Genomic DNA, 42,891 nt, shown 5'->3' with positions numbered 1-42,891 from the left:
GTCCAGCGCCCGGCCCCCGCCCCGGCGCTGGACCTCGCCGCCCTGGTCGCGGACCCGGACACCAGGATCATCGTGTGCTGCGGCTCGGGCGGGGTGGGCAAGACGACGACGTCCGCGGCGCTGGCGCTGGCCGCGGCCGAGGCCGGCCGGCAGGTCGTGGTTCTCACCATCGACCCCGCGCGCCGGCTGGCCCAGTCACTGGGCCTGGTCGAGCTGGACAACGAGCCGCGGGTGGTCGAGACGCCCGGTGCCCCGGGCGAGCTCTCGGCGATGATGCTGGACATGAAGCGGACGTTCGACGACGTCGTGTCCGCGCACTCGACGCCCGAGCGCGCCGAGGTGATCTTCGCCAACCCCTTCTACCAGGCGCTGTCCTCGTCCTTCGCCGGGACGCAGGAGTACATGGCGATGGAGAAGCTCGGGCAGCTGCGGGCCAGCGACCGCTGGGACCTGATCATCGTCGACACCCCGCCGTCCCGGTCGGCGCTGGACTTCCTGGACGCACCGAACCGGATGAGCCGGTTCCTCGACGGCACGATGATCCGGCTGCTCACCGCGCCGGCCCGGGCCGGCGGGCGGGCCGGGGTGCGGATCGTCGGGGCCGGCTTCGCGATCTTCACCCGGATCATCAGCAAGATCCTCGGTGGCCAGCTGCTGGGCGACATCTCGGCGTTCGTCTCGGCCCTGGACACCATGTTCGGCGGCTTCCGGGAGCGCGCGACGGCGACCTACGAGCTGCTCCGCCAGCCCGGGACGTCGTTCGTCGTGGTCGCCGCCCCGGAGCCGGACGCCCTCCGCGAGGCCTCCTACTTCGTCGACCGGCTGTCCACCGAGGGGATGCCGCTGGCCGGCCTGGTCATCAACCGCACCCACCCGCCGGCGACGACGACGCTGACGGCGACCCGCGCCGAGGCCGCCGCCGAGGCGGTCGCCGAGGCCGGTGGCAAGGGCGCGAAGCTGGCCGTCGGGGCACTGCGGGTGCACGCCGAGCGGATGACGCTGGCCACCCGGGAGCAGCGGCTGGCCGACCGGTTCACCAGCGCCCACCCCGAGGTGAAGGTGCGCACCGTGCCTTCCGCCGCCGGTGACGTGCACGACCTCGAGGGCCTGCGGACGATGGGCGAGGCGCTGCTGGCCGCCGAGGACGACACCGGCACGGGCACCCCGCGCAGCCGCGTCCTGCCGCTCCGGCCGCAGGCCGGCTGAGCCGCCGCCGACGGTCGGCCGGCCCCTCGCACCGGGTCGGCGGGCCGACGGCCCGGGCGAGTCCCCGCGCGACCCGCCCGGGTCGCCGCGCGTCGGGGGTCGAGGCGGGGCACCGGGGCCCGCCGAACAGGTACCTTGGCCTGCGATGTCCGAGTCTGCGCTCCTCCGTCGCAATGCCCTGGTGAAGTTGGCCGGGGCGATCGTCGTGGCCGGTCTGCTGGTCGCCGCCATGCTGCTGCCCTTCGTCGGCGGGACCGGGCTGGTGGCCCGGAACTCCTCGACCCTGCTCGACGCGCTGCCGGTCGAGCTGACCGACAAGACGCCCAGCGGGAACACCAAGGTGCTGGCCGCCGACGGGTCGGAGATCACCGAGTTCTTCACGAACAACCGCACGCCGGTGACGCCCGACCAGATCTCCGACGTCATGAAGCAGGCGATCGTCGACATCGAGGACTCGCGCTTCTACGAGCACAACGGCCTGGACGTGCAGGGCACGCTGCGCGCGCTGGCGAAGAACGTCGCGGCCGGCGGTGTCGAGGAGGGCGGCTCGACGCTGACCCAGCAGCTGGTCAAGCAGACGCTGCTGCAGACGGCCTCCACCCCCGAGGAGCAGCAGGCGGCCACCGCGCAGACCGTGGGCCGCAAGCTCAAGGAGGCCCGGCTCGCGCTGGCCCTGGAGCAGACCTACTCCAAGGACGAGATCCTCACCCGCTACCTGAACATCGCCTACTTCGGTGAGGGCTCCTACGGCATCCAGGCCGCCGCGCAGAAGTACTTCAGCGTCAACGCCATCGACCTGACGCTGCCGCAGGCCTCGGTGCTCGCCGGCCTGGTGCAGAGCCCGACCAACGACGACCCGATCGTCAACCCCGACGCCGGCCAGAAGCGGCGCAACCAGGTGCTGCAGCGCATGCACGACCTCGGGCACATCACCGACCAGGAGCTCGCCGACGTCTCCGCCGCCCCGATCCCGCTCGCCGAGGGCGGCACCCCGCCCAACGGCTGCATCGACGCCACGGTCGGCGGGTTCTTCTGCGACTACATGTACAACTACCTGACCGGCACGCTGGGGATCAGCGCGGACGCGATCAAGACCGGCGGCTGGACGATCCAGACGACGCTGCGCCCGGACATCCAGACCTCCGGTGACCAGGCCGTGCTGAACACCCTCCCGATGGGTGGCGGCAACGACCTGGCCGGCGTCTTCACCGCCGTCGAGCCCGGCACCGGCCACGTGCTGGCGATGAGCGTCAACCGCCGGTACGGCTGCGACGCCTACGAGTGCGAGTCGGTCAACCTGAACACCGCGACCAGCGCCGGCGCCGGGTCGACCTACAAGGTCTTCACCGCCGCCGCCGCGCTGTCCCAGGGCTACGGCTCGCACTACACGCTCACCACCCCGCAGCCCTACAGCTCCAAGGTCTTCAAGAAGAACGGCGGCACCACCGGCGCCCCCTACGTGGTGAGCAACGTCGGCAACAACTATCCGGACACGATGGACATGACCGCGGCCCTGGTCGAGTCCTCGAACACCTACTTCGTGGGGCTCGAGGACGCGCTGGGCAGCGTCGAGCCGGTCGTGCGCACCGCGCAGGCCATGGGGCTGCACTCCATCGACGCCACGGCCGACCAGATCATCGCGGAGAAGCGCGGCTCGTTCACCCTCGGCGTCGACGCGACCAGCCCGCTGTACCTGGCCAGCGCGTACTCCACGCTGGCCGGCAACGGCACCCAGTGCGAGCCGACGCCGGTCATCTCGATCGTGGACTCCACCGGCGAGCCGGTCACCAAGGACGACGGCACGCCCTACGTCAGCGGCAACACCTGCAAGGAGAACGCCATCCCGGCCGGCGTGGCGACCACGCTGAACCAGATGATGATCGGCGACACCGTCACCGGCACCGCGACCCGGGCGGCCATCCCCGGCCACCAGATCGCCGGCAAGACCGGCACCATCCAGGACAACAAGTCCGCGACGTTCGTGGGCTCGACGCCGAAGTACACGGTCAGCGTGATGGTCTTCAACCCGAAGTCGCAGCAGGACGTCGGCGGCTACGGCGGCAACAAGCCCGCGACGATCTACCACGACGCGATGCTGCCGATCCTGTCCAAGGAGCCGTCGGTGCCCTTCCCGCCGGCCGACCCGCTGGTGGTCTCCGGCAACCGGCCGACCGTCCCCAGCTGCTCCTCGGTCAGCTCCTGCCAGGACACGCTCACCCAGGCGGGCTTCCGGCCGGTCGTCTCCCAGGTGACCAGCTCCCGTTCCACGGGCAGCTTCCTGGGCACCAGCCCCCGCGCCGGCGCCCAGGCCAGCGTCGGCCAGGTCGTCACCATCCAGGTGAGCAACGGGTCCGGGTACCGGACCCCCTCGCCGACCACCCGACCCCAGCAGCGGACCACCCCGGCGCCCGACAGCTCGACGCCCACCCCTGAGGCCCCGGCCGAGGACTCCCAGCCGGCAGAACAGCAGCCCGGCGCCCCCGAGTTCACGCTGCCGGACTGGAACGGCGACGGCGACCCCGGCGCCTGACACGACACGACGACGGGGCGGTACCGAGCACCAGCTCGGTACCGCCCCGTCGTCGTCTCAGCCCAGCTGTCGACGCACCTCCGCCGCGACCCGGCCGCCCTCGGCCCGGCCGGCCACCGTGCCCTGCACCGCGCCCATGACCTTGCCCATGTCCTTCATCCCGGCGGCCCCGGTGCTGGTGACGACGTCGGCGACGATGGCGGCCAGGTCGGCGTCGGCCAGCTGGGCCGGCAGGTAGGTGGCGATCACGCCCTCCTCGGCGCGCTCCCGCTCGGCCTGCTCGGCGCGGCCGGCGCCGGCGAAGGCCTCGGCTGCCTCGCGGCGCTTCTTCGCCTCGCGGCGGAGCACCGCCATCACGTCGTCGTCGCTGAGCTCGCGGGCCTCCTTGCCGGCCACCTCCTCGGCGGAGACGGCGGAGAGCACCATCCGCAGGGTGGCGGTGCTCAGCTCGTCGCGGCCCTTCATCGCGGTGGTCAGGTCGGTACGGAGTCGGTCCTTCAGTCCAGGCACGCAGCAGAGCCTGCCACCTCCGCCTGCACGGGACGACGGAGTTCCCGCGCCCGTAGGCTCGCAGGATGCGTGCGAGAACCGCCGTCCCTGCCGCTGTCGTGGCCTCCGGTACCGCCACGGTGGCCTACGCGAGCCTCATCGAGCGCACCAGGTGGACGCTGCGCCGCTTCGACGTCCCCGTCCTGCCCCCGGGCTCCGCCCCGCTGACCGTGCTGCAGCTGTCGGACCTGCACATGACCGCCGGGCAGCGCAGCAAGCAGGAGTGGGTCGCCGGGCTGGCCGACCTGCAGCCGGACCTGGTGATCACGACCGGGGACAACCTCGCCGGGATGGACGCCGTCCCACCCACGCTCCGCGCCCTGGACCCGCTGCTGGAGCTCCCCGGCGCCTTCGTCCTGGCCAGCAACGACTACTACGCACCACGGCCGAAGAACCCGCTGAAGTACTTCAGGACCGACCACGAGCGGGTGCTCGGCGACGCCCTGCCCTGGCAGGACCTGCGCGACGGCATGACCGCCCGTGGCTGGCTCGAGCTGACCAACGCCACGGGCACGCTCACGGTGGCCGGGACCCGGATCGCCTTCGCCGGTCTCGACGACCCGCACCTGCAGCTGGACCGCTACGACGACGTCGCAGGCCCGGCCGACCCGGACGCCGACCTGCGGATCGGCCTGGTGCACTCCCCCGAGCCGCGGGTGCTCGACCGGTTCGCCACCGACGGCTACGACCTGCTGCTCTGCGGGCACACCCACGGCGGCCAGCTGCGGGTGCCCTTCTACGGTGCCCTGGTCACCAACTGCGGCATCGACCGGCAGCGCGTCCGCTGGCTGCACCGCTGGGCGCAGCCCTCCCCCGGGCACCCGAACGGCACCTGGCTGCACGTCTCCGCCGGACTGGGCACCAGCCCCTACGCGCCGTACCGGCTGGCCTGCCCACCGGAGGCGACGCTGCTGACCCTCACCGCCCGGTAGGAGGACCCCCTGTTGGAGGACCCCCTCGCCCCCCAGCACTCGCGAGCTCGTACCGGGCCCCTGCGAAGGGGCCGAGGGCGTCGGTTACAGTTGTCGACGCACCTCGGGGTGTGGCGCAGCTTGGTAGCGCGCGTCGTTCGGGACGACGAGGCCGCAGGTTCAAATCCTGTCACCCCGACCCACCACTCAGGGACCGCCATCGGCGGTCCCTGAGTCGCGTTCCGGGGCTGTGCTCCCCCTCACCGCCGTTTCCGACTGCTGCGCCGCGGGCACCCCTCCCCCGATGACCGAATGGCTGCTCCTGCTGGCGGCCGTGCTGTTGACCGCGTTCACCGGGTTCTTCGTCGCGGCCGAGTTCTCCTTCACCTCCGTGGACCGCGGTCAGGCCGAACGTGCCGCTGCGGCGGGCGACAAGGGCGCCGAGGGGGTCGTCCGCGCGCTCCGCGGGCTGTCCACCGAGCTGTCCGCCGCCCAGCTGGGGATCACGCTCACCACGCTCGTGGTCGGCTTCCTCGCCGAGCCGGCGCTGGGCGGGCTGCTCGAGCCGGTGCTCGGCGCGATCGGGCTGCCCGAGGGCGCCACCGCACCGATCGCGGTCGGCCTGGGCATCGCGCTGGCCACCTTCCTGCAGATGATCCTGGGCGAGCTGGGCCCGAAGAACCTGGCCATCGCCCGCCCGCTGCGCACCGCCTCCGTGGTGGCGCCGGGCATGCGCGCGTTCACCGTGGTGACCGGCCCGGTGGTGCGCGCGCTGCAGGCGCTGGCCAACGGGATCGTCCGCCGGCTGGGCTTCGAGCCCAAGGAGGAGCTGGACGACACCCGGGACGCGGAGGGCCTGGCCGCGGTCGCCCGGCGCTCGGCCGAGGAGGGCGACCTGTCCCCCGTCGCCGCCCGGCTGCTCGCCCGCTCGCTGGGGCTGCGGGAGAAGTTGGCCACCGACGTGATGACCCCGCGGACCCGGCTGTGGACGCTCAGCTCGGAGGCGACGGCCGCCGACGTCATCGACGCCGCCATCCGGTCGGGCAACTCCCGCTTCCCGGTCTACGGGTCCGACCTCGACGAGGTCACCGGCGTGGTGCACGTCAAGAACGCGGTGTCGGTCCCCGAGGAGGAGCGGCTGCAGCGCACCGCCGGCGAGCTGGCCGAGCCGGTGCTCGCCGTCCCGTCGTCCCTGCACCTGGACCCCCTGCTCGACCTGCTGCGCGAGCAGGGCCTGCAGCTGGCCCTCGTCGTCGACGAGTGGGGTGCCACGCACGGCATCGTGACGCTGGAGGACATCGTCGAGGAGCTGGTCGGCGAGATCACCGACGAGACCGACCGGCCGCTGCGCCAGCTGCGCCGCGACGGCGAGGAGTGGGTCCTCTCCGGCCTGCTGCGCCCGGACGAGGTCCGCGATCGCACCGCCATCCCGGTCCCCGAGGGCCGCTACGAGACCGTCGCCGGGTTCGTGCTGGAACGGCTCGCGCACCTGCCCGAGGAGGGCGAGTCGGTGGAGGTGGAGGGCTGGCGGCTGACCGTCGCCGGGGTCGAGGGACGGCGGGTGTCCCGGTTGCGGGCCACCCCGCAGCCGGCCGAGCCCGACCGTGAGCAGGACGCACCGGCGGACGTCGCACAGCCGGCCGGCGCCACCGCCGTCCGCCTCGAGCGCGAGGTGGCGCCGGCATGAGCGACGTGCTGAGCCTGCTCGTGCTGGTCGCGCTGCTGCTGGGCAACGCGTTCTTCGTCGCCGCCGAGTTCGCCCTGGTCTCCGCCCGCGCCGACCAGATCGAGCCGCGCGCCGAGGCCGGGTCGGTCCGGGCGCAGAAGACGCTGGCCGCGATGCGCAACGTCTCGCAGATGATGGCCGGCGCCCAGCTGGGCATCACGCTGTGCTCGCTGGGTCTCGGCGCTGTCGGCGAACCCGCTGTCGCGCAGCTGATCGAGGCACCGCTGGAGGCCGTCGGCGCGCCCGAGGGACTGCTGCACCCGATCTCGTTGGTGATCGCCCTGTCCATCGTCACCGTGCTGCACATGGTGCTCGGCGAGATGGTGCCCAAGAACATCACCATCGCCGGCCCGACCAACGCCGCGATCGTGCTCGGCCCCCCGCTCGCGATGCTGGTGCGGGTGCTCAAGCCGTTCATCTGGTTCTTCAACGTCGTCGCCAACGGCTTCGTCCGGCTGTTCGGGGTGACCCCGACCGACGAGATCACCGCCAGCTTCGACCAGGACGAGATCCAGTCGATGATCACCCAGTCCCGGCAGGAGGGACTGCTGGGCAGCGAGGTCAGCGAGCTGGCCACCGGCGCGCTCACCTTCGAGCAGCACGACGTCAGCTCGGTGCTGCTCTCCCCCGACTCGTTGATCACCGTGCCGCGCAGGTCCACGCCCCGGGAGCTGGAGGGCGTCGTCGCCGAGCACGGGTACAGCCGCTACCCGATGCGCCGGGACGACGGCTCCCTCGCCGGCTACGTCCACGTCAAGGACGTGCTGGGCACCGGACCGACCTCCCGCGACAAGCCGGTACCCGACCAGGCGGTCAAGGACTTCGTCGAGCTGACCCCAGCCGAGCCGCTGCCCGAGGTGCTGAAGGAGATGCGCCGGTCGGGCTCGCACCTGGGCCTGGTCCGGGACGGTGACCGGGTCCTCGGGCTGGTGGCGCTCGAGGACGTGCTGGAGCAGCTCATCGGCGACGTGCGCAGTGCTGACGTCAGCGGTCCGGTGACCTCCGCGCAGGCAGGGGCAGGCGCAGGAGGACGATGACCCGGTGACAGCCGAGCCGATCGACGTCCCCCCTGTCCCCTCGCCGTCCGCCCTCCCCGACGACGTCACCGCCCGCTGGCAGGCCCGCTTCCGGGCGCCGCGGGTCAGCCTGCCGGACTGGGCCGAGGACGCACCGCAGCGCAACCTGTACTCCTCCGACGTCAGCGGCGTGGTCGAGCAGTACGCCTGGGACCGGGACACCGGCACCCACCGGCAGGTCACCGACCGGCCGAACGGCACGCTGGCCGCCACGCTGAGCCGGGACGGCGGGACGATCTGGTGGTTCGCCGACACCGACGGCGACGAGTTCGGCGTCTGGATGACCCAGCCGTTCGCCGGCGGCCCGGACACCGTGGCCCTGCCGGAGGTCGGGCCTGCCTATCCGGCCGGGCTGGAGATCGGCTCCCGGGTCGTGCTGGCCGGCCGGTCCACCGACGACGGCAGCGAGCTCTGGGTCTGCCCGGTCGGTGGCACGCCGTCGGTGTTCTACACCAGCCCGGACACCGCCTCGGTCGACGCGCTCTCCCGGGACGACGCGCTGCTCGTGTACTCCCACTCCGAGCACGGCGACCCGCGCTACCCCGCGCTGCGGGTGCTGCGCACCGACGACCTCGGCCTCGTCGCGGACAAGTGGGACGGCGAGGGCCGCGGCCTGCACGCGCTTAGCTTCTCTCCCGTCGCCGGTGACCAGCGGCTGCTGGTCGGCCACGAGCGCCGCGGCCGGGAGGAGCTGCTCATCTGGGACGTCACCGCCGACACCGAGTCCGAGCTGGTGCTGGACCTGCCCGGCGACGTGAGCGCCGGCTGGTACCCCGACGGCTCCGCGCTGCTGGTCGGCCACGACCACGCCGCCCGCAGCGAGCTGTACCGCTACGACCTGGCCACCGGGACGCTGGCCCAGCTGGACACCCCGCGCGGCGTCGTCCGCGGCGCGACCGCCCGCCCCGACGGCACCGTGGAGCTGGCCTGGTCGAACGCGGCGACCCCGCCGGTGATCCGCCGGGCCGACGGCCCGGTGGTGCTGGCCGCGCCGGGCGAGGAGCCGCCGGCCGCCTACCCGGTGGAGGACCGCTGGGTCCCCGGCCCGGGCGGGGACGTGCACGCCCTGCTGGTCCGCCCGGCCGGCGAGGGGCCCCATGCGACGGCGTTCCTGGTGCACGGCGGGCCGGAGTCGCAGGACGACGACTCCTACCGGGCCCGCCGGGCGGCCTACGTCGACGCCGGCTACGCGGTCGTGCACGTCAACTACCGCGGCTCCACCGGCTACGGCAGCGAGTGGCGGGACGCGCTGACCGGCCGCCCAGGGCTCACCGAGCTCGAGGACGTCGCCGCGGTCTACGACGCGCTGGTCGCCGAGGGCGTCGTCGACCCGGCCCGGGCGATCCTGTCCGGCGGCTCGTGGGGCGGTTTCCTCACGCTGCTCGGCCTGGGCACCCAGCCCGAGCGCTGGGCGGCCGGGATCGCCGAGGTGCCGGTCGCGGACTACATCGCCGCGTACGAGGACGAGATGGAGGGCCTGCGGGCCTACGACCGGGCGCTGTTCGGCGGGTCACCGGACGAGGTGCACGACGTCTACGTGCGCTCCTCACCGCTGACCTACGTCGACGCGGTGGCGGCACCGGTGCTCGTCGTCGCCGGCGCCAACGACCCGCGCTGCCCGATCCGGCAGATCGACAACTACCTGACCGCGCTGGACGAGCGGGGCAAGCCGCACGAGGTCTACCGCTTCGACGCCGGCCACGGCTCCCTGGTCATCGAGGAGACCATCCGCCAGGTCGAGGTCGCCCTGAGCTTCGCCCTCCGCCACGTGAGGCCCTGACGGCCTCGGTCCCCAGGGGCCATGTTGGCCAACATGGCCCCCGGGGACCTCAGCGCTGGGCGGCGATGAGCTCGGCGATCTGGACGGTGTTGAGGGCGGCGCCCTTGCGGAGGTTGTCGTTGGAGACGAACAGGGCGAGGCCGCGGTCGCCGTCCTGCCGGATCCGGCCGACGTAGGACGGGTCCCTGCCGGCCGCCTGCAACGGCGTCGGGACGTCGACCAGCTGCACCCCCGGCGCGTTCGAGAGCAGCTCCGTGGCCCGCGCGACCGAGAGCGGCTCGGCGAACTCGACGTTCAGCGACAGCGAGTGGCCGGTGAACACCGAGACGCGCACGCACGTGCCGGACACCCGCAGGTCGGGGATGCCGAGGATCTTGCGGCTCTCGTTCCGGAGCTTCTGCTCCTCGTCGGTCTCGAAGCTGCCGTCGTCCACCACCGACCCGGCCATCGGCAGCACGTTGAACGCGATCGGCGCGACGTAGACGGCCGGCGCCGGGAACGCCACGGCTGACCCGTCGTAGGCCAGCTCGTCGGCCTTCTCCACGACGGCGAGCGCCTGGCCGTGCAGCTCGCGGACGCCGGCGACACCCGAGCCGGAGACCGCCTGGTAGGTGCTGGCCACGATCCGCACCAGGCCCGCCTCGTCGTGCAGCGGCTTGAGCACCGGCATCGCGGCCATCGTGGTGCAGTTCGGGTTGGCGATGATCCGGCCCTTGGCGGCCAGCTCGATGTCCCCGGGGTTGACCTCGCTGCAGACCAGCGGGATCGCCGGGTCCCGGCGGAACGCCGAGCTGTTGTCGATCACCGTGACACCGGCCGCGGCGAACCGCGGTGCCTGTGCCCGTGAGGTCGTGGCACCGGCGGAGAACAGTGCGACGTCCAGCCCGGTCGGGTCCGCGGTGGCGGCGTCCTCGACGACGATCTCGCCGTCCCCCCAGGGCAGCGTGCTGCCCGCCGATCGAGCGGAGGCGAAGAAACGGATCGAGGCCAGCGGGAAGTCCCGCTCGGCCAGGATCGAACGCATCGCCACCCCGACCTGACCGGTCGCGCCGACGATCCCCAGGTGCAGCGGGCGGCTCATCGTCCGGTCCCTCCGTAGACCACGGCCTCGACCTCGGAGCCCAGGTCGAAGGCGTCGTGCACCGCGCGGACGGCGACGTCCACGTCGGTGTCCCGGCACGTCACGGAGATGCGGATCTCCGAGGTGCTGATGAGCTCCAGGTTGACCCCGGCGTCGGCCAGCGCGCCGAAGAACTTCGCCGACACCCCGGGGTGCGAGCGCATCCCGGCACCGACCAGCGAGACCTTGCCGATGTGCTGGTCGAAGCGCAGGTCGGTGTAGCCGACGGTGTGCTTGACGGCCTCCAGCGCGGCCAGCGCGGTGGGCCCGTCGCTGACCGGCAGCGTGAAGGAGATGTCGGCGAGCTTGCTGCCCTCGGCCGACACGTTCTGCACGATCATGTCGATGTTGATCTCGGCGTCGGCCAGGACGCGGAAGATCTGCGCGGCCTCGCCCGGCCGGTCCGGGACGCCGTAGACGGTGATCTTGCCCTCGCTGCGGTCGTGCGCGACGCCGGTGATGATGGCCTGTTCCACGCTGAGGTCCTCCATCGAGCCGGTCACGATCGTGCCGGGGAGCTGTGAGTAGGAGCTGCGGACGTGCACCGGGATGCCGTAGCGGCGGGCGTACTCGACGCAGCGCAGCATGAGCACCTTGGCCCCGGAGGCGGCGAGCTCGAGCATCTCCTCGTAGGTGATGGTCTCGAGCCGCTTGGCGTTGGGGACGATCCTCGGGTCGGCGGTGAAGACGCCGTCCACGTCGGTGTAGATCTCGCAGACGTCGGCGTGCAGCGCGGCGGCGACGGCGACGGCGGTGGTGTCCGAGCCGCCGCGGCCCAGCGTCGTCACGTCCTTGGTGTCCTGGCTGACGCCCTGGAACCCGGCGACGATGACGATCGACCCCTCGTCCAGCGCATCGCGCAGCCGGCCCGGGGTCACGTCGATGATCCGCGCCTTGCCGTGGCTGGAGGTCGTGATGACCCCGGCCTGGGACCCGGTGAACGACCGCGCCTCGTAGCCGTGCGTGGAGATCGCGATGGCCAGCAGAGCCATCGAGATCCGCTCGCCGGCGGTGAGCAGCATGTCCAGCTCACGACCGGGCGGGTCGGCGGTGATCTGCCTCGCCTGGTCCAGCAGCTCGTCGGTCGTGTCGCCCATCGCGGAGACGACGACGACCACGTCGTCGCCGTTCTTCTTCGCCTCGACGATGCGCTCGGCCACGCGCTTGACGCGCTCGGCGTTCGCGACGGAGGAGCCGCCGTACTTCTGTACCACCAGGGCCACGGGTCCAGGCTACCGACGGTGCCACGCAGCCGGGGGTTGCGGGGCTGGTTCGACGCGGGATGTGATCACCTGATGGACGACGCCGCGCACTGGCTGCTCACCGCCGACGAGCGCGGGAACCCGGCCGCCGGCCTGCCGGCCTGGACGTCGGGCAACCACGCCGAGGCGCTCGTCGACGGCGCCACCTACTTCGACCGGCTCGTCAGCGCGGTGGAGCAGATGGGCACCGGCGACCACCTGATGTTCACCGACTGGCGGGGCGACCCCGACGAGCGGATGCGCGAGGACGGGCCCACGATCGGCGAGCTGTTCGGCGCGGCGGCCCGCCGCGGGGTGTGCGTCTTCGGGTTGGTGTGGCGGTCGCACTGGGACGGCCTGAGCTTCTCCAAGGAGGAGAACGCCGCCCTCGACGAGGCGGTGGAGGACGGCGGCGGGGTCGTGGTGCTGGACCAGCGGGTGCGCCGGCTGGGCAGCCACCACCAGAAGATCGTCGTCCTGCGACATCCCGGCGATCCCGACCGCGACGTGGCGTTCGCCGGCGGGATCGACCTGTGCCACGCCCGCCGCGACACCTCCGAACACCTCGGCGACCCGCAGCCGCAGTCGATGGCGGCGGCCTACGGACCACGACCGCCCTGGCACGACGTGCAACTGCAGCTGCGCGGCCCGGTCGTCGGCGTGCTCGACATGGTCTTCCGCCAGCGCTGGGAGGACCCCCACGGCCCGGACACCGACCACCCGCTGGCCTGGGTGCACGACAAGCTGTCCCGCTCGCGGATGAACGCCGTCCCGCTGCCCGAGCAGCCGCCACCCCCGGCGGAGTGCGGGCCCCACCTGGTGCAGACGCTGCGCACCTATCCGGCGATCAAGCCGGCGTACCCCTTCGCCCCGCACGGCGAGCGGTCGGTGGCCCGCGGCTACACCAAGGCGATCACCCGGGCCCGCCGGTTGGTCTACCTGGAGGACCAGTACCTGTGGTCGACCGAGGTCGCCCAGCTGTTCGCCGAGGCGTTGCGCGCCAACCCCCGGCTGCACCTGGTCGTCGTGGTGCCCCGGGTGCCCGACCAGGACGGCGCGCTCGCCGAGCGACCGCAGTACGTGGGCCGGCACCAGGCGCTCGAGACCTGCCGTGCGGCCGGCCCCGACCGGGTGCACGTCTTCGACCTGGAGAACGTCGAGGGGACGCCGGTCTACGTGCACGCCAAGGTGTGCGTGGTCGACGACGTCTGGGTCAGCGTCGGCAGCGACAACTTCAACCGCAGGTCCTGGACCCACGACAGCGAGCTGTCCAGCGGCGTGCTGGACACCACCCTCGATGAGCGGGAACCACGCGACCCGGCGGGGACGGGGTACGGCGCGCGGGTCCTCGCCCGCGACCTGCGCCTGCGACTGGCCCGCGAGCACCTCGGTCGGGCCGTGGACGGCGGTGCGGACGAGGACCTGCTCGACCCGGAGGACTTCGTGGCCGCCCTGGAGCGGTCGGCTGCCGCCCTGGAGGACTGGCACGACGGCGGCCGCGGCGGCCCGCGCCCCACCGGCCGGCTGCGTCCGCACCGACCCGAGGGGCTGTCCCGGCTGACCCGGCTCTGGGCGACACCGCTCTACCGGCTGGTCAACGACCCCGACGGCCGCCCGCTCCGCCTGCGCCGCGCCAAGCAGTTCTGAACTCCGCCGCCCGCGGTTCGGCCCACGCCCGGGTACCGGGCCGGGAGGTGCCCTGCGGAGAGTTGAGCTCTGCTCCACATCTGGAGCAGAGCTCAACTGTGCTGACCCCTACCTCCTGGGTCGGCCGGTCGGCGCGCCGCCGTCCCCAGCGCACCTGGTGGTCCACCGCTCCAGCCGCGGAGGGTCACGCCCCCCGGCGGGCCGAGATGCTGGGGTCGTGGCCGACCAGACGCTCCCCGGCTTGCTCCGCCGCATCCGGCGGTTCGTGGACATGTCCCAGCGTGAGCTGGCCAGGGCGTCGGGCGTAGCCCCAGCCGCCATCGGCCGCGCGGAGGCCGGCGGGGACCTCCGCGTCAGCCAACTGTCACTGATCGGCGCCGTGGCTGGGCTGCGGGTGGCGCTTCTCGACGACGAGGGCAGAGAACTGGTCGCGATGACCGGGGCGGCGGTCCGGGATGCCGGCGGACGACTGTTCCCCGCTCACCTGGACACCCGGCACGGGGACGAGGACTGGTGGGGAGGTCCGCACCGCCCACGGCTGCGCAACCCGCGCTACACGTTCGATCGCGACCGCTCGCTGCGCGACTGGCGGCGGCAGGCGAGCCCCTCGGCCGACCACCACGTGCCGGAGGCCGGCGACTCCCTCGCCGAGCGCGCCGCCACGCGGCGGGCGGGGGCGCTCCGCCGCGACGCCGCCCGCCGGCAGGTGCGGCACGAGGCGCGGCTGGCGGCGGGCTCCCCGCTTCGCCCGGACTGGGAGGTCGACTGCACCTGTCCTGCCGGCTGCGAGTACGACGAGCAGGAGAACCGGGACCGGCTGCACGCACCGGACTGCGCCTGCGGCTGCGATGTCGACTGACGCGCTGCTACGGTTCCTGTGTGCGCGGCAGCCTCCTGCTTATCAGCCGCGGCGAGGGCCTCTCCTAGGTCGGCCCCCTCGCCGCGGTGATCGCGCGTCCCCGGGCGCCAGCTGACCGCATCCCGGAGCTGTCCGCAGCCCGCAAGAGGAGCCCCCCATGCCCGAGTTCCACCCGCACGCCCGCAACCCGCAGCGCCCCTCGGCCATGCCGATCGGCAAGTACGCGCCCTTCACGCCCGTACCGCTGCCCGACCGCACCTGGCCGGAGACGACCACCACGGTCGCGCCCCGCTGGTGCGCGGTCGACCTGCGTGACGGCAACCAGGCCCTGATCGACCCGATGACCCCCGAGCGCAAGCGGCGGATGTTCGAGCTGCTCGTCCGGATGGGCTACAAGGAGATCGAGGTCGGCTTCCCCGCCGCCAGCCAGACCGACTACGACTTCATCCGCCAGCTGGTCACCGACGACCTGGTCCCCGACGACGTCACGGTCCAGGTGCTGACCCAGGCCCGCGACGAGCTGATCGAGCGCACCTTCGAGTCCCTGCGTGGCGCCAAGCAGGCCATCGTGCACCTGTACAACTCGACGTCCACGCTGCAGCGCCGGGTCGTCTTCGGCCAGGACCGCGCGGGGATCACCGACATCGCCGTCCACGGTGCGCAGCTGGTGCGCAAGCTGGCCGAGCAGATGGGCGACACCGACATCCGGTTCGAGTACTCGCCGGAGTCCTTCACCGGCACCGAGCTGGACTACGCCGTCGAGGTCTGCAACGCCGTCACCGACGTGTGGGAGCCGACGGTCGACCGGCCGACGATCCTGAACCTCCCGGCGACGGTGGAGATGGCCGAGCCGACCGTCTACGCCGACCAGATCGAGTGGGTGCACCGCAACCTGGCCCGCCGCGACGCGGTCGTGCTGAGCCTGCACCCGCACAACGACCGGGGCACCGCGGTCGCCGCCGCCGAGCTGGGCCACCGCGCCGGTGCCGACCGCATCGAGGGCTGCCTGTTCGGCAACGGCGAGCGCACCGGCAACGTCGACCTGGTCACCCTGGGGCTGAACCTGTTCAGCCAGGGCATCGACCCGCAGATCGACTTCTCCGACATCGACGAGATCCGCCGCACGGTCGAGTACTGCAACCAGCTCGGCGTGCACGAGCGGCACCCCTACGGCGGCGACCTGGTCTACACCGCCTTCTCCGGCTCCCACCAGGACGCGATCAACAAGGGCTTCGCCGCGATGGCGGCCGACGCCGCGGCCGCCGGGAAGACCGTCGACGAGATCCCGTGGGCGGTCCCCTACCTGCCGATCGACCCCAAGGACGTCGGCCGCAGCTACGAGGCCGTGATCCGGGTGAACAGCCAGTCCGGCAAGGGCGGCGTCGCCTACATCATGAAGACCGAGAACCAGCTGGACCTGCCCCGCCGACTGCAGATCGAGTTCAGCGCCGTCGTCCAGCGGCACACCGAGGACGAGGGCGGCGAGGTCACCGCCCAGCAGATGTGGACCGCCTTCAGCAACGAGTACCTGCCCGACGCCTCGGCACCGTGGGGTCGCTTCGCGCTGGCCGGACACGAGCACACCGCCTCGGGCAACGGGCCGGACGCGATCCAGGTCGAGCTGGTCGACCAGGGGGTCCCGACGACGGTGCACGGGCGCGGCAACGGCCCCATCGCGGCGTTCGTCGACGCGTTGCGCAGCGTGGACGTCGACGTCCGCGTGCTCGACTACGCCGAGCACGCCCTGTCCGCCGGCGGCGACGCCCGGGCCGCGTCCTACGTGGAGTGCGCCGTGGGCGAGCGGGTGCTCTGGGGCGTCGGGATCGACGAGAACATCGTGACGGCGTCGCTGCGCGCCATCGTCTCGGCGGTCAACCGCGCCGAGCGCTGACCACCACCGGGGGCGGAAGTGGCCACTCCTGCCCCCGGTGGGGTCCGTCGTCAGCTCTCGGCGACCTCGGCGGCCTCCAGCCAGTCCAGCTCGACCTGCTCCTTCTCCGCCTGCACCGCCCGCAGCTGGGCGTCGAGCTCGGCCGCCTTCGCGTAGTCGGCCGCGGCTGCTGCCAGCTTGCCGTGCAGCGCCTTCTCGTCGGCGTCCAGCTTGAGCATCCGGCGCTCCAGCCGGGAGGCGTCCTTGCGGGCCGCGCGCACGTCCGCCGCACTGCGGGCCGGTGACGCGGCCTGACTGCCCGGCGAGGTCACCGCACCCGCGGACGGCAGCGCCGCCTCCCCCGCCGCCCGCCGGGCCAGGTACTCCTCGACCCCGCCGGGCAGCGCGGCGACGGACCCGTCGCCCATCAGCGCGACCACCGAGTCGCAGACCCGGTCGACGAAGTAGCGGTCGTGGCTGACCACCAGCACCGTGCCGGGGAAGCTGTCGAGCAGGTCCTCGAGCGCGGTCAGCGTGTCGATGTCCAGGTCGTTCGTCGGCTCGTCGAGCAGCAGCACGTTCGGCTCGGCCATCAGCAGCCGGAGCAGCTGCAGCCGGCGGCGCTCACCGCCGGAGAGGTCCCCGACCGGAGTCCACTGCCGGTTGGCGGCGAAGCCGAACCGCTCGGCCAGCGTGGACGCCGAGATCTCCTGGTTGCCGATCCTGGCGATCCGGGCGACGTCCTGCACGGCCTCCAGCACCCGGGACCGCGGTGGCAGCTCCGTGACGTGCTGGGACAGGTAGGCCGGCGCGACCGTCTGCCCCACGACGACGTCGCCGGCGTCCGGCTGCACCTCACCGACCAGCAGCCTGAGCAGCGAGGTCTTGCCCGCGCCGTTCACGCCCACGATGCCGATCCGGTCGCCCGGACCGACGTGCCAGGTGAGGTGGTCGAACAGCGTGCGCGCCTCGGCGCCTCGGGGGTCGGCCGGACCGCCCGGGTCGTCGTCGACGTCCCCGCGGCCGCGGACCGTGTACGTCACGTCCTCGACGTCGTAGACGGTCTTGCCCAGCCGCCGGGCGGCGAAGCCGGCCAGTGCCATCGTGTCCCGGGCGGGCGGCTCGTCGGCGATGAGCGCCTGGGCCGCCTCGATGCGGAACTTGGGCTTGCTGGTGCGGGCCGGCGGACCGCGGCGCAGCCACGCCAGCTCCTTGCGGACCAGGTTCAGCCGCCGCTCCTCGGTCACCGACGCGATCCGGGAGCGCTCCGCGCGGGCCAGCGTGTAGGCGGAGTAGCCGCCCTCGTAGGCGTGCACCTGCCCGTCGGCGACCTCCCACGTGGTGGTGGAGACCTCGTCGAGGAACCACCGGTCGTGCGTCACGACCACCAGCCCGCCGGCGCGCGCCTTCACGTACCCGGCGAGCCAGGCGACGCCCTCCACGTCCAGGTGGTTGGTGGGCTCGTCGAGCACCAGCAGGTCCAGCGGCCGGATCAGCTGGGCGGCCAGCGCGACCCGGCGGCGCTCGCCGCCGGACATCGGGGCGACCGGTGAGTCCAGCCCCATCCGGTCCAGCTCCAGACCGGTGAGCACCGAGCGGACGGCGGCGTCACCGGCCCACTCGTGCTCCTCGGCGAACCGGGAGGTGGGCAGCACCACGTCGCGCACCGTCGTCCCGGGCGGGAGCGTGCCGGTCTGGTCCAGGACGCCCATCGCCAGGTCGCCGCGGCGGGTGACCCGGCCGAAGTCGGGCTCCTGGCTCCCGGTCAGCACCCCCAGCAGGGTCGACTTGCCGCCGCCGTTGCGGCCGACGACACCGATCCGCTCGCCGGCGGCGACGCCGAGGGAGACGTCGTCGAGGATGACGGTCGTCCCGTGGGCCTTGTGCACCCGTTCGAGGTTGACCAGGTTCAGCGGTGCGCTCATCGGGGCGGTCCAGCGCTCATCCCGGCCATTCTCCCCCATGCCGCCGAGCGTCCCGGCAGCGCCCCGGGCGCCCCTGCCGTCGCAGCCGACCCAGTCGTCACAGGAGTGGCGGACGGCCGCACTGGCCGAGGAGACCGCCGCCCCGACCTCCAGCACCGACCCCACGACGACGGCGCCGGCGACGACGCCCCCCACGCCCACCACCGTCCTGACGCCTGAGCCGACCGCCACGGCCACGGACGCCCCGGCCACCGCCACCGAGTCCCCCGCGACGAGCGCGCCCACGACGACCGCCCCGGCCGTCCCGGCGGCGCCGACGACCTCGGCGGACGCACAGCCGGCCGTCACGCTGCCCGGCGCCGACTACGGCACCGGCAAGCTCTACCCGGAGCTGCAGGCCCCGCAGGGCTCGGGCATCGACTCCGAGGAGATCGACCCCACCGGCGCCCAGGTGACGCTGACCTACAGCACGCTCAGCGGTGCCCCCTCGACGGCGGAGGCCACCTGCACCTTCGAGGCCTACGGATGCGTCTTCCCGAGCAGCTCGACGATCCCGAAGTCGATCATCAACTCGGACCTGGCCTACATCCCGGCGAACTCGGTCTACACCCTCACCCTCGTCCAGGGGCCCGACTCCGGCCACGTGCTGCTGCTGCCGGGCGCCACCGTGAGCACCCAGGGCCACAGCAGCGTCGGCACCGGCTCGATCGACCCCGTCTTCGGCAGCGAGAACCCGTTCAGCTCGGTGACGGTGCCGCTGGTCGCCCCGCACGGCTACCGGCAGATCGGGATCTCCGGCGGCCCGGCCGGCGAGGAGTTCCGCCTCTGCACCGTCGCCGACTGGAACTGCGTCTACGAGGACGACGGTGACCCCGACGGCGACGTGCTCACCCTGGCGAGCGTGGACGAGGACTCCTTCACCACGGTGACCACCGACGGCTCCGGGAACGCGACCTTCTCCGGCATCTACCAGCCCGGCACCTACACGCTGTTCCGGTCCAGCGCCCCGACCGTCCCGCTGACGCTCGAGGTCGGGATCGCCACCTCCCTGCCGGAGCGCGACACGCCCGTCCGCCTCGCGCTGGGTACGCCGGTCACCACCCCGGCTCCGCCGACCACGAGCGCGCCGGTCACCAACACGCCGGCGGCCGGCACCCCGGCGGCGAAGTCGGTCGCCGTCGCCTCGATCGCTCCCGGCAAGACCCAGACCATCAGCATCGGCGGGTTCCAGCCGAACGAGAGGGTGCACGGCGTGCTGCACTCCACACCGGTCGACCTCGGCACCGTCCAGGCCGACGGCAACGGCGTCGCGACCTTCACCTTCGCCGTCCCCGCGGGCTTCGAGGCCGGCACCCACACGGTCGAGATGACCGGGCTCACCAGCGGCATCACCGCTGAGGCGACCTTCACGGTGACCGCCGCGTCCAGCACCTCCGGCGGCGGCCTGGCCTACACCGGGACCGACGTCCTGCCGCTGCTCGCCGTCGGTGGTGGCCTGCTGGCCGCCGGCGCGGCAGCCGTCACCGTCGCCGCCCGGCGCCGCTCCGCCTGAGCGAGGTCGTCGATGCCCAACGGCCTGGAGTCGCTCTGGTACGCCGTCCACCAGGTCCCCGGTGAGCCGGGGTACGTGACGGTGGGCGTGGCCAGCGCGGAGTTCGCCGACGGGACGGTGGTCGCGCTCCCGCCACCGGTCCGCCGGCCGACCGGCTGGGTCGCGGAGGTCCACCAGGCCGGCCCCGGCCTGGTGCCCTCCCGGGTGCTCCTCGCCGACGAGGCGGTCCCCGGGGCACCGGTGCTCTGGTACGTCGTCCTCCCCGCACCCGGCACGACGTCGGAGGTCGACCTGGTCGCCTTCTCCACGACCGACCGGGCCGAGGGCGACGTGCTGGACCCGGCCGGCTTCCAGGCGCTGGCCATCGACTGGAGCAACCAGGTGGGTGCTCTGCGGTGGGACGCCGCGACCGGCCTGGTCCGCCAGGTCTACGTCGCCCCGGCGTTCCGCCGGCGCGGCGTGGCCACCAAGGTGGGCTGGGCGGTGGCCTGCGTCGCCGCCGGCTGCGGGTGGCCGGAGCTGCGGGCCGACGGCCAGCGGACCGATCTCGGGGAGGCGTGGGTACTCGGCCGCCGGGACGGCTGGCGGACCCACGTCCCCGACCGCACCGGCTGGTCCCCGCCGATGACGCCGCCCGAGGACACCGCCGGCGTCCCCCGGCGGAACCTGGACCCGGATCCGACCTGACCGACCGCCCGACCCCCGCGCCGCCGCCTGGCGGTCCGGGGGTCGTGTCGTCCCGCGGGAGGGTGCCCCCGGCTAAGCGAGCCGGGTCACCTCCACGGTGACCGTCGACCCCTCGCTCCTCGGCCCGGAGAAGATGCCCTTGAGCGGCGGCACGTCGGTGTAGTCCCGGCCGCGGGCCAGCGTCACGTGCCGGGTGCCGATCTCCACCACGTTGGTCGGGTCGTAGCCCGACCAGCCGCCGTCCCACCACTCCACCCAGGCATGGCTCTCCCCCGTCACCGCCTGGCCGATCTGCGCCGAGGGCCTGGGGTGCAGGTAGCCGGAGACGTAGCGCGCGGGCAGCCCGAGGGCGCGCAGCAGGCCGACGGAGACGTGCGAGATGTCCTGGCAGACGCCCTTGCCCGAGGTCCAGGCCTGCATCGCGTTGGTCTTCACGTTGGTCGAGCCGGTCAGGTACGCCATGTGCTCGTGGACGAACCGGCAGACCAGGTGGCCGGCCTCGCGCGGGCCGGCGTCACCGACCACCTCGCGGACCCGGGCCACCACCGGCTCGTCCATCGCGGTCAGCCGGGAGGGACGCAGGAACTCACCGAACCGGTCCAGGACGTCGGGCTCGGCGAGCGCGGCCCAGTCCACCGGGTCGAGCAGCCGCGCTTCGGGCCCGGCCTCGACCACCGACGTCGCCTTCACCACCAGCTCGGTGTGCGGGCCGTGGGTGTCGAACGCGGTGACCGTGGAGCCCCAGTAGTCGCGGTAGGCGTGCACGGTCGCGGCCGGCTCGATCTCCACCCGTGAGCGCAGCGTCGTCTGCCGGCTGCTGTTCTCCGGGGTCATCCGCGCCTCGTTGTAGGAGGAGCGCACCGGGCCGCCGTAGCGGAACTGGGTGCGGTGCACGACCTGCAGGCGCCAGCGGTCGCTGGACACCCGCGGCGGACCGGTCTGCGTCTGGGACTGCCCGGACTGGACCTGGCGCTGGGACTGCACGCCCGTCACCCGACGCTCTCCGGCACCCAGACCTGGGGTGCCTGCTCGGTGAAGAACCGGCTGGTGACCGCCTCGCTGGCCAGCGAGCAGGTGCGCTGCAGCTCGTCGAGGCGGGTGGGCAGCTTGGCCAGGATCTCGTCGGTCTGCATGAACTCCAGCATCGTCCGTGCCCGGCCGACGATCCGGTGCGCCTCGCCGGCGACCCCGACCCGGTGCCCCTCGCGCACGTTGGCCCGTTCGAGCTCGGCCAGGCAGCCCTCGGCCTGCTCCAGCGCGGCGAACACCGAGCGGGGGAACAGTCGGTCCAGCAGCAGGAACTCGGCGGCCCGGCTGGAGTTCACCGCCCCGCGGTAGGTGCGCAGGTAGGGCTCGTAGGCGCCGGTCGAGCGCAGCACCAGCGTCCAGGAGGGCGCGGCGTCCCCAGCCAGCACGCGGGTGGACAGCATCCGGGCGGTCATGTCGACCCGCTCCAGCGAGCGGCCGAGGATGAGGAACAGCCAGCTCTCGTCGCGGCTCATCGTGGCGTCGGCCAGCCCGAACACCATCGCCGAGCGCTCCCGGACGAACCGGAACAGCGAGTGCGGGCCGTACCGGCGGGCCATCGTCCGCTGCTGCGGGAGGGCGTTGTGGGTGACGTTGAGCGACTCCCAGATCTCCGCCGACAGCACCTCGCGGGCACCGCGGGCGTTCTCCCGGGCCGCGGACAGCGCCCCGGTGATCGAGCTGGGGCTGGACCGGTCGAAGGCCAGCGTGGCCAGCACCCGCTCGGTGTCGGCGTCCTCCTCCGCGCAGGGCGCGCCCATCAGCGCCAGCAGGTTCGCGCAGGCCCGCCGCTCGTCGATCCACGGGTCCTCGACCAGCCGCTGGGTGTGCACGTCGAGGATGCGGGCGGTGTCGTCGGCCCGCTCCACGTACCGGCCGATCCAGAACAACGACTCCGCGATCCGGCTCAGCACGACCAACCACCGCCGACCTGCGCATCGCCACCAGCCGCCGGCCCCGTCCGGAGGCTCGGCCCGAGCTTGCGAGGGCTGAGAGGGACGGGGTCCTTCGACTGTTGCTGCTGCTGGGACTGGGCGAGCGCGTTGTCGTTGGGCGGGCCGGGGTCCTGCGCGGGTGGCTCGTCCGGCAGGTCGGCGGTGGTGAACTCGATCAGGGTCACGTCGTGCTCGGGAGCCGGCTCGGCGGCCGGTCGCGGCGGGGTGAGCACCCAGGTGTCCTTGGACCCGCCACCCTGGCTGGAGTTGACCACCAGCTCCCCCTCCGGCAGCGCCACCCGGGTCAGCCCGCCGGGCAGCACCCAGACGTCGTTGCCGTCGTTGACCGCGAACGGCCGCAGGTCGACGTGCCGGGGGGCGATCCGGCCGTTGATCAGCGTCGGGGACGTCGACAACCCGATCGGCGCCTGCGCGATCCAGTCCCGCGGGGAGGCGCGCACCCTGACCGCGAGCTCGGCCAGCGTGCGCTCGTCGGCCCGGGGACCGATGACGATGCCCTTGCCGCCCGAGCCGTCGACCGGCTTGAGCACCAGCTGGTCGAGCGAGGACAGCACCCACTCGACGGTGTCCCGGTCGTCGAGCCGGTGGGTCTCGGCGTTGGCCAGCACCGGCTCCTCGGCCAGGTAGTAGCGGATCAGGTCGGGCACCCAGGTGAAGAGCAGCTTGTCGTCGGCGACCCCGTTGCCCACCGCGTTGGCGATGGTCACCCAGCCGGCGCGGGCGGCGTTGAGCACCCCGGCGCAGCCGATGACCGAGTCGGAGCGGAAGTGCACCGGGTCCAGGAACTCGTCGTCGATCCGGCGGTAGATGACGTCGACCCGCTGCTGGCCGTCCGTCGTCCGCATGCTCACCTGACCGCCGGAGCAGACGAGGTCGCGCCCCTCGACCAGCTCGACGCCCATCTGCCGGGCGAGCAGCGCGTGCTCGAAGTAGGCGGAGTTGTAGACGCCGGGGGTGAGCAGGACGACGGTCGGGTCGCCCACGCCGGTGGGGGCGGAGGCCTTGAGCGCGGCGAGCAGCCTGCTCGGGTAGTCGCTCACCGGCTGCACCCGGTGGTCGCCGAACAGCTCCGGGAGGACCTGGCTCATCGCGGCCCGGTTGGTGATGACGTAGCTGACGCCGGACGGCGAGCGGAGGTTGTCCTCCAGCACCCGGAAGTCACCGGCCTCGTCGCGGACCAGGTCGATCCCGGAGACGTGCACCCGGACGCCGTTGGGCGGCACCAGGCCGTGCGCGGCGCGGTGGAAGTGCGCGCTGGTGGTCACCACGCTGCGCGGGACGACGCGGTCGGTGAACACCTGCCCGGCGCCGTAGACGTCGGCGAGGAACGCCTCGAGGGCGTGCACGCGCTGGGCCACGCCGCGTTCGATGAGCGACCACTCCTCGGGGCCGATCACCCGGGGCACGATGTCCAGCGGGAACGGCTGCTCCTCACCGGCGTGCGCGAAGGTCACCCCCGCGTCGCGGTAGGTCTGCGAGAGGACGTCGGCCCGGGCCGCCAGCTCCTCCCCTGACATCGGCTGCAGCGAGCTGTACAGACCGGTGTACGGCGGGCGGGGCTGGGCGGGGGCCTCGAACATCTCGTCCCACTGCCGCCCGAGGGGGTAGCCGTCGAAGAGGTCCGCCATGGCGACGAACCTAGACAGGACGTGTGTCCCGCGCGTTTCGACGCCTCCGTCAGGCGGTGGCGCGGTGGACCAGGTGGGTGCGGACGACGCGGGACTCGGCCGGCCCACCGACGCCGTCGATCTGCCGGAGCAGCAGCTCGGTGAGCAGCGGGGTCATGTCGGCCAGCGGCTGGGCCACAGTGGTCAGCGGCGGGTCGCAGGTCTCGGCGACGGCGGCGTCGTCGAAGCCGACCACCGCGACGTCCTCGGGCACCCGCCGTCCGGCGGCGCGCAGCGCCCGGAGGGCGCCGACGGCCATCGGGTCCGACGCGACGAACACCGCGTCGAGGTCCGGGACCCGGGTCAGCAGCTCGTCCATCGCCCGCTGCCCACCGGCCTCGGTGAAGTCGCCCTCGGCCATCAGCTCAGGCCGCGGTTCGTGCCCGGCCTCGATGAGCGCGGCGCAGTAGCCGGCGTACCGGTCGACCCCGGCGATCATGTCCAGCGGGCCGGTGACGGTGGCGACCCGGCGGCGGCCGATGCCGAGCAGGTGCTCGGTCGCGGTCACGGCGCCACCGCGGTTGTCGGCGTCGACGTAGGCGACCTCCCGGTCGTCGAACGGCCGGCCGCACAGCACCAGCGGCACCCCGGCCTCGGCGAGGATGTCGGGCAGCGGGTCCTCGCTGTGCACCGACATCAGGATCACGCCGTCTACGTGGCCCTGCCGGGCGTACCGCCCGACCTTCTGCTGCTCGCGCTCGTCCTGGGCGGTGAGCAGCACCAGGTTCAGGTCGGTGTCGGCCAGCGTGGCCGACACCCCGCGCACGATGCTGGCGAAGAAGGGGTCGGAGAAGACCTGGGTGTTGGGCTCGTTGAGCACCAGCGCGATGGTGTCGGTGCGCCGGGTGACGAGGCTGCGGGCCATCCGGTTGGGCACGTAGCGCAGCTCGGCGACGGCGGCCTGCACCGCCTGCCGCGCCTCGGGGCTCACCCGCGGGGAGTCGTTGATGACCCGCGAGACCGTCGCCCGGGAGACGCCGGCGAGCACGGCCACCTCGTCCAGCGTCGGTGACGCCGGCCGTGTGCTCATGTCGGTCATGGCTCTCCTGGGGTTCGGCGGAGGTCTCATGGTGCCCTGTGAGAGCGCTTTCCAACAGTCCCGAGGCGTTACGCAGCTGTTACTTGACAGCTTCCTGTGGTCCACACCACTCTGTGCTGCACGGCCGTGAGAGCGTTCTCACGCCCCCGACGGACGGTGCACAGGAGCACCCGTCCCGGGCCTGACCCAGGAGGTCTGATGTTCCATTCGATGAGGGGCAAGGCGGCGCTCGGCGCGGCCCTGGCCGCCGTCCTGCTGACCGCCGGGTGCGGTGGCTCGGACGACAGCAGCGACGACGCAGCGGCCAGCTACGACCCCGACGCTCCGGTCACCCTGACCGTCGGCACGTTCGGCACCATGGACTTCGACAACGCCGGGCTCTACGACGAGTACATGAAGCTCCACCCCAACGTCACGATCAAGCAGAACAACGTCGCCCAGTCCGCCGCGTACTACAAGTCGCTGCAGACCCGGCTGGCCGCCGGCTCCGGTCTCGACGACATCCAGGGCCTGGAGATCGGCTTCATCGCCGACGTCGTGGCCAACCACTCCGACGCCTTCGTCGACTTCGCGGCCGAGGACGACGCCGCCGAGCTCGAGGCCAACTTCTACGACTGGAAGTGGGGCCAGGCCTCCACCGAGGACGGCAAGGTCGTCGGCCTCGGCACCGACGTCGGCCCGCAGGCCATGTGCTACCGCAAGGACCTCTTCGGGCAGGCCGGTCTCCCGACCGACCGGGCGCAGGTCGGCCAGCTCTGGTCGACCTGGGACCAGTACCTGGACGTCGCCCGCCAGTACCAGGCCTCACCCGCCAAGCCGGCCGGCAGCGCCTTCGTCGACAGCCCGGCGAGCATCTTCTCCTCCTCGGTCTACCAGGGCGAGGAGGCCTACAACGACGAGGACGGCAACCCGATCCCGGCGGAGAGCTCCGGCGTCGAGTCGGCGTGGGGCTACGCCAGCACGGCGGCCGCCGAGGGCCTGACCGCCAACCTCTCCCAGTTCGGTGACGAGTGGAACGCGGCGTTCTCCAACGGCGCCTTCGCCACCATCGCCTGCCCGGCGTGGATGCTCGGCTACATCAACTCCCAGATGGGTGACGCCGGCGCCGGCCTGTGGGACATCGCCCCGCTGCCCGGTGCCAGCGAGTCCTCCAGCAACTGGGGTGGCTCGTGGCTCGGCGTGCCCTCCAGCGGCAAGAACGTCGAGGCCGCCAAGGACCTGGTCGAGTGGCTGACCGCCCCCGAGCAGCAGGTGAAGACCTTCGTCGAGGCGGCGCACTTCCCGTCCAGCCCGCAGGCCGCTGAGGACCCCGCGGTGGTCGACGCCACCAACGCCTACTTCAGCGACGCCCCGACCGGCCAGATCTTCGGGGACGCGGCAGCCAACATCAAGCGGACGCCGATCGGCCCGTACGACACCCAGATCCAGGAGGCGTTCACCACGGCGCTGACGGACATCGCGTCGAACGGCACCGACCCCGACGACGCGTTGCAGGATGCGATCAAGGCCTCGGAGCAGGCCATCGGCGGCTGAGCTCACGCTCGGCACACGTCACCGGACGCGGTGCCCGGGAGCGTCTCCCGCTCCCGGGCACCTGCACCGGTCGCCCGGCCCCGCCCGGCAACCCTGATCCGCAGCCCCGGCCCGCTCCGGCCCCCGGGGACGTCCTCGGTCCGTCCGTCCCGATCACCTCGAGGCCCCGCATGACCATCGCGAGCCAGAGCTCCCGTGAGGCGCAGACCGCCTCGCCCCCGGCCGCCGCGCCGGCCGCCCCCGACCGCACGCCGGCCCGCCGCCGGACCACGCTCACCCGCAACCGGTGGGGCTACGCCTACGTGGCGCCGTTCTTCCTGGTCTTCGGCGCGTTCAGCCTCTACCCGTTCGTCTACACCGCGTGGGTGTCACTGCACCGCACCAGCCTGTCGAACATCGACGGCGGCACCTGGGTCGGGCTGGAGAACTACCGCAACCTGCTCACCAGCGAGTTCTTCTGGAACGCGGCGCGCAACACCCTCACCATCGGGATCCTCGCCACGGTCCCCCAGCTGTGCCTGGCCCTGGGCCTGGCGCACCTGCTGAACTACAAGCTGCGGCACCGCACCTTCTTCCGCACCGTGATGCTGATGCCCTACGCCACCAGCATCGCCGCCGCGACGCTGGTCTTCTCCCAGCTCTTCGGCCGCGACTACGGCCTGATCAACACCGCGCTGGAGGCCGTCGGGCTCAACCGGATCGACTGGGAGGGCGGCACCTGGAGCAGCCAGGTCGCGATCGCGGTGATCGTCACCTGGCGCTGGACCGGTTACAACGCCCTGATCTACCTGGCCGCGATGCAGTCGATCCCCGGAGAGCTCTACGAGGCCGCCGAGATCGACGGCGCCAGCCGGTGGAAGCAGTTCCTCAACGTCACGATCCCGTCGCTGCGCCCGACCATCCTGTTCACCGTCGTCGTCTCGACCATCGGCGCGGTGCAGCTGTTCGGCGAGCCGCTGCTGTTCGCCGGCAACGGCACGACCTCCGGTGGCTCCTCGGGGCAGTACCAGACGCTCGGCCTGCTGATGTACCAGCAGGGCTGGAGCAACTTCCACATCGGGCAGGCAGCCACGACCGCCTGGGCCATGTTCATGATCATCCTGGTGATCGTGGGGTTGAACGCCGTCATCGGCCGCCTCCGCTCCCGGGCCGACCGGTAGGAGACCGGCATGGCCACCATCGCTCTCCCCGGAACCGAGACCACCGCCGTCCAGCCGGTGAGCAAGGGCCCCGACCGCCGCGGCGGCCGGGGCGGCAGGTCCGGCAAGGCCGGACCGGTCACCTACACGCTGCTCACCCTGACGGCGCTGGTGTCCATCTTCCCGCTGTACTGGACCGTCGTCGCGGGCTCGCACACCAACGCTGAGATCGCGGCCACCCCGCCGCCGTTCCTGCCGAACGCGAGCCTGTTCGACAACTTCCGGGCGGCGCTGGACCAGGCGCCGATCGGCAAGGCGATCCTGAACTCGGTCCTGGTCTCCGGCAGCATCACCGTCGGCACCGTGCTGTTCTGCACGCTGGCCGGGTTCGCCTTCGCCAAGCTGCAGTTTCGCGGCAAGGGGCTGCTGCTGTCCCTGGTGATCGGCACGATGATGGTGCCCACCCAGCTGTCGGTGATCCCGCTGTTCATGATGATCGCCGACCTGCAGTGGGTGAACCAGCTGCAGGCGGTCATCCTCCCGACGCTGGTCAGCGCCTTCGGTGTCTTCTTCATGCGCCAGTTCCTGATCTCGGCGCTGCCGAACGAGCTGCTGGAGGCCGGCCGCGTCGACGGCGCGTCGACCTTCCGCATCTTCTGGTCGATCGTCGTCCCGGTCGCCCGGCCGGCGATGGCCGTGCTGGCGATGCTGACGTTCCTCACCGCCTGGAACGAGTTCTTCTGGCCGCTCATCGCGCTGACCAACGCCAACCCGACGGTGCAGGTGGCGCTGGCCGGGCTCGGCTCCGGCTACGTCCCCCAGCGCTCGGTGATCATGGCCGGGACCCTGCTCGGCACGCTGCCCGTCCTCATCGTCTTCACGATCCTGGGCAAGCAGATCGTCGGCGGCATCATGCAGGGCGCGGTGAAGGGATGACCTCCTGCGCAGGCCCGACCTCCCTCCCCTCCCCCGCTACGAGAGGTGCCTGACATGGCCACCGTGACCTTCGACCAGGCCACCCGGATCTACCCCAAGGCCGAGCGGCCGGCGGTCGACGCCCTGGACCTGGAGATCGCCGACGGCGAGTTCCTCGTCCTCGTCGGGCCCTCGGGCTGCGGCAAGTCCACCTCGCTGCGGATGCTCGCCGGGCTCGAGGAGGTGGACGCGGGCTCGGTGCTGATCGGCGACCGCGACGTCACCGACCGCCCGCCCAAGGACCGGGACATCGCCATGGTGTTCCAGAACTACGCGCTCTACCCGCACATGACGGTCGGGGAGAACATGGGCTTCGCGCTGAAGCTGGCCGGGGTGGACAAGGCCGAGCGGGCCCGCCGGGTCGCCGAGGCCGCGAAGATCCTCGACCTGTCGGAGTACCTGGACCGCCGCCCCAAGGCGCTGTCCGGTGGCCAGCGCCAGCGGGTCGCGATGGGCCGGGCGATCGTGCGCTCCCCGCAGGTCTTCCTGATGGACGAGCCGCTGTCCAACCTCGACGCCAAGCTCCGCGTGCAGACCCGCACCCAGATCGCCGCGTTGGTCAAGCGACTGGGCACCACCACCGTGTACGTCACCCACGACCAGGTCGAGGCCATGACGATGGGCGACCGGGTGGCGGTGCTCAAGGACGGCGTGCTGCAGCAGTGCGACACCCCCGGTGAGCTCTACGACCGCCCGGCCAACGTGTTCGTCGCCGGCTTCATCGGCTCCCCGGCGATGAACCTGGTCACCGGCCAGGCCGTCGAGGGCGGGGTCCGGGTCGGCGGTGCGGTGCTGCCGGTGCCGCGCGAGCAGCTCGCCCGCGCCGCGGCCGGCAACGGGCAGGTCACCGTGGGCTTCCGTCCGGAGGCCATGCACCTGGTCGGCCCCGGCCAGGGCCTGCCGGTGCTGGTGAACGTCGTGGAGCAGCTCGGCTCGGACGCCTTCCTGTACACGAAGCTGGCCGACGAGGAGACCGACGACGTCCTGCACCCCTCCGACGTCGTCGTCCGCACCGAGCCCCGCAGCGCCGCCGCAGCCGGGCAGAAGCTCTGGCTCGGCGTCCGCGAGGGCGCACTGCACGTGTTCGACGCCTCGACCCAGCAGCGGGTCGATTGAAGGACCCCCCTGCTCCCCACCGCTCGAAAGCTCGCGGCGGCCCCCCTGCAGGGGGGCCGCCACCACGTGACCCAGACTTCAAGGAGCACCACACAGCCATGACCTCCACCGACGTGCGCCCGGACACCGCCACGGGCCTGTCCTTCCCGCCCGGTTTCACCTTCGGCGCCGCGACCGCCTCCTACCAGATCGAGGGCGCGGTGGACGTCGACGGCCGTGGGCCCTCGATCTGGGACACCTTCAGCCACACCCCGGGCAAGACCCACCTGGGCCACACCGGCGACGTCGCCGTCGAGCACTACACCCGGTACCCGACGGACGTGGCGCTGATGAAGGACCTCGGGCTGGACGCCTACCGGTTCTCCGTCGCCTGGCCGCGGGTGGTCCCGACCGGCGCCGGCGCGGTGGAGCAGCGCGGGCTGGACTTCTACCGCCGGCTGGTCGACGAGCTGCTCGAGGCCGGCATCGCCCCCTGGCTGACGCTCTACCACTGGGACCTGCCGCAGGCGCTGCAGGACCGCGGCGGCTGGGCCGACCGGGACACCGCGCTGCGCTTCGCCGACTACGCCGGGATCGTCTACGACGCCCTGGGCGACCGGGTGCCGCACTGGTCGACCCTGAACGAGCCGATGTGCAGCTCGCTGCTCGGCTACATGGCCGGCCAGCACGCCCCCGGCCACCAGAACGCGGTCGAGGCCTCGCGCGCGGTGCACCACCTGCTGCTCGGGCACGGCCTGGCCACCCAGGTGCTGCGGGACAAGGGCGCGGACCACCTGGGCATCACGCTGAACTTCACGCCGATGTCGCCGGCCACCGACTCCCCCGCCGACGTCGACGCCGCCCGCCGTCTGGACGGGCAGCAGAACCGGATGTTCCTGGTGCCGATCGTCACCGGCGAGTACCCGACCGACGTCGCCGAGGACCTGGCCGCGGCCGGCGCGCCGCTGCCGATCGAGGACGGCGACCTGGCGGTCATCTCCACGCCGCTGGACTGGCTGGGCGTCAACTACTACTTCCGGTCCGTCGTGCAGGCCGTCGCCGAGCCCACCGGCAAGGCCAGCCCGTTCATCGGCGCGGAGCGGGTGCAGGACCTCGAGCCGGAGGGCCCGACCACCACGATGGGCTGGGGCATCAACCCCGAGGGCTTCACCGAGCTGCTCCTCCGGCTGCGCGACCTGGCGCCGGGCCTGCCGCTGTTCATCACCGAGAACGGGTCGGCGTGGCCGGACCAGGTCTCCGCCGACGGGGCGGTCCACGACCCCGAGCGGGTCGACTACCTGCTGCGGCACCTGGCGGCGATGACCGAGGCGATCGACGCCGGGGCCGACGTCCGCGGCTACTTCGCCTGGTCGCTGCTGGACAACTACGAGTGGGCCCGCGGGTACGACCAGCGCTTCGGCATCGTGCACGTGGACTACGAGACCCAGGTGCGCACGCCGAAGGACAGCGCCCACGCCTACGCCGAGGTCCTCCGCCAGCACCGGGACGGCGCGTGACCGGCGCCGACCTGACCGGCCGTCGGGTGCTGCTGACCGGCGCCTCCCGCGGCGTGGGCCGGGCCGTCGCCCGACGGCTGGTCCGGGCCGGCGCGGACGTCATCGGCACCGCCCGGGACGAGCAGCTGCTCGACGAGGTCGCGCGTGCCGCGACCGACGGGCCGGGCTCCTTCGTCCCGGTGGTCGCCGACCTCACGGACCCGGCGGCCCCGGGCCGGCTGGCCGACGTGGTGGACCAGCGGTGGGGAGCCCTCGACGTCCTGGTCAACAACGCCGGGGTGATGCTCGCCCGTGACGAGCGGTTCGAGGACGAGCCGGCCGGCACCCTCGAGGAGACCCTCGCGGTCAACCTCGTCGCCCCGCACCGGCTGGTGCTCGCCCTGCTCCCGGCGCTGCGGGCCGGCAAGGAACCGCAGGTCGTGCACGTCAGCTCCGGCGCGGGCACGGTCGCCGGCATGGCCGAGCCCGGCATCGGCAGCTACCGGGTCAGCAAGTACGCGCTCAACGGGCTCGTGCTGATGCAGGCCGCGCAGCTGCGCGGGCAGGTCGCGGTCAACGCCCTCGACCCCGGCTGGGTGCGCACCGGTCTGGGCGGCGACCAGGCGCCCGGCACCGTGGAGGAGAGCGCCTTCGGCGCGATGGCGCTGCTGGCCGAGCCGACCTCGGTGACCGGCCGGTTCTTCAAGGACGGCGTCGAGATCCCGTTCTGAGCGACCGACCGGTGCTGGACGACGACCGCCGCGAGCAGGTGCTGGCCGCCCTGCTGGTCGGTCAGCGCCACTCCTGGGAACAAGGGGTCACGGCCGCCGTGCTCGAGCAGACGGGCAGGGCGGCCGTGCTCCGTGTGCTGGTGGACGACGCGGTCGCCCGCCAGCTCCCCGACGGCCGGCTCGCCGAGCTCGACCCGGTGTGCGCGGTCAACAGCGCCGCGGTCGGCCTGTTCGTCGACCGGCTCGCCGCCGGGGACCCCGGGCTGGCGGCCGCGGCTGCCCGGCAGCGGGACTGGATGCGCACCGGTGCGCCGCGCGCCGCCGACGGCACCCTGTTCCACCTGCTCGGCAGCCGCGAGGTCTGGGCCGACACCGTCTACATGGTGGTGCCCTACCTGGCCGCGCTCGGGGAGACCGACGCCGCGGTCGCCCAGCTCGACGGGCACCGCGCCCGGCTGCGGGACCCCGGCACCGGGTTGTGGTCGGCCCGCTGGGACGAGGACTCCGGCACGCTCGCCGACGCCCGCGCCTGGGGCACCGGCAACGGCTGGGTGGCCGCCGGGCTGGCCCGGGCGGTGCGGGAGCTGCCCGGCCGGGCGGGGGCGGCGGTCGCCGCGGAGGTCCGGGAGCTGCTGGACGCCTGCCTGCGCCGGCGCCGTCCCGACGGGCTGTTCGGCGACGTGCTCGACGACCCCTCCGGCCCGGCCGACACCAACGTCGCCTCGATGCTGGCCTGGGCCGCGCTGACCGGCGCCACCGAGGGCTGGCTGCCGGCCGGCCACGGCCGGGTCGGCGAGGACCTGCTCGGCTCGGTGGTCGGCCGCCTCGACGCGCTCGGCCGGGTCACCGGGGCCAGCGCGGCACCCCACTTCGACCGGCCCGGCCACTCCCCCGAGGCCCAGGCCTTCCTGCTGCTGGCCGACTCCGCCCACCGGAGCTGGCTGCGCGGACGGCACCGGGGCGCCGCATCGGGCTGATGCGGCGCCCCGGTCGACCAGGCCGTGCGGCGATCAGCCCCTGGGCGCGGCCAGCTGGGCCAACTGCAGGGCCTGCTGCGGGAACCAGGCACCAGCGGCCGGGTCGACGATGCCGCCCCACTCCGGGTCAGTCGCGCTGCCGGCGATCCCGCGGTTGCACTGACCGTCGGACTGGCCCGGCGTCTTGATCCACAGGTAGGCGTCCAGCTGCGGGAAGGCGGCGTCCGGCCGGGCCTGCGGCTGCGGCCCGAGGCCCCGGCCAGGCGGGTTGCACCAGGTCTGCGGGTCCGGGTACGTCACGCCGGCGGCCGGCGCCCAGGGGCCCTGGCCGTTGCGGCTGGTGTCCAGCACGAACCGCGCCGTCGGGGTGGCTCCTGCCGTCGCCAGCTCCTGGGCGTAGCGGCTGTTGATGCCGGCCGTGTTCGCCGTCGGGTCGGGAGCCGTGTCGCTCCAGACCGCCATCGGGTCCAGCGCACCACCGACGAAGCCGTTCGTCGGGCCGCCGCTGTAGTACTGGTCGCCGCAGTCGGTCGGCGTGGTCGTCTCGGCGTCGGGGTGCAGGGCCAGGCACTCGGAGACCCAGGTGCCGTACTGGGAGAGGTTCGCCGTCCACTGGTAGTTGGAGACGTTCAGCGAGAAGCCGGCGAACTCCGAGACGCCGGCTGCGTCCAGTCGTGCGGTGGAGTCCGCGACGCTGTGCCACCCGCTGTGCCCGGAGTCCAGGTAGACCAGCGCCTTCGGGTTCGCCCTCTCGATCGCCTCGCCCGCGTACCGGATCTCCGCGATCCGCTCGGCGTCCGTCGGGTTCTGCGGGTCGCCGGTGTAGGCGACCCCGCAGTCGCTGGGCAGGTTCGACAGGCCGTCGGGCTCGATGATGACGACCACCTGCGTGGTGGCCACCAGGCCCCGGGCGAAGCCGTCCGCCCAGGCCTCGTAGTCCGCCTGGCTGGCAGCGCCACCGGCGGAGTACTGGGCACAGTCGCGGCCCGGGGCGTTGTAGACGACGAGGGTGGGGACCGCCTTGACCGCCTTGGCCTCCAGCACGGTCCGGCGGACCTCCCGCTGCACCTGCTGGGGCGTGCCGTCGGTGAACCAGACCGCCTGCGGCGTGGCCACCTCCCGGGCGATCAGCGCGGCGTCGGCGAACCGGTGCTGCCGGCCGAGGTCGATGACCTGCTGCGCCGCTCCCCGGTCCGGCAGCGGGGTGAAGAACCGGGTGCCCGCGGTGAGCGCCGGCGCGTCGGTGGTGGGGGCCGGTGCGGCGGCTGCCGGGCCGGCCAGCGCGAGTGGGCCGAGCGCGAGGGCCGCGGTGGCGGCGACCAGGGCCGCACGCCCGCGGCGGGTTGTCGAGGTCATCGTCGTCCTGTCGTCGATGGTGCCCACGGCCGCGATGCCGCAGGGCGCCCTCGCAGTCGCGCACGGCGTCGGAACGACTGCACACAGTGAGTGAGAGCGTTTACACACCATGCACGCTCCCGTGGCACATGACAAGAAGTCGTTCCGGAACACCGGCGCGTCGCCGGAAGCCGCGACGCGGGTGCGCGGGGAGGTCCGCGGTCACGGCCGGCACGGGCAGGATCGGGGCATGAGCAACCTCGAGCCGCGTCCCGGCGCGCGCGAGCTGGGCGGCCTGGCCGCGACGTCGGCACGGCCGGCGCTGGACCTGCTCCCGGGCAAGGAGGTGCTGCTCGGCGAGGGCACCCAGGTGCGCCGGCTGCTGCCCACGCTGGGCCGGCGGCTGGTGGGCGCCTGGGCGTTCGTCGACCACTACGGCCCCGACGACGTCTGGATCTCGGCGGGCATGCAGGTGCTGCCGCACCCGCACACCGGGCTGCAGACGGTCTCCTGGCTGCTGGAGGGGGAGGTGCACCACCGCGACTCGCTGGGCAGCGACGTCGTCATCCGGCCGCGGGAGCTCGCGCTGATGACCGCCGGCCACGCGATCGCGCACGCCGAGCAGTCCCCCGCCGAACACCCGCGGCTGCTGCACGGCGCCCAGCTGTGGGTGGCGCTGCCCGACGGCGTCCGGGACACCACCCCGGCGTTCGAGCACCACACCGAGCTGCCGGGGTTCGCCTCCGACGGGGTGCGGGCGACCGTGCTGATGGGGTCGATCGGGGGCGCTGCCTCCCCGGGGACCGCACACACCCCGCTGGTCGGCGTCGACCTCGCGCTGACCGCGGGCGCCGACGTCGAACTGCCGCTGGAGCCGGACTTCGAGCACGCCGTCCTGGTGGCATCAGGGGCGGCCGACGTCGAGGGCGTGCCGCTGACCCCGGGCGCGATGCTCTACCTCGGCACCGGACGGCGCACGGTGCGGGTGCGCACCGAGGCGCCGGCGCAGCTGCTGCTGCTGGGCGGCGAGCCGTTCGAGGAGCGGATCGTCATGTGGTGGAACTTCGTCGGTCGGTCCGGCGAGGAGATCGCCGAGTACGCCGACGCCTGGGCTGCCGGCGACCGGTTCGACGACGTCCCCGGCTTCGACGGCTACCGGCTGCCGGCCCCCGCCCTGCCGCCACTCCCCTTGAAGGCCCGCGGACGGGAGCGCTGACACCCACTCCCGGCGACGGGGGTGGGGACGACGTCGTGGCCGAGGGCCTTGACGCCGCACTTGTCTATTGCAAGTGTGAGGTGGTCCACAGAGCGAGCCCGCCAGAGGGAGACCCACGATGACCGCGATGTTCGTCAACCTGCCGGTGACCGACCTGGAGCGCGCGAAGGCGTTCTACACGGCGCTCGGTTTCACCATCAACCCACAGTTCACCGACCACAACGCCGCCTGCGTCGTCGTCGAGGACGGTCACAGCTACTTCATGATCCTGGTGCGGGAGTTCTTCCAGACCTTCACCGACCTGCCGATCGGCGACCCGGCGGTGAGCCCGTCGGTGTCGACCGCGATCTTCCTCGACAGCCGGGAGGAGGTCGACGCGACCGTCGCCCACGGCCTCGCCGCGGGCGGCACGGAGGCGCGCCCCGCCTCGGACTACGGCTTCATGTACCAGCGCCAGGTCACCGACCCCGACGGCAACGTCCTCGAGTTCGGCTGGATGGACCCGGTCGCCGCAGAGAAGGGTCCCGAGGCCGTCACGCAGCAGCAGGCCTGAGGTCGGTGGCCGCACGCGAGTACGGGCAGTACGACGGCGTCACGCGGGGCCTGGAGCTCGTGGGCGAGCGCTGGGCCCTGCTGATCGTCCGCGACCTGCTCGTCGGGCCGCGCCGCTACGGAGAGCTCGCCGCGGGTCTCCCCCGCATCCCGAGCAACATCCTGGCGGCGCGGCTCAAGGAACTGCAGGAGGCCGGCGTCCTCCGGCGGGCGCCGCGCTCCCGGGTCGTCGTCTACGAGCTCACGCCCTACGGCCGCGAGCTCGAGCCGGTCGTGCTCGCGCTCGGCGCGTGGGGGTTCAAGGCGATGGGCGATCCGCGGGAGGAGCAGGTCCTGACCCCCGACTCGATGACCATCTCGCTGCGCACCGCCTTCCGGCCGGAGGTGGCCGCCGACCTGCCCGCGACCGCCTACGCAGCACAGATCGGTCCCGCCGAGCTGCTCATCCGGGTGGCGGGCCCCACCCTGGACGTGACCCGCGGGGACGGGCCGGCCGACCTCGCCTTCGCCGCGGGTCCGGGCATCCACCGGGTCATCTCCGGCGAGCTCGCCCCGGCTCGCGCGATCGCGACCGGCGTGGTCGAGGTGCTGCGCGGACGCGGTGTCCTCCTGGACCGCTTCGCGAGCACCTTCCACCTGGCCGCCTGACATCGGGCCCAGGCGCCCGGTGCGGGCCGCTGTCAGTCGGTGGTGCGGAGGGCGTTCCACTCGGTGCGGCGGCGGGCCTGCTCGTCGGGGTCGGGCACCGGCAGGGAGGCGAGCAGCCGCTGGGTGTACGGGTGCTCCGGCGCACCGAGCACCTCGGCACCCGTGCCCTCTTCGACCAGCTCGCCCCGGTAGAGGACGGCGATCTTGTCGGCCAGCAGGTCGACGACGGCCAGGTCGTGGCTGATGAACAACGCCGCGAAGCCCAGCTCCTTCTGCAGCTCGTCGAACAGCTCCAGCACCCGGGCCTGCACCGAGACGTCGAGGGCGGAGGTGGGCTCGTCGGCGATGAGCAGCTCCGGCTGCAACGCGAGCCCGCGGGCCAGGCTGGCGCGCTGGCGCTGCCCGCCGGAGAGCTCGTGCGGGTAGCGGTCACCGAAGTGTCGGGGCAGCTGGACCGCCTCGAGCAGCTCGTCGACCCGCGCGCGGGCGGCGCGCGGGTCCTTGGCCCGCTTGTGCACCACGAGCGGCTCGGCGACGGCGTCGGCGATGGTGAGCAGCGGGTTGAAGCTGGACGCCGGGTCCTGGAAGACGAACCCGATCCGCTCGCGCACCGGCCGGAACGCGCGCTCCTTGAACCCGTTCATCTCGGTGCCGAGCACCTGCAGCGACCCGCCGGAGACCTTGGTCAGCCCGGCGATGGCCCGGCCGATCGTCGACTTGCCGGAGCCGCTCTCGCCGACCAGGCCGAGCACCTCGCCCGGCCGGATCGAGAAGCTGACGCCGTCCACCGCGGTGAAGTCCGGCTTGCGCAGCCGCCCGGGGTAGACGATCCGCAGGTCGCGGGCCTCGACGACCGGAGCCGCCTCTGCCCAGCCCGGCGTGCGCCGCGCCGCCCGCTCCCGGGTGTGCTCGACACCCTGCCCCAGTCGCGGCACGGCCGCCAGCAGCTGCTGGGTGTAGGGGTCCTGCGGGGCGCTGAACAGCGTCCGGACGTCGGCCTGCTCGACGATCTCGCCCTGGTACATGACCGCGACCCGGTCGGCGAGGTCGGCCACCACGCCCATGTTGTGCGTGATCAGCACGATCGCGGCGCCGAAGTCGTCCCGGCAGCGGCGCAGCAGCTCGAGGATCTCGGCCTGCACCGTGACGTCGAGCGCCGTCGTCGGCTCGTCGGCGATGATCACGCCGGGGTCGAGCACGAGCGCCTGGGCGATGACGATGCGCTGCTTCTGCCCGCCGGAGAACTGGTGCGGGTAGTGGTCGATGCGCTCCTCGGGGTCGGGGATGCCGACCCGGCGCAGCACGTCGACCGCCTTGGCCCGCGCCTCCTTGCGGCTGAGCTTCCCGTGCGCGCGCAGCCCCTCGATGATCTGCCAGCCCACCGGGTACACCGGGTTGAGCGAGGTCGAGGGCTCCTGGAACACCATCGCGGCGTCCTCACCGCGCACCTCGCGCAGCGCCGAGCCGCGCAGCGGGACGACGTCCTGCGAGTCGCGGCCGTCCTTGCTGGTCAGCACCACGGCGCCGCGCACCCGAGCGGTCTCCGGCAGCAGCCCGAGGATGCTGCGCGCGGTCACGGTCTTGCCGCTGCCGCTCTCCCCGACGATGGCCAGCACCTCACCGGCCTGCACCTGCAGGCTGACCCCGGAGACGGCGTCGACCGTGCCGGCGTCGGTGGCGAAGGAGATCTGCAGGTCGCTGATGTCGACGACGGTGCTCACGCGACGTACCCCGCACTGTTGACCACGGCGCCACCCGGTTCCACGGTGCCGGCCGGCGGCGGCCCGTCCGCCGCCCGGCGGCTGCGCAGCCGCGGGTCGGCCAGGTCGTTGAGGCTCTCGCCGACCAGGGTCAGGCCCAGCACGGTCAGCACGATCGCGACTCCCGGGGGGATGGACGTCCACCAGATGCCGCTGGAGACGTCGGCGAGGGACTGCTTGAGGTCGAAGCCCCACTCGGCCGCCGCCGTCGGCTGGATCCCGAAGCCGAGGAAGCCCAGGCCGGCGAGGGTGAGGATCGCCTCGGAGGCGTTGAGGGTGAGGATCAGCGGCAGCGTGCGGGTGGCGTTGCGCAGCACGTGCCGGACCATGATCCGCCAGTTGCTGGCGCCGATCACCCGGGCCGACTCGACGAACGCCTCGGACTTGATCCGCACCGTCTCGGCCCGGACCACCCGGAAGTACTGCGGGATGAAGACGACCGTGATCGAGATCGCGGCCGCCATCACGCCGCCGATCAGGCTGGACTGCCCGCCGCTGATGACGATCGCCACGATGATGGCCAGCAGCAGCGAGGGGAAGGCGTACACCGCATCGCAGACCACGACCAGGACCCGGTCCAGCCATCCGCCGAAGTAGCCCGACACCAGGCCGAGCAGCACGCCGGCGACGATGGACAGCAGGACGGCGATGACGATGACGGCCAGCGCGGTCCGGGTGCCCCAGATGACCCGGGACAGCACGTCGTAGCCGCCGACCGTCGTCCCGAGCAGGTGGTTGCCCGAGGGGTGCGCCTGGGCGCCGAACGGGCCGGCGGCGTCGCGGAGCTGGTCGTACTCGTAGGGCGCGAGCAGCGGCGCGAACACGGCGGTGAGCACGAAGACGCCGGTCAGCACCAGCCCGGCCAGGAGCATGCCGCGCTGCAGGCCGACGCTCTGCCGGACCTGCTTGACGATCGGCAGCCGACGCCAGGTCTTCCGGGTCGGGGTCGCCACGGTGGTCGCGGTGGCCATCTCAGTACCTCACCCGGGGGTCGATGAGCGCGGCGATGACGTCGACGATGAAGTTCGTGACGGCGACGATGACCGCGAGGACGGCGACGATGCCCTGCACCGCGACGAAGTCGCGCGCGGTCAGGTACTGGGCCAGCTGGAAGCCCAGGCCCTTCCACTCGAACGTGGTCTCGGTGAGCACCGCACCACCGAGCAGGACGGCGATCTGCAGGCCGATGACGGTGATGATCGGGATGAGCGCCGGTCGGTAGGCGTGCTTGCGCAGCAGCCGGGACTCCGGGACCCCGCGGGAGCGGGCCGCCTCGACGTAGCCCGAGCCCAGCGTGCCGATGACGTTGGTGCGGACCAGCCGCAGGAAGATGCCGGCGGTGAGCAGGCCGAGCGCGACCGCGGGCAGGACGGCGTGCTGCAGCACGTCCTTGACGATCTCGCCGTCCCCGGTCTGGATCGCGTCGACCAGGTAGATGTTCGTCGGGTGGTCGAGGGTCTGCAGCTGGATCTCCGCACCGGTCGACGCCCGGCCGGCGACGGGCAGCCAGTCCAGCCACACCGAGAAGACCAGCTTGAGCACCAGGCCGGCGAAGAACACCGGGGTGGCGTAGCAGAGGATCGCGAAGACCCGCAGGAGGGCGTCGGGGTACCGGTCGCGGAAGTAGGCGGCCAGCATGCCCAGCGGGATGCCGACGATGAACGCCACGATCAACGCGTAGACGGCGAGCTCGAGGGTCGCGGCGCCGAAGGTCCGCAGCACCTCGGTGACCGGCCGGCGGTCGCTCAGCGTCGTCCCGAAGTCGCCGTGCAGGATGTCGCCCAGGTAGGAGAGGTACTGGCTGATCAACGGTCGGTCGTAACCGGCCTCGTGGATGCGCTCGGCGAGCTGGTCGGCCGGCAGCCGGCCGCCCAGGGCCGCGGTGATCGGGTCGCCGGTGGCCCGCATCAGGAAGAACACGGTCGTCACCAGGACGAAGATCGTGGGGAAGATCAGCAGGAAGCGGATGAGCAGGTAGCTGCCGAAGCCTCCCCCGCCGCGCTTGCGCTCCGCCGGGGCGTCGCCCGTGGGGTCGGTGGAGCCGGCGGTCAGCTCCGTCGTGGTCGTGGTCATCGCTCCCAGTCCATCAGTACGGCTCCCCGGCCGGTGCGGCAGGGCCGGACGTGCGGAGCCCCGGGCGACCCGCGTCGTGCGGGTCACCCGGGGCCACGTGCAGTGTCGATCCGTCCAGGTGCGGCTGATCAGCCCTTGGACAGGACGCCGTACCGGAACTTGAAGGACGCATCGAGCGTGTCCTCCGTGCCGCTGACGTCCTTGCCGACGACAGCGACCTGGGAGCCCTGCAGGTAGGGGACGGTGGCCAGGTCCTTGGCCTCCTCCGTCTGAACCTGCTCGATGAGCTGCTGACGGGCGGCCGGGTCGGTGGTCGTCACCTCCTGCTGGATGAGGGCGTTCACCGCGTCGTTCCTGTAGTGGTTCTGCAGGAACGCGGTGCTCTCCGGCGTGTTCAGGAAGAACGGCGTCAGGTAGTTGTCGGCGTCGGAGAAGTCCGGGAACCAGCCGAGCTGGTAGGCCGGGTAGACGTCGGCGACGCGGTCCTTGGAGTACTGCACCCACTCGGTGGTCTGCAGGTTCACCGTGAACAGGCCGCTGGACTCCAGCTGGTCCTTGATCAGCGCGTACTCGTCACCCGAGGACGGGCCGTAGTGGTCGCTCGAGTACTGCAGGCTGAGCTCGATCGGCGTGGTCACGCCGGCCGCGGCCAGCCGCTGCTTGGCCTTGTCCACGTCCGGGCCACCGCTGCCGTCGCCGTAGGCGTCCTTCAGCGGGGTGATGGCGCCGGTCAGGCCCTCGGGGACGAAGGAGTACAGCGGGGTGTAGGTGCCCTTGTAGACCTGGTCGGCGATCTCCTGCCGGTCGATCAGGTCGGCGACGGCCTGGCGCACGGCCAGCGCCTTGGCCGGGTCGGCCTCGGGCGTGGTGGCGCCGAAGGGCTGGGTGTTGAAGTTGAACGTGATGTAGCGGATCTCCCCGCCGGGGCCGTCGATGACCTGCACGTTGTCGTTGCCGCGCAGGTCGTCGATGTCGGTGGCCGAGAGGCTGCGGAAGGCGACGTCGATGTTGCCCTCCTGGATGTCCAGCTTCAGGTTCGAGGCGTCGGCGTAGTACTTGACGTTGACCTGGTCGGTCTTCGGCGCGCCGAGGGCACCCTGGTAGTCCGGGTTCGCCTCGTAGGAGATCAGGTTGTTCTGGTCGTAGTTGGTGATCGTGTACGGGCCGGCGAACGCCTCACCTGCGACGATGTCGGCGTCCGGGGTGAGCGCGTCGGCCGACAGCACCTCCTCGTCGACGATCGGGCCCACGTTGGTGGACAGGATCTGCGCGAACGTCTGGTCGTTGCCCACCTTGAGGTGGAACACGACCGTGGTGTCGTCGGGGGCGTCGACGCTGGCGAGGTTGGCCAGCAGCGAGGCCGGCCCGTTCTCGTCGTTGATCTTCAGGATCCGGTCGAAGCTGAACTTGACGTCCGAGGAGGTCAGCTCGTGGCCGTTGACGAAGGTCAGACCCGGCTTGAGCGTCACCGTGAAGTCGGTCGGCGAGGTGAAGTCGGCGGACTCGGCGATGTCCGGCTGGACGTCGGGGTTGCCCGGCGTGGTGTTCATCAGGAACGGGTAGACCTGGTTCATCACGGCGAACGAGCCGTTGTCGTAGGCGCCTGCGGGGTCGATCGTGGTGATCTTGTCGCTGGTGCCGATCGTCAGGCTGGCGCCACCGCCGGACGAGCCGCCGCCGTCGCCGTCGTCGCTGCCGCCGCCGCACGCGGCCAGCACGAGCGCTGCCGCAGTGATGCCTGCTGTCGCGACCAGCGTGCGCCGGCCGTTCCTGGACACGGAGTTCATCCGCTACCTCGATCTCGTGGGAGGCGGCCTGCGGGCGCACAGAGGCGCAGCACCGCAGCCGCCTGTGGCCATCGGAAGTCCATGACTAACACACCGGTCCCACGGTGTGAGAAGCGCGGATGAGGCTGTGATCGTGTTGTGACCACGGCCGGACGCCGGTGTGACCTGGGCCGCTCAGAAGCTGCCGCTGCCCCCGAAGTCGCCGCC

The 42,891-nt window shown here is 72.7% G+C and carries 34 protein-coding genes and 1 tRNA gene; 22 read left to right on the top strand and 13 right to left on the bottom strand.

Features of this window, described 5'->3' with window-relative positions:
* Together bagB and FHL79_RS15735 are read left to right on the top strand one after the other, a co-directional pair.
* Nucleotides 1-1,206, top strand: a 1,206-nt coding sequence (gene bagB / locus FHL79_RS15740; RefSeq protein ID WP_179966096.1) for an ATPase BagB, incomplete at its 5' end; no start/stop codon positions are given.
* Nucleotides 1,207-1,351: 145 nt separating this feature from the next.
* Nucleotides 1,352-3,736 (top strand): penicillin-binding protein, encoded by a 2,385-nt coding sequence (locus FHL79_RS15735; RefSeq protein WP_138759531.1) that lies wholly within the window; start codon nucleotides 1,352-1,354, stop codon nucleotides 3,734-3,736.
* 57 nt (nucleotides 3,737-3,793) lie between these two features.
* Here FHL79_RS15735 and FHL79_RS15730 read toward each other — a convergent pair whose 3' ends face one another.
* Nucleotides 3,794-4,246, bottom strand: coding sequence for a GatB/YqeY domain-containing protein (locus tag FHL79_RS15730; RefSeq protein ID WP_138759530.1), 453 nt, complete (start codon nucleotides 4,244-4,246; stop codon nucleotides 3,794-3,796).
* A gap of 65 nt (nucleotides 4,247-4,311) precedes the next feature.
* Here FHL79_RS15730 and FHL79_RS15725 point away from each other — a divergent pair, with 65 nt between their 5' ends.
* The 5 genes from FHL79_RS15725 (at nucleotide 4,312) to FHL79_RS15705 (ending at nucleotide 9,778) form a co-directional block, all read left to right on the top strand.
* A complete protein-coding gene (locus tag FHL79_RS15725; protein ID WP_138759529.1) occupies nucleotides 4,312-5,217 on the top strand; it encodes a metallophosphoesterase in 906 nt (301 codons plus the stop codon).
* Nucleotides 5,218-5,321: 104 nt separating this feature from the next.
* Nucleotides 5,322-5,395 (top strand) — tRNA-Pro (locus tag FHL79_RS15720).
* A gap of 105 nt (nucleotides 5,396-5,500) precedes the next feature.
* A complete protein-coding gene (locus FHL79_RS15715; protein ID WP_138759528.1) occupies nucleotides 5,501-6,883 on the top strand; it encodes a hemolysin family protein in 1,383 nt (460 codons plus the stop codon).
* Nucleotides 6,880-7,959, top strand: a complete 1,080-nt coding sequence (locus FHL79_RS15710) for a hemolysin family protein (protein WP_138759527.1) — start codon at nucleotides 6,880-6,882, stop codon at nucleotides 7,957-7,959. The genes FHL79_RS15715 and FHL79_RS15710 overlap by 4 nt, the downstream gene beginning before the upstream one ends.
* 4 nt (nucleotides 7,960-7,963) lie before the next feature.
* A complete protein-coding gene (locus FHL79_RS15705; RefSeq protein WP_218938484.1) occupies nucleotides 7,964-9,778 on the top strand; it encodes a S9 family peptidase in 1,815 nt (604 codons plus the stop codon).
* Nucleotides 9,779-9,827: 49 nt separating this feature from the next.
* Here the strand turns inward: FHL79_RS15705 and FHL79_RS15700 are convergent, their stop codons facing one another.
* Together FHL79_RS15700 and FHL79_RS15695 are read right to left on the bottom strand one after the other, a co-directional pair.
* Complete coding sequence (locus tag FHL79_RS15700; protein WP_138759526.1) at nucleotides 9,828-10,859, bottom strand: aspartate-semialdehyde dehydrogenase; 1,032 nt, start codon at nucleotides 10,857-10,859, stop codon at nucleotides 9,828-9,830.
* The gene (locus tag FHL79_RS15695) at nucleotides 10,856-12,121 is read right to left on the bottom strand and encodes an aspartate kinase (protein WP_138759525.1); all 1,266 of its coding nucleotides are present in this window, start codon (nucleotides 12,119-12,121) and stop codon (nucleotides 10,856-10,858) included. The genes FHL79_RS15700 and FHL79_RS15695 overlap by 4 nt, the downstream gene beginning before the upstream one ends.
* Nucleotides 12,122-12,139: 18 nt before the next feature.
* Between FHL79_RS15695 and FHL79_RS15690 the strand changes: the two genes are divergently transcribed.
* The 3 genes from FHL79_RS15690 (at nucleotide 12,140) to leuA (ending at nucleotide 16,536) form a co-directional block, all read left to right on the top strand.
* Entirely contained in the window at nucleotides 12,140-13,786 is a 1,647-nt protein-coding gene (locus FHL79_RS15690; RefSeq protein WP_246080849.1) for a phospholipase D family protein, read from the top strand.
* A 217-nt stretch (nucleotides 13,787-14,003) separates the two neighbouring features.
* Nucleotides 14,004-14,645, top strand: coding sequence for a helix-turn-helix domain-containing protein (locus FHL79_RS15685; protein ID WP_138759524.1), 642 nt, complete (start codon nucleotides 14,004-14,006; stop codon nucleotides 14,643-14,645).
* Between the two features lie 157 nt (nucleotides 14,646-14,802).
* Nucleotides 14,803-16,536: a 2-isopropylmalate synthase gene (gene leuA, locus FHL79_RS15680; RefSeq protein WP_138759523.1), complete on the top strand. Its 1,734-nt coding sequence runs from the start codon at nucleotides 14,803-14,805 to the stop codon at nucleotides 16,534-16,536.
* Between the two features lie 50 nt (nucleotides 16,537-16,586).
* Here leuA and FHL79_RS15675 read toward each other — a convergent pair whose 3' ends face one another.
* Nucleotides 16,587-18,440 (bottom strand): ABC-F family ATP-binding cassette domain-containing protein, encoded by a 1,854-nt coding sequence (locus FHL79_RS15675; RefSeq protein WP_138759522.1) that lies wholly within the window; start codon nucleotides 18,438-18,440, stop codon nucleotides 16,587-16,589.
* A gap of 37 nt (nucleotides 18,441-18,477) precedes the next feature.
* Here FHL79_RS15675 and FHL79_RS15670 point away from each other — a divergent pair, with 37 nt between their 5' ends.
* Nucleotides 18,478-19,992: a hypothetical protein gene (locus tag FHL79_RS15670; RefSeq protein ID WP_138759521.1), complete on the top strand. Its 1,515-nt coding sequence runs from the start codon at nucleotides 18,478-18,480 to the stop codon at nucleotides 19,990-19,992.
* 12 nt (nucleotides 19,993-20,004) lie between these two features.
* Nucleotides 20,005-20,679, top strand: coding sequence for a hypothetical protein (locus tag FHL79_RS15665; RefSeq protein ID WP_138759520.1), 675 nt, complete (start codon nucleotides 20,005-20,007; stop codon nucleotides 20,677-20,679).
* A 72-nt stretch (nucleotides 20,680-20,751) separates the two neighbouring features.
* Here the strand turns inward: FHL79_RS15665 and FHL79_RS15660 are convergent, their stop codons facing one another.
* Genes FHL79_RS15660 through FHL79_RS15645 form a run of 4 tightly spaced genes read right to left on the bottom strand, consistent with a single transcriptional unit; the run spans nucleotide 20,752 to nucleotide 25,358 of the window.
* A complete protein-coding gene (locus tag FHL79_RS15660; protein ID WP_246080848.1) occupies nucleotides 20,752-21,663 on the bottom strand; it encodes a transglutaminase family protein in 912 nt (303 codons plus the stop codon).
* A 5-nt stretch (nucleotides 21,664-21,668) separates the two neighbouring features.
* Nucleotides 21,669-22,619 carry an alpha-E domain-containing protein gene (locus FHL79_RS15655; RefSeq protein ID WP_138759518.1) on the bottom strand — a complete coding sequence of 317 codons (951 nt, stop codon included), beginning with the start codon at nucleotides 22,617-22,619 and terminating at the stop codon, nucleotides 21,669-21,671.
* Nucleotides 22,613-24,289, bottom strand: a complete 1,677-nt coding sequence (locus tag FHL79_RS15650; protein ID WP_138759517.1) for a circularly permuted type 2 ATP-grasp protein — start codon at nucleotides 24,287-24,289, stop codon at nucleotides 22,613-22,615. The genes FHL79_RS15655 and FHL79_RS15650 overlap by 7 nt, the downstream gene beginning before the upstream one ends.
* Nucleotides 24,290-24,338: 49 nt before the next feature.
* A complete protein-coding gene (locus FHL79_RS15645) occupies nucleotides 24,339-25,358 on the bottom strand; it encodes a LacI family DNA-binding transcriptional regulator (protein ID WP_246080846.1) in 1,020 nt (339 codons plus the stop codon).
* Nucleotides 25,359-25,565: 207 nt separating this feature from the next.
* Here FHL79_RS15645 and FHL79_RS15640 point away from each other — a divergent pair, with 207 nt between their 5' ends.
* From FHL79_RS15640 to FHL79_RS15610, 7 genes are all read left to right on the top strand, one after another.
* Nucleotides 25,566-26,900 carry an extracellular solute-binding protein gene (locus FHL79_RS15640; protein ID WP_138759515.1) on the top strand — a complete coding sequence of 445 codons (1,335 nt, stop codon included), beginning with the start codon at nucleotides 25,566-25,568 and terminating at the stop codon, nucleotides 26,898-26,900.
* 170 nt (nucleotides 26,901-27,070) lie between these two features.
* The gene (locus FHL79_RS15635) at nucleotides 27,071-28,060 is read left to right on the top strand and encodes a carbohydrate ABC transporter permease (protein WP_138759514.1); all 990 of its coding nucleotides are present in this window, start codon (nucleotides 27,071-27,073) and stop codon (nucleotides 28,058-28,060) included.
* A 9-nt stretch (nucleotides 28,061-28,069) separates the two neighbouring features.
* Complete coding sequence (locus FHL79_RS15630) at nucleotides 28,070-28,975, top strand: carbohydrate ABC transporter permease (protein ID WP_138759513.1); 906 nt, start codon at nucleotides 28,070-28,072, stop codon at nucleotides 28,973-28,975.
* 54 nt (nucleotides 28,976-29,029) lie between these two features.
* Complete coding sequence (locus tag FHL79_RS15625; RefSeq protein ID WP_138759512.1) at nucleotides 29,030-30,130, top strand: ABC transporter ATP-binding protein; 1,101 nt, start codon at nucleotides 29,030-29,032, stop codon at nucleotides 30,128-30,130.
* Between the two features lie 98 nt (nucleotides 30,131-30,228).
* Nucleotides 30,229-31,626: a GH1 family beta-glucosidase gene (locus FHL79_RS15620; protein WP_138759511.1), complete on the top strand. Its 1,398-nt coding sequence runs from the start codon at nucleotides 30,229-30,231 to the stop codon at nucleotides 31,624-31,626.
* The gene (locus FHL79_RS15615) at nucleotides 31,623-32,336 is read left to right on the top strand and encodes an SDR family NAD(P)-dependent oxidoreductase (RefSeq protein WP_171058182.1); all 714 of its coding nucleotides are present in this window, start codon (nucleotides 31,623-31,625) and stop codon (nucleotides 32,334-32,336) included. Before FHL79_RS15620 ends, FHL79_RS15615 begins: the two co-directional genes overlap by 4 nt.
* An 11-nt stretch (nucleotides 32,337-32,347) precedes the next feature.
* The gene (locus FHL79_RS15610) at nucleotides 32,348-33,313 is read left to right on the top strand and encodes a glycoside hydrolase family 88 protein (RefSeq protein WP_138759509.1); all 966 of its coding nucleotides are present in this window, start codon (nucleotides 32,348-32,350) and stop codon (nucleotides 33,311-33,313) included.
* 33 nt (nucleotides 33,314-33,346) lie between these two features.
* Here FHL79_RS15610 and FHL79_RS15605 read toward each other — a convergent pair whose 3' ends face one another.
* The gene (locus FHL79_RS15605; RefSeq protein ID WP_138759508.1) at nucleotides 33,347-34,669 is read right to left on the bottom strand and encodes a glycoside hydrolase family 6 protein; all 1,323 of its coding nucleotides are present in this window, start codon (nucleotides 34,667-34,669) and stop codon (nucleotides 33,347-33,349) included.
* A gap of 229 nt (nucleotides 34,670-34,898) precedes the next feature.
* Here FHL79_RS15605 and FHL79_RS15600 point away from each other — a divergent pair, with 229 nt between their 5' ends.
* The 3 genes from FHL79_RS15600 to FHL79_RS15590 all read left to right on the top strand — a co-directional run bounded on the left by FHL79_RS15600 (nucleotide 34,899) and on the right by FHL79_RS15590 (nucleotide 37,064).
* Nucleotides 34,899-35,864 (top strand): pirin family protein, encoded by a 966-nt coding sequence (locus FHL79_RS15600; protein WP_138759507.1) that lies wholly within the window; start codon nucleotides 34,899-34,901, stop codon nucleotides 35,862-35,864.
* 118 nt (nucleotides 35,865-35,982) lie between these two features.
* Nucleotides 35,983-36,417 (top strand): VOC family protein, encoded by a 435-nt coding sequence (locus FHL79_RS15595; RefSeq protein ID WP_138759506.1) that lies wholly within the window; start codon nucleotides 35,983-35,985, stop codon nucleotides 36,415-36,417.
* A 5-nt stretch (nucleotides 36,418-36,422) separates the two neighbouring features.
* Complete coding sequence (locus FHL79_RS15590) at nucleotides 36,423-37,064, top strand: winged helix-turn-helix transcriptional regulator (protein ID WP_138759505.1); 642 nt, start codon at nucleotides 36,423-36,425, stop codon at nucleotides 37,062-37,064.
* Between the two features lie 32 nt (nucleotides 37,065-37,096).
* Here FHL79_RS15590 and FHL79_RS15585 read toward each other — a convergent pair whose 3' ends face one another.
* From FHL79_RS15585 to FHL79_RS15570, 4 genes are all read right to left on the bottom strand, one after another.
* Nucleotides 37,097-38,785 carry an ABC transporter ATP-binding protein gene (locus tag FHL79_RS15585; RefSeq protein WP_138759504.1) on the bottom strand — a complete coding sequence of 563 codons (1,689 nt, stop codon included), beginning with the start codon at nucleotides 38,783-38,785 and terminating at the stop codon, nucleotides 37,097-37,099.
* On the bottom strand, nucleotides 38,782-39,795 hold the full coding sequence (locus tag FHL79_RS15580; RefSeq protein ID WP_138759503.1) for an ABC transporter permease: 1,014 nt from the start codon (nucleotides 39,793-39,795) through the stop codon (nucleotides 38,782-38,784). Before FHL79_RS15580 ends, FHL79_RS15585 begins: the two co-directional genes overlap by 4 nt.
* Nucleotide 39,796: 1 nt before the next feature.
* Nucleotides 39,797-40,897 carry an ABC transporter permease gene (locus FHL79_RS15575; RefSeq protein ID WP_138759502.1) on the bottom strand — a complete coding sequence of 367 codons (1,101 nt, stop codon included), beginning with the start codon at nucleotides 40,895-40,897 and terminating at the stop codon, nucleotides 39,797-39,799.
* 128 nt (nucleotides 40,898-41,025) lie between these two features.
* Nucleotides 41,026-42,684, bottom strand: coding sequence for an ABC transporter substrate-binding protein (locus FHL79_RS15570; protein WP_138759501.1), 1,659 nt, complete (start codon nucleotides 42,682-42,684; stop codon nucleotides 41,026-41,028).
* Nucleotides 42,685-42,891: the final 207 nt, after the last annotated feature.

Source organism: Modestobacter altitudinis (assembly GCF_005930475.1).
Classification (GTDB): domain Bacteria; phylum Actinomycetota; class Actinomycetes; order Mycobacteriales; family Geodermatophilaceae; genus Modestobacter; species Modestobacter altitudinis.
The sequence above is the reverse complement of the archived record's forward strand: the minus strand, read 5'-3'. Positions and strand labels throughout refer to the sequence as shown.

What these genes read in the sequence shown, in the direction of transcription:
- FHL79_RS15605 (WP_138759508.1), bottom strand. Translation starts at nt 34,669, where the DNA reads ATGACCTCGACAACCCGCCGCGGGCGTGCGGCCCTGGTCGCCGCCACC.
- FHL79_RS15645 (WP_246080846.1), bottom strand. Translation starts at nt 25,358, where the DNA reads ATGAGCACACGGCCGGCGTCACCGACGCTGGACGAGGTGGCCGTGCTC.
- FHL79_RS15700 (WP_138759526.1), bottom strand. Translation starts at nt 10,859, where the DNA reads ATGAGCCGCCCGCTGCACCTGGGGATCGTCGGCGCGACCGGTCAGGTC.
- FHL79_RS15640 (WP_138759515.1), top strand. Translation starts at nt 25,566, where the DNA reads ATGTTCCATTCGATGAGGGGCAAGGCGGCGCTCGGCGCGGCCCTGGCC.
- FHL79_RS15650 (WP_138759517.1), bottom strand. Translation starts at nt 24,289, where the DNA reads ATGGCGGACCTCTTCGACGGCTACCCCCTCGGGCGGCAGTGGGACGAG.
- FHL79_RS15620 (WP_138759511.1), top strand. Translation starts at nt 30,229, where the DNA reads ATGACCTCCACCGACGTGCGCCCGGACACCGCCACGGGCCTGTCCTTC.
- FHL79_RS15625 (WP_138759512.1), top strand. Translation starts at nt 29,030, where the DNA reads ATGGCCACCGTGACCTTCGACCAGGCCACCCGGATCTACCCCAAGGCC.
- FHL79_RS15665 (WP_138759520.1), top strand. Translation starts at nt 20,005, where the DNA reads ATGCCCAACGGCCTGGAGTCGCTCTGGTACGCCGTCCACCAGGTCCCC.
- FHL79_RS15630 (WP_138759513.1), top strand. Translation starts at nt 28,070, where the DNA reads ATGGCCACCATCGCTCTCCCCGGAACCGAGACCACCGCCGTCCAGCCG.
- FHL79_RS15635 (WP_138759514.1), top strand. Translation starts at nt 27,071, where the DNA reads ATGACCATCGCGAGCCAGAGCTCCCGTGAGGCGCAGACCGCCTCGCCC.
- FHL79_RS15725 (WP_138759529.1), top strand. Translation starts at nt 4,312, where the DNA reads ATGCGTGCGAGAACCGCCGTCCCTGCCGCTGTCGTGGCCTCCGGTACC.
- FHL79_RS15710 (WP_138759527.1), top strand. Translation starts at nt 6,880, where the DNA reads ATGAGCGACGTGCTGAGCCTGCTCGTGCTGGTCGCGCTGCTGCTGGGC.
- FHL79_RS15575 (WP_138759502.1), bottom strand. Translation starts at nt 40,897, where the DNA reads ATGACCACGACCACGACGGAGCTGACCGCCGGCTCCACCGACCCCACG.
- FHL79_RS15600 (WP_138759507.1), top strand. Translation starts at nt 34,899, where the DNA reads ATGAGCAACCTCGAGCCGCGTCCCGGCGCGCGCGAGCTGGGCGGCCTG.
- FHL79_RS15675 (WP_138759522.1), bottom strand. Translation starts at nt 18,440, where the DNA reads ATGAGCGCACCGCTGAACCTGGTCAACCTCGAACGGGTGCACAAGGCC.
- FHL79_RS15570 (WP_138759501.1), bottom strand. Translation starts at nt 42,684, where the DNA reads ATGAACTCCGTGTCCAGGAACGGCCGGCGCACGCTGGTCGCGACAGCA.
- FHL79_RS15580 (WP_138759503.1), bottom strand. Translation starts at nt 39,795, where the DNA reads ATGGCCACCGCGACCACCGTGGCGACCCCGACCCGGAAGACCTGGCGT.
- FHL79_RS15670 (WP_138759521.1), top strand. Translation starts at nt 18,478, where the DNA reads ATGCCGCCGAGCGTCCCGGCAGCGCCCCGGGCGCCCCTGCCGTCGCAG.
- FHL79_RS15595 (WP_138759506.1), top strand. Translation starts at nt 35,983, where the DNA reads ATGACCGCGATGTTCGTCAACCTGCCGGTGACCGACCTGGAGCGCGCG.
- leuA (WP_138759523.1), top strand. Translation starts at nt 14,803, where the DNA reads ATGCCCGAGTTCCACCCGCACGCCCGCAACCCGCAGCGCCCCTCGGCC.
- FHL79_RS15715 (WP_138759528.1), top strand. Translation starts at nt 5,501, where the DNA reads ATGACCGAATGGCTGCTCCTGCTGGCGGCCGTGCTGTTGACCGCGTTC.
- FHL79_RS15735 (WP_138759531.1), top strand. Translation starts at nt 1,352, where the DNA reads ATGTCCGAGTCTGCGCTCCTCCGTCGCAATGCCCTGGTGAAGTTGGCC.